Origin of the sequence: Saccharopolyspora shandongensis, from assembly GCF_900106995.1 — a bacterium.
Classification (GTDB): domain Bacteria; phylum Actinomycetota; class Actinomycetes; order Mycobacteriales; family Pseudonocardiaceae; genus Saccharopolyspora; species Saccharopolyspora shandongensis.
In genome coordinates this window covers 1-56,263 of record NZ_FNOK01000032.1, presented here as the reverse complement: position 1 = coordinate 56,263, position 56,263 = coordinate 1, and the positions used below count along the sequence as shown (strand labels likewise).

General features: G+C 71.2%; 53 protein-coding genes and 1 riboswitch (1 of these 54 cut by a window edge). Of the genes, 33 read left to right on the top strand and 20 right to left on the bottom strand.

Annotated features, from left to right (window positions below):
* Nucleotides 1-15, top strand: the 3' end of a protein-coding gene (locus BLW84_RS28285; RefSeq protein ID WP_093271237.1) for an SDR family oxidoreductase. 909 nt of this gene lie to the left of the window's left edge; the window shows 15 of its 924 coding nt (coding positions 910-924); its start codon lies beyond the left edge, outside the window; its stop codon occupies nt 13-15.
* Nucleotides 16-113: 98 nt separating this feature from the next.
* On the opposite strand, the gene BLW84_RS28280 is transcribed toward BLW84_RS28285, so the two are convergent.
* Both BLW84_RS28280 and BLW84_RS28275 read right to left on the bottom strand, forming a co-directional pair.
* The gene (locus BLW84_RS28280) at nt 114-302 is read right to left on the bottom strand and encodes a DUF397 domain-containing protein (RefSeq protein WP_093271235.1); all 189 of its coding nucleotides are present in this window, start codon (nt 300-302) and stop codon (nt 114-116) included.
* A 2-nt stretch (nt 303-304) separates the two neighbouring features.
* Nucleotides 305-1,174, bottom strand: a complete 870-nt coding sequence (locus BLW84_RS28275) for a helix-turn-helix domain-containing protein (RefSeq protein WP_093271234.1) — start codon at nt 1,172-1,174, stop codon at nt 305-307.
* Nucleotides 1,175-1,319: 145 nt separating this feature from the next.
* Between BLW84_RS28275 and BLW84_RS28270 the strand changes: the two genes are divergently transcribed.
* Complete coding sequence (locus tag BLW84_RS28270; RefSeq protein WP_093271232.1) at nt 1,320-1,532, top strand: hypothetical protein; 213 nt, start codon at nt 1,320-1,322, stop codon at nt 1,530-1,532.
* Nucleotides 1,533-1,592: 60 nt separating this feature from the next.
* On the opposite strand, the gene BLW84_RS28265 is transcribed toward BLW84_RS28270, so the two are convergent.
* The 4 genes from BLW84_RS28265 to BLW84_RS28250 form a co-directional block, all read right to left on the bottom strand.
* Nucleotides 1,593-3,023, bottom strand: coding sequence for an amino acid permease (locus BLW84_RS28265; RefSeq protein WP_177226729.1), 1,431 nt, complete (start codon nt 3,021-3,023; stop codon nt 1,593-1,595).
* 226 nt (nt 3,024-3,249) lie between these two features.
* Complete coding sequence (locus BLW84_RS28260; RefSeq protein WP_093271229.1) at nt 3,250-5,361, bottom strand: catalase; 2,112 nt, start codon at nt 5,359-5,361, stop codon at nt 3,250-3,252.
* A gap of 71 nt (nt 5,362-5,432) precedes the next feature.
* On the bottom strand, nt 5,433-5,927 hold the full coding sequence (locus tag BLW84_RS28255) for a VTT domain-containing protein (RefSeq protein WP_093271228.1): 495 nt from the start codon (nt 5,925-5,927) through the stop codon (nt 5,433-5,435).
* 311 nt (nt 5,928-6,238) lie between these two features.
* Nucleotides 6,239-6,964, bottom strand: coding sequence for a FadR/GntR family transcriptional regulator (locus BLW84_RS28250; protein ID WP_093271226.1), 726 nt, complete (start codon nt 6,962-6,964; stop codon nt 6,239-6,241).
* A 193-nt stretch (nt 6,965-7,157) separates the two neighbouring features.
* Here BLW84_RS28250 and BLW84_RS28245 point away from each other — a divergent pair, with 193 nt between their 5' ends.
* Both BLW84_RS28245 and BLW84_RS28240 read left to right on the top strand, forming a co-directional pair.
* Entirely contained in the window at nt 7,158-8,606 is a 1,449-nt protein-coding gene (locus BLW84_RS28245) for an acyl-CoA synthetase (RefSeq protein ID WP_093271310.1), read from the top strand.
* On the top strand, nt 8,599-9,936 hold the full coding sequence (locus tag BLW84_RS28240; RefSeq protein ID WP_093271225.1) for a carboxyl transferase domain-containing protein: 1,338 nt from the start codon (nt 8,599-8,601) through the stop codon (nt 9,934-9,936). Before BLW84_RS28245 ends, BLW84_RS28240 begins: the two co-directional genes overlap by 8 nt.
* Before the next feature lie 17 nt (nt 9,937-9,953).
* Here the strand turns inward: BLW84_RS28240 and BLW84_RS28235 are convergent, their stop codons facing one another.
* Nucleotides 9,954-10,724 carry an SDR family NAD(P)-dependent oxidoreductase gene (locus BLW84_RS28235; RefSeq protein WP_093271223.1) on the bottom strand — a complete coding sequence of 257 codons (771 nt, stop codon included), beginning with the start codon at nt 10,722-10,724 and terminating at the stop codon, nt 9,954-9,956.
* An 89-nt stretch (nt 10,725-10,813) separates the two neighbouring features.
* Between BLW84_RS28235 and BLW84_RS28230 the strand changes: the two genes are divergently transcribed.
* The 6 genes from BLW84_RS28230 (at nt 10,814) to BLW84_RS48475 (ending at nt 16,267) form a co-directional block, all read left to right on the top strand.
* Nucleotides 10,814-11,419, top strand: a complete 606-nt coding sequence (locus tag BLW84_RS28230) for a TetR family transcriptional regulator (protein ID WP_093271222.1) — start codon at nt 10,814-10,816, stop codon at nt 11,417-11,419.
* A gap of 156 nt (nt 11,420-11,575) precedes the next feature.
* The gene (locus BLW84_RS28225; RefSeq protein ID WP_093271220.1) at nt 11,576-12,361 is read left to right on the top strand and encodes a 2,3-dihydro-2,3-dihydroxybenzoate dehydrogenase; all 786 of its coding nucleotides are present in this window, start codon (nt 11,576-11,578) and stop codon (nt 12,359-12,361) included.
* Nucleotides 12,362-12,392: 31 nt separating this feature from the next.
* A complete protein-coding gene (gene dhbC, locus BLW84_RS28220) occupies nt 12,393-13,637 on the top strand; it encodes an isochorismate synthase DhbC (protein WP_093271219.1) in 1,245 nt (414 codons plus the stop codon).
* 10 nt (nt 13,638-13,647) lie between these two features.
* A complete protein-coding gene (locus BLW84_RS28215; RefSeq protein WP_093271217.1) occupies nt 13,648-15,306 on the top strand; it encodes a (2,3-dihydroxybenzoyl)adenylate synthase in 1,659 nt (552 codons plus the stop codon).
* A gap of 38 nt (nt 15,307-15,344) precedes the next feature.
* Nucleotides 15,345-15,998, top strand: coding sequence for an isochorismatase family protein (locus BLW84_RS28210; RefSeq protein ID WP_093271216.1), 654 nt, complete (start codon nt 15,345-15,347; stop codon nt 15,996-15,998).
* 23 nt (nt 15,999-16,021) lie between these two features.
* Nucleotides 16,022-16,267 carry a phosphopantetheine-binding protein gene (locus BLW84_RS48475; protein WP_093271214.1) on the top strand — a complete coding sequence of 82 codons (246 nt, stop codon included), beginning with the start codon at nt 16,022-16,024 and terminating at the stop codon, nt 16,265-16,267.
* Nucleotides 16,268-16,569: 302 nt separating this feature from the next.
* Here the strand turns inward: BLW84_RS48475 and BLW84_RS28200 are convergent, their stop codons facing one another.
* Entirely contained in the window at nt 16,570-18,147 is a 1,578-nt protein-coding gene (locus tag BLW84_RS28200; protein WP_093271213.1) for a beta-N-acetylhexosaminidase, read from the bottom strand.
* A gap of 12 nt (nt 18,148-18,159) precedes the next feature.
* On the opposite strand from BLW84_RS28200, the gene BLW84_RS28195 reads away from it, so the two are divergent.
* On the top strand, nt 18,160-18,588 hold the full coding sequence (locus tag BLW84_RS28195; protein ID WP_093271211.1) for a LysR substrate-binding domain-containing protein: 429 nt from the start codon (nt 18,160-18,162) through the stop codon (nt 18,586-18,588).
* 10 nt (nt 18,589-18,598) lie between these two features.
* On the opposite strand, the gene BLW84_RS28190 is transcribed toward BLW84_RS28195, so the two are convergent.
* Nucleotides 18,599-20,479: a propionyl-CoA synthetase gene (locus BLW84_RS28190; protein ID WP_093271210.1), complete on the bottom strand. Its 1,881-nt coding sequence runs from the start codon at nt 20,477-20,479 to the stop codon at nt 18,599-18,601.
* A gap of 330 nt (nt 20,480-20,809) precedes the next feature.
* Between BLW84_RS28190 and BLW84_RS28185 the strand changes: the two genes are divergently transcribed.
* The 13 genes from BLW84_RS28185 to BLW84_RS28125 all read left to right on the top strand — a co-directional run bounded on the left by BLW84_RS28185 (nt 20,810) and on the right by BLW84_RS28125 (nt 32,920).
* Complete coding sequence (locus tag BLW84_RS28185) at nt 20,810-21,067, top strand: hypothetical protein (protein WP_093271208.1); 258 nt, start codon at nt 20,810-20,812, stop codon at nt 21,065-21,067.
* Nucleotides 21,068-21,290: 223 nt separating this feature from the next.
* The gene (gene clsA, locus BLW84_RS28180; RefSeq protein WP_245761438.1) at nt 21,291-21,950 is read left to right on the top strand and encodes a cardiolipin synthase ClsA; all 660 of its coding nucleotides are present in this window, start codon (nt 21,291-21,293) and stop codon (nt 21,948-21,950) included.
* Nucleotides 21,951-22,144: 194 nt separating this feature from the next.
* Entirely contained in the window at nt 22,145-22,528 is a 384-nt protein-coding gene (gene gcvH / locus BLW84_RS28175) for a glycine cleavage system protein GcvH (protein WP_093271205.1), read from the top strand.
* Between the two features lie 133 nt (nt 22,529-22,661).
* Nucleotides 22,662-23,129, top strand: coding sequence for a glycogen accumulation regulator GarA (gene garA, locus BLW84_RS28170; protein WP_093271203.1), 468 nt, complete (start codon nt 22,662-22,664; stop codon nt 23,127-23,129).
* A gap of 393 nt (nt 23,130-23,522) precedes the next feature.
* Nucleotides 23,523-23,999: a bifunctional nuclease family protein gene (locus BLW84_RS28165; protein WP_029534961.1), complete on the top strand. Its 477-nt coding sequence runs from the start codon at nt 23,523-23,525 to the stop codon at nt 23,997-23,999.
* A gap of 236 nt (nt 24,000-24,235) precedes the next feature.
* Nucleotides 24,236-24,805 carry a MerR family transcriptional regulator gene (locus tag BLW84_RS28160; protein ID WP_093271202.1) on the top strand — a complete coding sequence of 190 codons (570 nt, stop codon included), beginning with the start codon at nt 24,236-24,238 and terminating at the stop codon, nt 24,803-24,805.
* 87 nt (nt 24,806-24,892) lie between these two features.
* A riboswitch (glycine riboswitch) is annotated at nt 24,893-24,994 on the top strand.
* Nucleotides 24,995-25,167: 173 nt separating this feature from the next.
* Complete coding sequence (gene gcvP, locus BLW84_RS28155; protein ID WP_093271308.1) at nt 25,168-28,062, top strand: aminomethyl-transferring glycine dehydrogenase; 2,895 nt, start codon at nt 25,168-25,170, stop codon at nt 28,060-28,062.
* 156 nt (nt 28,063-28,218) lie between these two features.
* Nucleotides 28,219-28,488, top strand: a complete 270-nt coding sequence (locus BLW84_RS28150) for a HesB/YadR/YfhF-family protein (protein WP_093271305.1) — start codon at nt 28,219-28,221, stop codon at nt 28,486-28,488.
* 177 nt (nt 28,489-28,665) lie between these two features.
* Nucleotides 28,666-29,337 carry an energy-coupling factor ABC transporter permease gene (locus BLW84_RS28145; RefSeq protein WP_093271303.1) on the top strand — a complete coding sequence of 224 codons (672 nt, stop codon included), beginning with the start codon at nt 28,666-28,668 and terminating at the stop codon, nt 29,335-29,337.
* Nucleotides 29,334-29,675: a PDGLE domain-containing protein gene (locus BLW84_RS28140; protein ID WP_093271200.1), complete on the top strand. Its 342-nt coding sequence runs from the start codon at nt 29,334-29,336 to the stop codon at nt 29,673-29,675. Before BLW84_RS28145 ends, BLW84_RS28140 begins: the two co-directional genes overlap by 4 nt.
* 2 nt (nt 29,676-29,677) lie before the next feature.
* Complete coding sequence (cbiQ, locus tag BLW84_RS28135) at nt 29,678-30,445, top strand: cobalt ECF transporter T component CbiQ (protein WP_093271199.1); 768 nt, start codon at nt 29,678-29,680, stop codon at nt 30,443-30,445.
* The gene (locus BLW84_RS28130) at nt 30,433-31,212 is read left to right on the top strand and encodes an energy-coupling factor ABC transporter ATP-binding protein (RefSeq protein WP_093271197.1); all 780 of its coding nucleotides are present in this window, start codon (nt 30,433-30,435) and stop codon (nt 31,210-31,212) included. The genes cbiQ and BLW84_RS28130 overlap by 13 nt, the downstream gene beginning before the upstream one ends.
* Before the next feature lie 169 nt (nt 31,213-31,381).
* A complete protein-coding gene (locus tag BLW84_RS28125; protein WP_093271196.1) occupies nt 31,382-32,920 on the top strand; it encodes a class I adenylate-forming enzyme family protein in 1,539 nt (512 codons plus the stop codon).
* Nucleotides 32,921-32,979: 59 nt separating this feature from the next.
* Here BLW84_RS28125 and BLW84_RS28120 read toward each other — a convergent pair whose 3' ends face one another.
* Nucleotides 32,980-33,561, bottom strand: coding sequence for a TIGR03086 family metal-binding protein (locus BLW84_RS28120; RefSeq protein WP_093271194.1), 582 nt, complete (start codon nt 33,559-33,561; stop codon nt 32,980-32,982).
* Between the two features lie 138 nt (nt 33,562-33,699).
* Between BLW84_RS28120 and BLW84_RS28115 the strand changes: the two genes are divergently transcribed.
* The gene (locus BLW84_RS28115; protein WP_093271192.1) at nt 33,700-34,932 is read left to right on the top strand and encodes a Bcr/CflA family multidrug efflux MFS transporter; all 1,233 of its coding nucleotides are present in this window, start codon (nt 33,700-33,702) and stop codon (nt 34,930-34,932) included.
* Here BLW84_RS28115 and BLW84_RS28110 read toward each other — a convergent pair.
* On the bottom strand, nt 34,919-35,905 hold the full coding sequence (locus tag BLW84_RS28110) for a DUF5937 family protein (RefSeq protein ID WP_245761437.1): 987 nt from the start codon (nt 35,903-35,905) through the stop codon (nt 34,919-34,921). The genes BLW84_RS28115 and BLW84_RS28110 overlap by 14 nt on opposite strands.
* A gap of 77 nt (nt 35,906-35,982) precedes the next feature.
* Here BLW84_RS28110 and BLW84_RS28105 point away from each other — a divergent pair, with 77 nt between their 5' ends.
* Both BLW84_RS28105 and BLW84_RS28100 read left to right on the top strand, forming a co-directional pair.
* Nucleotides 35,983-37,239: an MFS transporter gene (locus BLW84_RS28105; protein ID WP_093271191.1), complete on the top strand. Its 1,257-nt coding sequence runs from the start codon at nt 35,983-35,985 to the stop codon at nt 37,237-37,239.
* A 30-nt stretch (nt 37,240-37,269) separates the two neighbouring features.
* On the top strand, nt 37,270-37,647 hold the full coding sequence (locus tag BLW84_RS28100; protein WP_093271189.1) for a winged helix-turn-helix transcriptional regulator: 378 nt from the start codon (nt 37,270-37,272) through the stop codon (nt 37,645-37,647).
* Here BLW84_RS28100 and BLW84_RS28095 read toward each other — a convergent pair whose 3' ends face one another.
* The 5 genes from BLW84_RS28095 to BLW84_RS28075 all read right to left on the bottom strand — a co-directional run bounded on the left by BLW84_RS28095 (nt 37,648) and on the right by BLW84_RS28075 (nt 43,310).
* Entirely contained in the window at nt 37,648-38,523 is an 876-nt protein-coding gene (locus BLW84_RS28095; protein WP_093271187.1) for a 3-methyladenine DNA glycosylase, read from the bottom strand.
* 36 nt (nt 38,524-38,559) lie between these two features.
* Complete coding sequence (locus BLW84_RS28090) at nt 38,560-40,080, bottom strand: protein kinase domain-containing protein (RefSeq protein WP_245761436.1); 1,521 nt, start codon at nt 40,078-40,080, stop codon at nt 38,560-38,562.
* A gap of 112 nt (nt 40,081-40,192) precedes the next feature.
* A complete protein-coding gene (locus BLW84_RS28085; protein ID WP_093271186.1) occupies nt 40,193-41,233 on the bottom strand; it encodes a hemolysin family protein in 1,041 nt (346 codons plus the stop codon).
* On the bottom strand, nt 41,230-42,567 hold the full coding sequence (locus BLW84_RS28080) for a hemolysin family protein (protein ID WP_093271184.1): 1,338 nt from the start codon (nt 42,565-42,567) through the stop codon (nt 41,230-41,232). Before BLW84_RS28080 ends, BLW84_RS28085 begins: the two co-directional genes overlap by 4 nt.
* 182 nt (nt 42,568-42,749) lie before the next feature.
* Entirely contained in the window at nt 42,750-43,310 is a 561-nt protein-coding gene (locus tag BLW84_RS28075) for a TIGR03086 family metal-binding protein (protein WP_093271183.1), read from the bottom strand.
* Nucleotides 43,311-43,530: 220 nt separating this feature from the next.
* Here BLW84_RS28075 and BLW84_RS28070 point away from each other — a divergent pair, with 220 nt between their 5' ends.
* On the top strand, nt 43,531-45,006 hold the full coding sequence (locus BLW84_RS28070; RefSeq protein WP_342743181.1) for a peptide MFS transporter: 1,476 nt from the start codon (nt 43,531-43,533) through the stop codon (nt 45,004-45,006).
* A 48-nt stretch (nt 45,007-45,054) separates the two neighbouring features.
* Here BLW84_RS28070 and BLW84_RS28065 read toward each other — a convergent pair whose 3' ends face one another.
* The 4 genes from BLW84_RS28065 to BLW84_RS28050 form a co-directional block, all read right to left on the bottom strand.
* Nucleotides 45,055-46,566 carry an alpha/beta hydrolase gene (locus BLW84_RS28065; RefSeq protein ID WP_093271182.1) on the bottom strand — a complete coding sequence of 504 codons (1,512 nt, stop codon included), beginning with the start codon at nt 46,564-46,566 and terminating at the stop codon, nt 45,055-45,057.
* Nucleotides 46,567-46,669: 103 nt separating this feature from the next.
* Entirely contained in the window at nt 46,670-48,049 is a 1,380-nt protein-coding gene (locus BLW84_RS28060) for a pyridoxal phosphate-dependent decarboxylase family protein (RefSeq protein WP_093271180.1), read from the bottom strand.
* Nucleotides 48,050-48,166: 117 nt separating this feature from the next.
* On the bottom strand, nt 48,167-50,254 hold the full coding sequence (locus BLW84_RS28055) for an FUSC family protein (protein WP_093271179.1): 2,088 nt from the start codon (nt 50,252-50,254) through the stop codon (nt 48,167-48,169).
* 97 nt (nt 50,255-50,351) lie between these two features.
* A complete protein-coding gene (locus BLW84_RS28050) occupies nt 50,352-50,945 on the bottom strand; it encodes a TetR/AcrR family transcriptional regulator (protein WP_093271177.1) in 594 nt (197 codons plus the stop codon).
* A gap of 268 nt (nt 50,946-51,213) precedes the next feature.
* Between BLW84_RS28050 and egtA the strand changes: the two genes are divergently transcribed.
* The 5 genes from egtA (at nt 51,214) to BLW84_RS28025 (ending at nt 55,997) form a co-directional block, all read left to right on the top strand.
* Entirely contained in the window at nt 51,214-52,446 is a 1,233-nt protein-coding gene (gene egtA, locus BLW84_RS28045) for an ergothioneine biosynthesis glutamate--cysteine ligase EgtA (RefSeq protein ID WP_093271295.1), read from the top strand.
* A gap of 18 nt (nt 52,447-52,464) precedes the next feature.
* Nucleotides 52,465-53,802: an ergothioneine biosynthesis protein EgtB gene (egtB, locus tag BLW84_RS28040; RefSeq protein ID WP_093271176.1), complete on the top strand. Its 1,338-nt coding sequence runs from the start codon at nt 52,465-52,467 to the stop codon at nt 53,800-53,802.
* Between the two features lie 3 nt (nt 53,803-53,805).
* The gene (egtC, locus tag BLW84_RS28035) at nt 53,806-54,567 is read left to right on the top strand and encodes an ergothioneine biosynthesis protein EgtC (protein WP_093271174.1); all 762 of its coding nucleotides are present in this window, start codon (nt 53,806-53,808) and stop codon (nt 54,565-54,567) included.
* Nucleotides 54,564-55,535 (top strand): L-histidine N(alpha)-methyltransferase, encoded by a 972-nt coding sequence (egtD, locus tag BLW84_RS28030; RefSeq protein ID WP_093271173.1) that lies wholly within the window; start codon nt 54,564-54,566, stop codon nt 55,533-55,535. Before egtC ends, egtD begins: the two co-directional genes overlap by 4 nt.
* Before the next feature lie 120 nt (nt 55,536-55,655).
* Entirely contained in the window at nt 55,656-55,997 is a 342-nt protein-coding gene (locus tag BLW84_RS28025) for a hypothetical protein (RefSeq protein ID WP_093271171.1), read from the top strand.
* Nucleotides 55,998-56,263: the final 266 nt, after the last annotated feature.

Genomic DNA, 56,263 nt, shown 5'->3' with positions numbered 1-56,263 from the left:
AGCTGGGCCCAGTAGTACAGGGCATGATCGCCATTTCGGCTGTTGGAGACCCGTGTGTACTTTGTGCTGCTATGACGACCAAAAGTACACACGGCCCGTGACCAGCTGAAACGCTACGCCTTTAAGGACGCGAGGAAATTGCGCCAAGCGGCGGAGCCGAAGCTCAGCACGCCGTCCTCGGGAGCCTTCGAGTCCCGAACCCGCACGGAGCGGCTGAGCAGCCGGACCTCGACGCAGTTGTCGCTGCTGCCAGTGCTTCGAGAGCTCTTGAACCAGCCGGTGTCGACAGGAGTTCGCGACATGATCAGCCACCTTTCGAGATCTGCTCTACCAATCGTCGTGACCTGTCGCGATCGAGCGCAAGGCTTTGAATCCCACGGAAAGCGCGGAGCATGATCGTCGTGTCGGCCTCGTTGCTGTGGTAGGTCGAGGGGCTGAACACCGTGCTGGAGAAGCCGACGGGGGATCCCTTGTCGCCGAATCCGAAGACAGTGAAACCGCCGCCTCGGGCGGGATTCCGGCTCGCGTCCTGCTCCAAGACCTGCACAACGAGGTCGTCCCGGGTGTCGATGGCAGCTGCCAGGTGTTGAAGCTGTTCGCGCATCACTTCCGGGCTGCCGACAACTGCTCGTAGTGAATCCTCGGTGAGCACGAATCGAAAGGATCGCGACTCGGCTGGGCTCAAACTCCGCTCCTGCCGTTCGAGTCGGAACGCGATGCGTTGCTCCAACTCGGCGTCGGTGGTGGCGTCCCACCACACCCCGTCGCATTCTTCGATGACTGCACGCACGTAGCCCGGCGACTGCAACAAACCTGGGAGGACGCCGGATTCGTAGCTGCTGATCTCCGTGGCGCTGGCTTCGAGGTCGGCGAAGCGTTGGAAGGCTCCGGGGAGCAGGTCCGTGTAGGTGCGGCCTCGTTGGCGCTTCCGTGCCTGCGCACCGAGGGCGAGCACCGTTTCGCGCTCGTCTCCGGATATGCCGTAGAAGTCCAGGAGACCGACAAGATCTTCTCGGCTCAGCGTGCCCTTGCCGTCTTCCAGCTCGACGATGCGGGAGCGGACTCGACCGATCGCTTCGGCCGCCGCTTGCTGGGTCTTGCCGGATTCTTCGCGGATTCGGCGCAGTGCCAGGCCGAGTTGCCGTCGCTCCAGGGTTTGGCGGGCTCGCGCCATCGACGACCTCCACGATCTCGAAATACCCGATCAGGGACATAACCTAAACGCGACTGTCGCCCTAACCTTAAACGCGACGGTCGCGCTTGGCGACGGTCTGGTTGCAAGCAGTCACCCTAGTCGTCCACTGAGGAAGGTCGGGAGCATGGCCCTGTTGCACTACTCCGGTATGTCCATCGACTCGTTCGTGGAGATGGAGGACGAGGTGCCGATGCGGTACGAGATCGATCGGCACAACGATCTCGTGGTTCTCTACTGTGGACGGAACAGCGAGTACGTCCTCAGCATCGGCCGGGAGAGCCTCGCCGCGCTGATCTCGCTCGGCACGAAGGCCATCGCCGAGCTCACCGCGGCCTGAAGCGCGCCGTTCGAAGTGGTGAAGGGCGTCTTGGCCTGTGGTGCCGGGCGAAGGCGCCCTTCACTTCGTACGGGTCGGGTTCGCGAGGCGGGCGTGGCGGTGGCCGTAGAGGAAGTAGATCGCCAGCCCCAGGACCAGCCAGGCCCCGAAGCGCAGCCAGGTGATCAGGTCCAGGTTGGACATCAGGTACAGGCACGCCAGCGCCGAGATGATCGGCAGCGCCGGCGACAGCGGCATCTTGAACGGGCGGGGCAGGTCCGGCTTGCGGCGGCGCAGCACCGGCACCGCGATCGAGACGATGACGAAGCCGGACAGCGCGCCGATGCTGACCATGTCGGCCAGCTCCGAGATCGGGATGAACCCCGCCATCAGCATGATCGCCACCGCGCCGCCGATGGTCATCCGGTGCGGCGTGCCCCACTTCGGGTGCACCTGCGAGAGCTTCGGCGGCAGCAGGCCGTCGCGGCTCATCGCGAAGCCGATGCGTCCGATCGTGACCAGCTCGACCATCATCACCGACGTCAGCCCGGTCACCGCGCCCAGCGCGATCAGCGCCGCCACCCACGGCTGGCCGACGGACTGGAACGCCGCCGCCAGCGGGGCAGCCTCGTCGATCTGCCGGTAGTCGATCATCGCGGTGAGCACGATCGCGACCGCCACGTACAGCACGGTGCACACGATCAGGCTGCCCAGCAGCCCGACGGGCAGGTCGCGCTTGGGGCGCTTGGTCTCCTCGCCGAGGTTGGCCAGCGCCTCGAAGCCGGTGTAGGCGAAGAACACGATCGCCGCCGCGGTGAACATGCCGCCGATGCCGTACATCGACTGCTCCATGCCCAGCGCCGCCTGCAGCAGCGGCTGTTCCAGCCCGCTCGCGGTTTCCGGCGCAGGCTGGGCCGGCGGGATGAACGGGGTGAGGTTGGCGCCGTTGAAGAAGAACAGCCCCGCGACGATCACCAGCACGCACACCGCGACCTTGACCACGACCAGCGCGTTGGTCACCCACGACGATTCGCGGATGCCGATCACCGCGATGACGGTGAGGATCGCGATGATCAGTATCGCGCCGACGTTCACCGTGGCGTCCTCGCCGAACCACTGCGGCGGCAGGCCGAGGAGGTTCGAGACGTAGCCCGACCAGCTGCGCGAGACCACCGCCGCGCCGAGCGCGAACTCCAGCAGCAGGTCCCAGCCGATGATCCAGGCGAACAGCTCGCCCAGCGTGGCGTAGCCGTAGGTGTAGGCGCTGCCGGCGGTCGGCACCGCCGACGCGAGCTCGGCGTACGCGAGCGCGGCGAGCGCCGCGACGATGCCGCCGACCACGAACGACAGCACCACCGAGGGTCCGGCGTGCTCCTTGGCCTCGATCCCGGCCAGGGTGAAGACGCCGGTGCCGATGATGATGCCGATGCCGAATCCGACCAGGTCGCGGCCGGTGAGCCGGCGGATGAGACCGCTGCGCTCGCCGCGGGTCAGGACGTCCTCGACTGGCATTGTTCGAAAGACGCTCACAGGCAGGCACGGTAGATGACTCCCGCGCCAACGCCCAGCGAACAATCGCTATGAGTACCGACGAGAGCACGAAAAGTTATCAACACCGATCTGAAACCGGCACGAACCGGGAGGAACCAGACGGCGATTTCGCGCGAAATCGCCGTTCCTCACGCGTGCCGGGCGCCGTTTTTCGCGCGAAAACGGCGCCCGACACGCCCGGTGCCGATCAGGCGGGCACCGAGGAGGTGTCCCGTTCCCACACACGGTGCTTGCCGAGAGCCGCGGCGAACTCGGCGATGAACCCCTCGGGCAGCGCGCCCCCGGTGTGCGCGGCGGTGACCACGCCGAGCTCGGTGACCACGCCGTCGGTGCCGGTGGGCTTGCGGGCCTCCGCGACCCCGGCCCGTTGCAGCAGTTCCATGCCCTCGTCGCTGGCCGCCACCGGCTTGTTGTGCTTGTACGCCTCGGCCACGAAGTGCACGGCGAACCCGTCGCCGGAAAGCTCCCGGACGCTTTCCGCGCCGCCCGGCACGATCACGCCGTCGTAGAGCACCGAGCCCATCGTGTTCATCGCGCGGTCGACCGAGACCTCGTCGCCGTCGGCGCTGCGGATGTCGCCGTCGCGCAGGCCGAGGACCTCCGCCATAGCCCCGCGCTCGGACAGCTCGCGCCGGATCTGCGCGACCTCGGTGGCGTCCACGCCGTCGGCGACCAGCACCGCGACGCGGCGGGTCGCGATCGTGTCGGCGCCCTGGTTCACCAGGCTCAGCGCGGGGGAGCTGCGGCCGTGGTTGGGCGTGCCGCCGCTCGGGGCCGCCACCCCGACGCCTTCGGCCACCGCCACGGCCAGCTCGTGGTCGATCTGCTCGATCTGCTGCACCACGGCCTCTCGGACGTGCTGGTGGTCGACCTTGCCGAGCTCGAAGCGGAACGCCGCGACGATGTGCTCCTTCTCCCAGGGCGCCATGCTGTTCCAGAACAGCGTGGCCTGGCCGTAGAAGTCCTTGAAGCTCTCGCTGCGCTTGCGGATCTTGTGCCCCTCGACCTTCTCCTGGTAGTGCGTGAAGGCGCCCTCGTCGGCCAGCGCCGGGCAGCCGCCGCCGAGGCTGTTCTTGAAGTAGCTGGTCCGTCCTCTGTGGATGCGCTGCTGGCCGTAGCCGTCCCGCTGGTTGTTGGCGACCTCGGCCACCGGGCGGTTCACCGGCAGCTGCGCGAAGTTCGGGCCGCCCAGCCGGATCAGCTGGGTGTCCAGGTACGAGAAGTTGCGGGCCTGCAGCAGCGGGTCGTTGGTGAAGTCGATGCCCGGCACCACGTTGGCGGTGTGGAAGGCGACCTGCTCGGTCTCGGCGAAGAAGTTGTCCGGGTTGCGGTCCAGCGCCATCTTGCCCACCGGCCGCACCGGCACGACCTCCTCCGGGATGATCTTGGTGGCGTCCAGCAGGTCGAAGTCGAAGTCGAACTCCCGGGACTCCTCGACCAGCTGCACGCCCAGCTCGTACTCCGGGAACTGCCCGGCCTCGATCGACTCCCACAGGTCGCGGCGGTTGTAGTCGGGGTCCTTGCCGGCGATCTTCTGGCACTCGTCCCACACCAGCGAATGGCTGCCCAGCAGCGGTTTCCAGTGGAACTTCACGAACGTCCCGCGGCCCTGCGCGTCGACCAGCCGGAAGGTGTGCACCCCGAAGCCCTGCATCATCCGGTAGCTGCGCGGTAGCGCGCGATCGGACATCAGCCACATGATCATGTGCAGGGTTTCCGGCTGCAGCCCGACGAAGTCCCAGAACGTGTCGTGCGCCGAGGCGGCCTGCGGCATCTCGTTGTCCGGCTCGGGTTTCACCGCGTGCACGAAGTCGGGGAACTTGATGCCGTCCTGGATGAAGAACACCGGCATGTTGTTGCCGACGAGGTCGTAGTTGCCCTCGTCGGTGTAGAACTTCGTGGCGAAACCGCGCACGTCCCGCACCGTGTCGGCGGAGCCGCGCGAGCCCGCGACGGTGGAGAACCGCACGAAGACCGGGGTGCGCCGGTCCGGATCGGTCAGAAACCGCGCGGTGGTGACGTCGGCGAGGCCGTTGTCGGCGTAGGGCTGGAAGTGCCCGTAGGCGCCGGCACCGCGTGCGTGCACCACGCGCTCCGGGATCCGCTCGTGGTCGAAGTGGGTGATCTTCTCGCGGGCCTGGAAGTCCTCCAGCAGCGTCGGGCCGCGTTCACCGGCGCTCAGCGCATCGTCGGTGTGGTCGACGCGCACGCCCTGCTGGGTGGTCAGTTCGGTGTCGACCAGGTCCTGGCGGACCTGGTCGAGCTGTCGTTGCTTGGCATCGTGCCCATCCGTGCCCATTGCGGCTGGCTCCCCTCGATGTCGGCTAACCGCCCAGGGGGTTCCCGGCCGCCCGGACCGGTATTCGCCGGCTACGAGCCCAGCGCGGTGGGCAGCCAGTGCAGCAGCTCCGGCGCGCCGGCGACGATCAGGAAGTGCGCCGACCGGCCGACGAGGCTCGCGAGCAGGAAACCCACCAGCGGGATCCCGGCCGCGCCGGAGAGGAAGCACATCAGGCTGTAGGGCGGGATGCCGGGAACAGCGCTGAGGCACAGCACGCCCAGGCCCCACCACGGGCGCTCCTCGGTCCGCTGGTGGAACTTCTCGAACCAGCCGGCCCACCGGCCCTTCCGCTTGGCCTCGACGCGCTTGCGCAACCGCTCGCCGAGCGCGAAGCCGCCCTTGCCCGCCAGGTAGAACAGCGTCTTCCCGGCAACCTGGCCGACGGCCGCGGCCAGCCCGAACGCCCACCAGGGGACGCCGTCCACGGTGGAGACCACGCCGAGCAGGTAGAGCTCGATGTTGACCAGCGGGAACACGCTGCCGAGCGCGGCGGTGCCCGCGGTGGCCAGCAGCCACCCGATCATCCGATCACCCGGCCGACGGCAGGCCCGTGCTGCGAAACCGGGTGGTGGATCAAGTCGAATGCTCCGTAGCTGCGGAAACAGGCCCGCCCGAGCCTACCGACCCGAACGGACCACAGCCCAACCGGGCGGTTCGGCTGAATGAGGGGCACCGCTGCCGACCTCGGGGCTCGCGGTTCGGCGCCGCTGCTCGGGTGTCGGCGCGGCGTTTTCGCGCGAAAACGGCGCTTCCCACGCCTGGCGGACACCGTTTTCGCGCGAAAACGGCGTGATCACCCGATCGGCGCGGGAGCCGAGTTCGGCCGGGTGTGTCGTCAGGCCTCGTCGGCGCGGGTGGGGTCGGCGTCGGGGTCCCAGGCGAGGAGGCGGACCCGGCTCACCGTCTGGAGGTGGCGGCGCATGGCCGTGACCGCCGCGCGCGGGTTGCCCTCCCGGATCGCTTCGGCGATGCGTTCGTGCTGGGCCAGCGACTTGCCCGGCCGGTTGGGCTGGCGCAGCGACTCCTGGCGGCTCTCCGCGATCTCGGTCGCGATGGTGCGCATGAAGTCGGCCAGCAACGAGCTGTGCGCGGCGGCGGTGATCGCGGCGTGGAACCGGCGGTCGCCTTCGCCGCCGAGCCCGCCTTCGGCGATCTCGCGGCGCATGGCCGCCAGCGCCGCATCGATCTCCGCGAGGTCGGCGTCCGTGCGCCGCTGCGCGGCCAGCTCCGCGAGCTTGGTCTCCAGCGCTTCGCGCGCGTCCAGGACGTCCGGCAGGCGGCGCTTGCGCGCCACGAGCTCGGCGACGGGCTCCACGTCCAGCGACTCGCGGCGCAGGTAGGTGCCGCCGCCGTGGCGGACCTCGACGAGGCCCTGCACCTCCAGCACCACGATCGCCTGCTTGACCGACGCGCGGCTGACGCCGAGGCGCTCCGCGAGCTCCCGCTCCGGCGGAAGCCGGTCGCCGACGCGCAGGCCGGAATCCGCCACGTGCTCCCGCAGCCGCTGCACTACCTGCTCGTACAGGCGCGGGCGGGCGAGCGGTCGCAGGGCTTCGGACACCGGGTTCCTCCAGGCCGGACGGATGGTGATCAGGCTAACACCGACCATGTGGTCTAGTGGATGAGCCAATTTTGCCACACTCACTTGACGAGGTGTCCGGAACGGCGCAAAAGTGGTCGAGCCAGTGGACCACTGCCGGCTCGCCGGGCATCGCGGGTTCGCGGGCGGGACATTCAGGATCGTGGAGGTGGTCATGGCCGGCGCGGCGCAGGTGCTGTTCCCCAAGTTGCGGAAGCCCGATGAGAAGGAAGCGTTGCGCTTCGGCGAGAAGGCGCTGACCTACCGGGAGCTGGCGGCGGTGGCCGCCGGGATCGCAGAGCGCGTCGGGACGGCGAAGCGGATCGCGGTCTGGGCGACGGCGTCGCCGGAGACCTGCGCGGCGGTCATCGGCGGCCTGAGCGCGGGCGTCGCGGTGGTGCCGATCAACCCGAAGGTGGGGGAGCGCGAGCTCGCGCACATCCTCGGCGACAGCAGGCCGGATCTGCTGTTCGCGCCGCCCGGTTTCCAGCGGCCGGAAGGCCTCGGCGACGTGCCGGTGCACGAGGTCGACCTGGACGTGCGCGGCGGAGAACTGCCGCCGGAGGCGGACGAGGACGACCCCGCGCTGATCGTTTACACGTCGGGCACCACCGGGCCGCCGAAGGGCGTCGTGCTGCCGCGCCGCGCGATCCGCGCCAACCTCGACGCGCTGGCGGAGGCCTGGGAGTGGACCGAGCGCGACGTGCTGGTGCACGCGCTGCCCCTGTTCCACGTGCACGGGCTGATCCTCGGCACGCTCGGCCCGGTGCGGCTGGGCGGCACGGTCCACCACCTGGGCAAGTTCTCGTCCGCCGCCGTGGCCGAGGAGCTCGCCGGGCCCGCGACGATGATGTTCGGCGTGCCGACCATGTACCACCGGCTGGCCGAGGACGCCGAGCGCGACCCGCAGATCGGGCGCTCGGTCGGCAAGGCCCGGCTGCTGGTCTCCGGTTCCGCGGCGCTGCCCGCGGTGGAGCACGAGCGCATCGAGCGGCTGACCGGCCAGCGGGTCGTGGAGCGCTACGGCATGAGCGAGACGATCATGAACTGCGGCGTGCGGGCCGACGGCGACCGGCGGCCCGGCTACGTGGGGCGCCCGTTCGCCGGTGTCGAGCTGAAGCTCGTCGACGAGCAGGGCGGCGAGATCACGGCCAGCGACGACGAGACCGTCGGCGAGATCCTGGTGCGCGGCTCGAACCTGTTCAGCGGCTACCTGAACCGGCCGGACGCCACCGAGGCCGCGTTCGCCGACGGCTGGTTCCGCACCGGCGACGTGGCCACCCGCGCGCCGGACGGCTACATCCGGATCGTCGGCCGCAAGGCCACCGACATCATCAAGAGCGGCGGCTACAAGATCGGCGCGGGCGAGATCGAGAACTGCCTGCTGGAGCACCCGGCGGTCGCCGAGGCCGCGGTCACCGGCGAGCCCGACGCCGACCTGGGCGAGCGGATCATCGCCTGGATCGTGCGCGCGCCCGGTCAGGAGCCCGCCGAGCAGGAGCTGGTCGACCACGTCGCCCGCCTGCTCACCCCGCACAAGCGGCCGCGCGAGGTGCGGTTCCTGGACGCGTTGCCGCGCAACGAGATGGGCAAGGTGCAGAAGAAGGCACTGCAGCATGGCTGAGCACACCGCGGCTCGCACGGTCGTCGAGTCGGTCAGCCGGGGGTTCGAGGAGTTCGAGCCCCCGGCCGGGCCGCCGGCCGCGGACGGCCCGCTGGGCTGGCCCGGCTACGACGAGCAGCGCGCCCGCGCGACCGCGCGGACCGGCTCGGACGAGTCGGTCCTGTGCGGTCGCGGCTGGGTCGGGCAGCGGCAGGCGGTGCTCGTCGCGTTCGACTTCGCCTACCTCGGCGGCTCGGTCGGGGAGGCGGCCGGGGCGCGCATCGTCGCGGCGTTCGAGCAGGCCAGGGAGCTGCGGCTGCCGGTGATCTCGCTGGTGGCCTCCGGCGGCAGCCGGATGCAGGAGGGGATCTGCGCCCTGCGCCAGCTGCAGGAGATCGCGCGGGCCTGCCTGCTGACCCGCCAGGCGCGGATCCCGCACATCGCGGTGCTGCGCGATCCGACCACCGGCGGCATGTGGGTGGCGCTGGCGGCCGCGGCCGACGTCGTGCTGGCCTCGCCCGGCGCGGCGGTCGCCTTCGGCGGAAGCCGGGTGCGCGACGCGTCCGAAACCGGCGAGGCGTTCCACGCCGAGGGCAAGCTGGCCGACGGCCAGGTGGACCAGGTCGTCGACGACGCGGAACTGCCCGGTGCGCTGGCGGATCTGGTGTCGCTGCTGCATCCGGAGCGCTTGGTGCGGCCGCCGGAACCGGCCCCTGTCCCGGCGTCGCTGGCCGGTGGCGAGCCGCCCGCCACGGGCTGGGCGGCAGTGCAGCGGGCGCGCTCGGCGGACCGGCCGCGCGCCGGGGCGTACCTGGACGCCTACTTCACCCGGCGCTTCGAGATCAGCGGTGACCGCGCCGGCGGCCGGGACGGCGGGATGATCTGCGGCTTCGGCGACCACGACGGGCGAACGGTCGCGTTCGCCGCCCAGGCGGGCACCGCGAACACCCCGGCCGGGTTCCGCACCGCGGCCCGGCTGATCCGGCTCGCCGACCAGCTCGGCGTCCCGGTGCTGACGCTGGTGGACACCCCGGGCGCGGCCAACGACGCGGCGGCCGAGCACGGCGGCATCGGGCCGGCCATCGCGGAGGTGTTCGCCGCGGTCGCCGACGCTCAGGTGCCGGTGACCACGCTGGTCATCGGGGAGGGCGGATCGGGCGGTGCGCTGGCGCTGGCCGCGCCGGAGCGGACCTGGATCACCGCGGACGCCTACTTCGCGGTCATCGCGCCCGAATCCAGCGCGGCCATCCTCAAGCGCGATCCGGCGGAGGCGCCGGACCTGGCGGGTCACCTGCGGTTGCGCCCCCAGGACCTGCTGGACCTGGGCTTCGTCCAGGGCATCGCCCGCTGATCATCCCGACGGGGGGATCACATGTGGGTGCCGCCGTCGATGCGCAGTTCGGTGCCGGTGACGAACGCGCCGTCGTCGGAGGCCAGCATCGCCACCACGCCCGCGACCGTCTCCGGCCCCGCCATGCCCTGCCCGATGGCGGGGATGAGCTTCGCGAACAGGCTCATGTCGGCGTCCTCCGGCAGGCCCGGGCCGCGCCCGGTGGTCATGCCGCTGCTGATCGAGCCGGGCGCCACGGCGACCGCGCGCAGGCCCTGCTTGGCGTACTCGCCGGCCAGCGCGTGGGTGAAGGACTGGATGCCGCCCTTGGAGGCCGCGTAGGCCGCCATGTAGGGGTGCGTGAAGCTCGCCGAGGTCGAGCTGAAGTTGACCACGACGCCGCGCCCGGACTCCAGCAGCGCGGGCAACGCCTCGCGGGTCATCAGGAACGTGCCGGTCAGGTTGACCGCCAGGATCGTGTTCCAGAACTCCAGCGTGGTCTCGTGCGTGTGCGCCGACCGCAGGATGCCCGCCGCGTTCACCAGCACATCGAGCCCGCCGAGCGTCGCCACGGCGTCGGCCACGCCGGCGCGTACGGAGCCCTCGTCGGCGATGTCCACCACAGCGGTGGTCAGCCGGTCGGCGGTGCCGTTCTCGGCGGCGGTGGCGGCGGTGGCCGCCAGGCCCTGCTCGTCGCGGTCGAGCCCGACGACCCGGCCGCCCTCGGCGAGGATCCGGTGCACCGTGGCCTGTCCGATGCCCGAACCGGCCCCGGTGATCAGGACGCGACGTCCTTCGAAGCGCTCCATGGGAGTTCACTCTCTCTTGCATGGGATCGACACATCGTGTCTATGTGGCACAACATGCCACATGGACACCTTATTCCTAAACTGGGGGAGTGAACCTCACTGAACGCCGTAAAGCCGCCACCCAGCTGGAAATCGCTCGCGCCGCCGCCGCACTGTTCGCCGAGCGAGGCTCCGACGGCACGACAGCTGAGGCCATCGCCGAGCGCGCCGGGGTGAGCCTTCGCACCTTCTACCGCTACTTCCGCACCAAGCAGGACTCCGTCGCGCCGTTGCTGGCGTTCGGCGCCCGGCGCTGGCAGGACCTGCTGGCGGCCACGCCGCGCGACATTCCCCTGCCGGATGCGCTGGAGCAGGCCGCCAAAAGCGCCATGGTCGTTCGCGACGAGGACGACGTCGAGTCCTTCGGGTGGACGCGGGGCCTGCTGCGCGCGGCCGTCGGCGATCCCGCGCTGCTGGCGGTGTGGGCGAACGTCAACCAGGTGTCGGAGCAGCAGCTCGTGCCGCTGCTCGCCGAACGCGCCGCCGGTGGCGCCGATGATCTGCAGATCCGCCTGACGGCCGCGGCGGCCACGACCGCCATCCGGGTGGCCGTCGAGGTGTGGGCGATCGGCGATGCGCCGGCGGACGGCGCGGGGTCGGCCGCGGAGCTGGCCGTCCGCTGCATGCGCGAGCTCACTGCGGGTCTCGGCCGCTAGTTCGGCCGGGTTACGAGGTCGCGGCATTCGTGGCGCGGTGGATTGCGCTCGGTGATCAATGCCACCTCGATGGAGGGAAGATCCGGACACGTCCGTGTTCTAAACTCAGGCTCGCCTGACAAAGGTTAGGCTTGCCTGAGTTGACTGAAGGGTGCGATGAACCGGACGGGGATCGGCGGCAAGGTCGCCATCGTGACAGGCGCGGGCCAGGGCATCGGGGCGGCGGTGGCCACCGCGCTCGCCGGGCTCGGCGCCACGGTCGCGGCCGTGGACCGGAACGGCGAGCAGGCCGAAGCCGTGGCCGCCGAGCTGACCGGGCGCGGCCACGCGGTCCACGCCTACCGCGCCGACGTCGCGGACGCCGCCGCCGTCGGCGACGTCGTGGACCGCGTCGAGCGTGCGCACGGCCCCATCGACGTCCTCGCGAACGTCGCGGGCGTCCTGCAGTTCGGCACCGTGCAGGAACTCACCGACGAGGACTGGCACCGCACCTTCGCGGTCAACACCACCGGGGTGTTCAACCTGTCCCGCGCGGTGTCCAAGCGCATGATCGGCCGGCGGCGCGGCGCCATCGTCACGGTCAGCTCGAACGCCGCCGGCGTGCCCCGGCACGGGATGTCCGCCTACGCCGCCTCCAAGGCCGCGGCGACGATGTTCACCAAGTCGCTCGGGCTGGAGCTCGCCGAGCACGGCATCCGGTGCAACGTCGTCGCGCCCGGCTCCACCGACACCGAGATGCAGCGTGGGATGTGGGCCGACGAGCGCGGCGCCGAGCGCGTCATCGCCGGTTCCCCGGAGACGTTCAAGGCGGGCATCCCGCTGCGCAAGCTCGCCACCCCGCAAGACATCGCCGACGCGGTCGTCTTCCTGGCCTCCGACCAGGCCGGGCACATCACGATGCACGACCTGTACGTCGACGGCGGCGCGACCCTGCGCGCCTGATCACGCCTGCCGCACACCCGGAAAGGTTGCCATGACCACGATGGACAGCGAAACCGACGGCATCGGCCTCGTCGCGGACGACGAAGCGACCCGACTGCTGGCGGCTTACGAGGCAGGCTCGTCGTTCCTCTTCTCCGCGCCGCACGGCGTGCTCTTAGCCCGCGGCGTCTCCGCGATCGTTCCCAAGACCCAGTGCGCGCGCGAGGAACTGCCCCGGCGGGTGGCCGATTTCCTCAACAGCGCAACGGAATTCGGCCGCCGCAACCCGATGGTGGTGGGCGCGGTGCCGTTCGGCGAGAGCCTGCCCGCGCACCTGGTGCTGCCCGACGAGGTGGTCCGGGCCGCGCCGTTGAACGTCGTGGTGCCGCAGCCGCCGCGCAGCGACGCGCCGGACTGCTCCGTCCGCCCGGTGCCCGCTCCCGCCGAGTACGAGCGCGGCGTCAGCCGGGTGCTGCGGCGACTGGCCGACGGCGAGTTGAGCAAGGTGGTCCTCGCGCGCTCGCTGGAACTGACCGCCGCCGAGCCGATCGACGTCCGCAGCGTGCTGCGCAACCTCGCGCTCGCGGACCCGGCCAGCTACACCTTCGCGGTGGATCTGCCGCGGCACGGCGAGGACGGCACCCGCGACAGCTTCGGCGCGCCGCCGCCGCTGCGGCGCACCTTCCTCGGCGCCAGCCCGGAACTGCTGGTCTCCCGCCGCGGCATGCGGGTCCGGTCGAACCCGATGGCCGGTTCGCGGCCGCGCAGCGCCGACCCGGTCGAGGACCGCCGCCGCGCCGCCGAACTGTCCACTTCGGACAAGGATCGCCGCGAGCACGCCGCCGTCGTCGACGCGGTCGTGCAGGCGCTGCGCCCGTTCTGCCGCGACCTGCAGGTCCCCGCGCCGTCGGTGATCAGCACCGCCGCCATGTGGCACCTGGCCACCGAGATCACCGGCGAGCTCCGCGACCCGGCGACCTCCTCGCTGGAACTGGCCGACGCGCTGCACCCCACGCCCGCGGTGTGCGGCACCCCGCTGCAGCGCGCCCGCGACGTCATCGCCGAAACCGAGCCGTTCGAGCGCGGCTACTACGCGGGCATGGTCGGCTGGTGCGACGCCGCCGGAGACGGCGAGTGGGTGGTCGCCATCCGCTGCGCCGACATCGAGGACGATGCGATGCGGTTGTACGCGGGCGCGGGCATCGTCGCGGGTTCCGACCCGGCCGACGAACTCGCCGAGACGTCCGCGAAGTTCCGCACCGCGCTGTCCGCGATGGGCCTGGACCAGGCCGTCTGAGGGGGAGAACATGACCGCATCGCTACCCGGCTGCCCCACCTGGCCGGAGGAGTTCGCGCAGCGCTACCGGGACGCGGGCCACTGGCGCGGCTACACCTTCGGGCAGCTGCTGAGCGAACGCGCCGCCGAACACCCCGACCGCACCGCCGTCGTCGACGGCGACCGTCGTATCTCCTACCGGGACCTCGACGTCCGCGCCGACCGGCTCGCGGCCGGCCTCCGCGAGCTCGGCGTCGGCGCGGGCGACCGGGTCGTGGTGCAGCTGCCGAACATCGCCGAGTTCTTCGACGTGTGCTTCGCGCTGTTCCGGCTCGGCGCGATCCCGGTGTTCGCGCTGCCCTCGCACCGGCTGACCGAGATCTCCTACTTCTGCGAGTTCAGCGAGGCCACCGCCTACATCACCGTCGACGTCGAGGCCGGGTTCGACCACCGGAAGCTGGCGGCCGAGGTCGTCGCGAAGGTCCCCGGCCTGCAGGTGCTGATCGCGGGTGAGCCCGGAGCTCGGGGTTCGGGGTGTCCCCACAATGGCTTTCGGGCGCTGTCCGATGTGGACGCCGAACCCGCGGAGCTCGCCGGCCCGGCGCCCGGCGACATCGCCTTCCTGCAGCTCTCCGGCGGCAGCACCGGCGTGCCGAAGCTGATCCCGCGCACCCACGACGACTACATCTACTCCTTCCGCGTCAGCAACGAGATCTGCGGCGTCACCGCGGACACGGTCTACCTCGGTGCGCTGCCGATCGCGCACAACTTCCCGATGAGCTCGCCCGGCACGTTCGGCGTGCTGCACGCCGGCGGCACCGTCGTGCTGGCCCGCCGGCCCAGCCCGGACGAGGTGTTCCCGCTGATCGAGCGCGAACGCGTCACGCTCCTCGCGGCCGTGCCGCCGCTGGCGCTGGTGTGGCTGGACGCCGCCGCGAACACCGAGCACGACCTGTCCAGCCTGGAAGTGCTGCAGGTGGGCGGGGCCAAGTGCAGCGAAGAGGTCGCGCGACGGGTGCGGCCGGTGCTCGGCGCCACCCTGCAGCAGGTGTTCGGCATGGCCGAGGGCCTGGTCAACTACACCCGCCTCGACGACCCGGAGGACGTCATCCTCGGCACGCAGGGCCGCCCGATCTCGCCGGACGACGAGGTGCTCGTCGTCGACGACGACGACAACCCGGTGGCACCCGGCGAAACCGGGCACCTGCTCACCCGGGGGCCCTACACCATCCGCGGCTACTACCGGGCCGAGGAGCACAACGCCCGGGCGTTCACCGCGGACGGCTTCTACCGCACCGGCGACGTCGTCCGGCTCACGCCGGCGGGCAACGTCGTCGTCGAGGGCCGCGCGAAGGACCAGATCAACCGCGGCGGCGAGAAGATCGCCGCCGAGGAGGTGGAGAACCACCTGCTGGCGCACCCGGCGGTGCACGACGCCGCGGTGGTGTCGATGCCCGACGACTACCTCGGCGAGCGCAGCTGCGCGTTCGTCGTGCCGCGCGGCACCCCGCCGAAGGCGCGGGAGCTGATCAAGTTCGTGCGCGAGCGCGGCCTGGCCGCGTACAAGGTGCCGGACCGGGTCGAGTTCGTCGAGCAGTTCCCGCAGACCGGGGTCGGCAAGGTCAGCAAGCGCGACCTGCGGGAGGCGATCTCCCGCGAGCTGGTCCCGGAGCTGCGGAACCGGACGTGAGCCGAGTGCCCGCAAACCACGACAGACAGGGAGGACCGGTGGCACTTCCGGCCATCGCACCGTACCGCGTGCCGCAGGAGGACGAGCTGCCCGAGAACCGGGTGGCCTGGCGGCCCGAGCCGGATCGCGCGGTGCTGCTGATCCACGACATGGAGCGGCACTTCGTCAATGCCTATCCGCGCAACGGAGAACCGCTCAGCCAGGTGGTGCCGAACATCCGCATGCTGCGGGAGCGCGCCCGCGCGGCCGGCGTTCCGGTGGTGTATTGCGCGCAGCCCGGCGGTCAGACGCCGGAACAGCGCGGGCTGCAGCTGGAGTGGTGGGGCCCGGGTGTCGCCGACCCGACGCAGGAGGCGATCATCGACGAGCTGGCGCCCGGCGCCGGCGACGTGCAGCTGACCAAGTGGCGCTACAGCGCGTTCCAGCGCACCGAGCTTCGCGAGCTGCTGCGGGACTGGAACCGCGACCAGCTGATCATCACCGGCATCTACGCGCACATCGGCTGCCTGATGACGGCGGCCGAGGCGTTCCAGCAGGACGTCCAGGCGTTCCTGGCCGCCGACGCGGTCGCGGACTTCTCGCTGGCGGAGCACCGGATGGCGCTGGATTACGCCGCCAAGCGCTGCGCGGTGGTGGACACTTCGCGGGGGCTGGCGCGATCGCTGGTGTTGCACGAGTCCGAAGTGGCCTGACGAGTTTCGGGGAGAACGTGGGAATGTCGCAGAAGTTGACGCTGGACGACGTGCGGGCGCAGGTCGCCGAGCTGCTGTACGAGGACCCGGCGGAGCTCACCGACGAGGAGAACCTCATCGACTGGGGCCTGGACTCGGTGCGGATCATGACGCTGGTGGAGAACTGGCGCCGCCGCGGCGTCCAGATCACCTTCGCCGACCTCGCCGAACGCCCGACCCTGGCGGAGTGGTGGGCGGTCCTGGAACCCAAGCTCCCAGCAGGGGAGTGACGAACGAGGGACGCCCTCCGGTGGTAAGGCGTCCCTCGTTCGTTCGAACGATCAGAGATCGTTCTGGAAGCGTCGTAGTCGGGTGTGGAAGAGCGGGCTTTGTTCTTGAAGCGGCGCAGCCGCTTAGCCCACTTACGCAACTTGCACCGCCGCGGGTTCTCAGACGTCGTCTGGCGAGGACGGCCCCGATGCCGCGTATTGGTTCATACGAAAGTCGGGGATCCCACAGCCAGGCGGCGTCTGTAACTCCCGCGGGGGGCCGCCACCTGCACCGCCACGCAGAATGAGTTTGGAAACAGTCTTCAGTCCTGCCAGGGGACTTGGGGTGAGCGGTAGTAGTCGATCCCGGATGCCGTCATGCGCGGGCCGTGGGTGGCCAGGCGCTGGCGGAAGGACTCCCAGTCCTGGGCGGACTTGGGGGACCAGCCGAGCTCGGCGATGGCCGGCAGCCGCGGGAAGGCCATGAACTCGATGTGATCGGAGTTCTCCAGGGTCTCCGACCACAGCGGGGCCTCCACACCGAGGATCGACTCCTCCGGCACGCCCTTGAGGTAGCTGCCCGGATCCCAGCCGTAGGCGTCGGCGACCTCGATGTAGCCGGCCCAGTGCAGGCCCAGCTCGGTGTTCTCGTCGTACTTGTGGTCCAGGTAGGACAGGTTCGCCGGCGACGCCAGGATCTTGTTGCCGCGGGCGACCGCCTCGTCGAGCAGGGGATCGGTGTCGGTGGTGCCCCAGTACTGCAGCACCGCGTCGCCCTCGGGCGCGCCCTTGCCGTACTCGTGCCAGCCCAGCGCGGTCTTGCCGTACTTGGCGGGCAGCGGGATCACCTTCTCGAAGAACCGCTTGTAGTCCTCGTCGGTGGTCGAGTGCGCCTCGTCGCCGCCGATGTGCAGGTACGGCCCGGGGGTGATCGCCGCGAGCTCGCGGATGACGTCCTCGACGAACCGGTAGGTGATGTCCTTGTCCACGCAGAACGAGCTGAAGCCGACCTCGATGCCGGTGTACAGCGGCGGCGCGACGCCGTCGCAGTTGAGCTCGGCGTAGGAGGCCAGCGCGGCGTTGGTGTGCCCGGGCATGTCGATCTCGGGCACGACGGTGATGTACCGGGACGCCGCGTACTCGACGATCTCCGCGTAGTCCTCCTGCGTGTAGTAGCCGCCAGGGCCACCGCCGACCTCGGTGCTGCCGCCGTACTCGGTCAGCCGCGGCCAGCTGTTGATCTGGATCCGCCAGCCCTGGTCGTCGGTCAGGTGCAGGTGCAGCCGGTTGATCTTGTAGCGGGCGACCTGGTCGATGTAGCGCTTGACCTGGTCCACGCTGAAGAAGTGCCGGGCGACGTCGAGCATCGTGACCCGGTGCTCGAACCTCGGCTTGTCGACGACCTCGCCGCCGGGCACGGTCCACGGCCCGGGCTGCTCGGTCGGGCTCTCGATCGCGGCGGGCAGTAGCTGCCGGAGCGTCTGCACGCCGTTGAACAGGCCTTCGGGGCTGCTCGCGTGGAGGCCGATGCCGTCGTCGGCCACCTGCAGGCGGTATCCGGCCGGGCCGAGCTCGGGGGATCCGTCCAACGTCAGCGAGATCCCGCCGGAACCCTCGTTGACCGGGATCGGGAAACCGGTGGCCGCGCGCAGGACCCCGGCCAGGTACTCGCCGACCTCGGCGGCGTCGCCGGCGGCCTCGATCGAGGTCTGCTCGGCGAGTTCGTAGGTGGTGCCGGGGGCGGGCTGCACCGACTCGGGTGCGGGGATGATGTTCTCCATCGCGATGTTCTCCTCGGCCGGTGCGCCGCCGGCGGGCGCGACGAGCCCGCCGGTGAGCAGCGCACCCGCCACGACGGCGAGCGCTGCTTTGCGCACCGTCGGTAGGGGCGGTCTGGTCATGTGCCTCGCTCCATGATCGGGGAACGGCCCCATAAAGGTATAGACCAAATTTGGAAGCGGCAGCCTCCAACTGGGCGTATCGGGCATGCCGAACGGTCACCCGCGACCGCGCACGAGGCCTGGATCGCACCGCACCACGACCAGTTCCAGCTGATCGAGGTCGCGTGCGCGGCGGCCGGTTTCGCCCCGCGGGTGGCGCACGAGGCGGCGGAGTGGAACTCGGTGCTGACCCTGGTGTCGCACGGGCTCGGCATCTGCCTGCTGCCCAGGCTCGCCACCGTCTCGCCGGACCACCGCGTGGCGCGAATCCCGTTGCGGGACAAGCCGGCGCCGTCGCGCAGCGTCCTCACCTGCGTGCCCCGGGGCAGCCGGGCGCAACCCGCGATCGCCGCCGTCCTCCAAGCGCTGGAGGAGGTCGCACGGGACCGTCAGGGCGGGTGAGGCGTCGCGCCTAGCCCTCGCCGCGCAGCGCGGGCCGCAGCTTGTCCAGCACCGCCGGGTCCTCGATCGTGGAGGGCACCTTGGTGTCGCCGGTGTCGGCGATCTCGCGCATCGACTTCCGCAGGATCTTCCCCGAACGTGTCTTGGGCAGCCCGTCCACCACCGACACGTCGCGGAACGCCGCCACCGGCCCGATCTGCCCCCGCACCGCCGCGACCAGCTCGTCCCGCAGCACCTCCTCGGAGATGTCCACACCGGACTTCAGCACCACGAACCCACGCGGCACCTGGCCCTTCAGCGAATCGCGCACGCCGATCACCGCGCACTCGGCGACCGCCGGGTGCGCCGCGAGCACCGCCTCCATCGAGCCGGTCGACAACCGGTGCCCGGCGACGTTGATCACGTCGTCGGTGCGGCCCATCACGAAGACGTAGCCGTCGGCGTCGACGTAGCCGTTGTCGCCGGTGAGGTAGTAGCCGGGGTACCGCGACAGGTACGACTCGCGGAACCGCTCGTCGTCGCCCCACAGCGTCGGCAGCGTGCCCGGCGGCAGCGGCAGCTTCAGGCAGATCGCGCCGTCGGTCTCCGGCGGCAGCGGGTTCCCGGCCTGGTCCAGCACCGCCACGTCGTAGCCGGGCACCGGCACGGTCGGCGAACCCGGCTTGACCGGCATCGGCTCCAGCCCGCGCAGGTTCGCGCAGATCGGCCAGCCCGTCTCGGTCTGCCACCAGTGGTCGATCACCGGCACGCCGAGCTGCTCCGACGCCCAGTGGTAGGTCTCCGGGTCCAGTCGCTCGCCGGCCAGGAACAGCGCCTGCAGGCTCGAGATGTCGTGGGCGGCCAGCAGTTCGGCGTTCGGGTCCACCCGCTTGATCGCCCGGAACGCGGTCGGCGCGGTGAACAGCGCCTTGACCCGGTGCTCGGCGATGACCCGCCAGAACGCGCCCGCATCCGGCGTGCCCACCGGCTTGCCCTCGTAGACCACGGTGGTCGCCCCGGTCAGCAGCGGCGCGTAGACGATGTAGGAGTGGCCGACGACCCAGCCGACGTCCGAGGCGGTCCAGAAGACGTCGCCCGGCCCGATGTCGTAGATGTTGGTCATCGACCAGCGCAGCGCGACCGCGTGCCCGCCGTTGTCGCGCACTACGCCCTTCGGGCGCCCGGTGGTGCCCGAGGTGTAGAGGACGTACAGCGGATCGGTGGCCTTCACCGGCACGCAGTCGGCCGGTTCGGCCTGCGCCAGCGCATCCTGCCAGTCCACGTCGCGCGGCCCGAGCTCCGCGCGGGCCTGCTCGCGCTGGAACACGATCACCCGCTTCGGCTGGTGCTCGGTCACCCGCAGCGCCTCGTCGACGATCGGCTTGTACTCGACGATCCGGTTCGGCTCCAGGCCGCACGACGCGGCGACGATCACCGCCGGCCGGGCGTCGTCGATGCGCGCCGCCAGCTCCTTCGGCGCGAAGCCGCCGAAGACCACCGAGTGCACCGCGCCGATGCGCGCGCAGGCCAGCATCGCGACGACGGCCTCGGCGATCATCGGCATGTAGATCACGACCCGGTCGCCCGGCTCGGCGCCCTGCGCCCGCAACGCCCCGGCGAACAGCGCCACCCGGTCCAGCAGCTCCCGGTACGTCCAGCGGCGCACCTCGCCGGTCATCGCCGAATCCCAGATCAGCGCGGGCTGGTCGCCGCGCCCGTCGCGGACGTGCCGGTCCAGCGCGTTGAAGCAGGTGTTGAGCTCGCCATCTGGGAACCACCGGAAGAACGGGTCCGCGGTGGCGTCCAGGGCTCGCGACGGTGCCCGCTCCCACTCGATCGCGGCCGCCGCGTCGAGCCAGAAGCCCTCCGGATCGGCCGAACTCCGCCGGTAGGCCTCGGCATAGGCACCCATGAACCCGTTCCTCCTGCATCCGCCCCGATGTCGCCTGTCGTCCTACCGCACAACGCGGCGTAGCGCCAGGGTCACCCGTAGCTCTGCGCGAAACGCTTTTGTCACAACCGAAACACGGTCGATCGGACGAACGGCCGCGCGGACTTCGGCCGCGCTGAGCGCCGCCCGCACGCCCGGATGCAACTCGGCGACACAACGTGTCCGTTTGGCGCTGCGCGGGTAGATCGACGCGACAGAGCGTGCTCGTCCGAACACAATCAAGCCGATGTCGATGATCGGGCTAACACCACGGCGCATCGCGCCGACAACCGAATCGGAGGTGCTACAACGATGAGCACGGAACCGGCCTTGGCCACACAGGCATCCGCCGCCCAGACCGCCGCTGCCGCTCGGGTCGAACCCGGCTGTGGCTCCGCGGCCACCGAACTTCCCACCGCGCCGTGCAGCGTGGTGTGGAGCGGGGGCCATTCCTACGTCCTCGAGGGCTCCACCGGAGCTCGCTGGGCGGGCGTCGACGACCGCGGCAGGGCCCGGTTCCTCACCGATGCGGACCTCCGCCGCCGCGGCTGGAGCCGCACGCGGGCGTAGCCGCTCCCGGCGGCCGATGGCTCCCGCTGCGGAGCAGCCCGATCGACCGGCTTCGCGGGAGCCCGGCCGCCAAGTGTGTTCTGCGAGGAATGTGAGACCCTGATCTGGTCGGGATGCACAAGTTGTGTCCGAAGCGGGGGCAGGACGCACAACCATTTACGGGAGGCTCGTGGTGCAGGATGCTGAGCGCACCACGGAAGACACCACGAGCGGGGATCGCGGGATGAATCCCGGTCCGGCGGGGCAGGACCCCGCGGCAGGGCGCCCCGATCCGGGCATGGCCCGGATACGGGAGGCCGCCGCCGGCGTGTGGGCCGATCCATGGTGGACACTTCCGAACCTGCTCAGCGTGATCCGGCTGGCCGGCGTGCCGGTGTTCCTCTGGCTGCTGCTGGGCCCGAAGGCCGACCTGCTCGCCCTGCTGGTGCTGGTGATCAGCGGCATCACGGACTGGCTCGACGGCAAGCTCGCCCGCTGGCTCAACCAGTACAGCCGTATCGGCGAGCTCCTCGACCCGGCCGCCGACCGCCTCTACATCGTCGCGACCCTGGTGGCCTTCGTGCTGCGCGACGTGGTGCCCTGGTGGGTCGCCGCCGCGCTGGTCATCCGCGACGTGGTGCTGACGCTCTGCCTGCCGGTGCTGCGCTGGCACGGCTACGAACCGCCGGACGTGCACTACCTCGGCAAGGCCGCGACGTTCTGCCTGATGTACGCGTTCCCGCTGTTGCTGCTGGTGCAGGAGGACTTCCCGCTGTCCGAAGTGGTGCGTCCGATCGCCTACGCCTTCACCTGCTGGGGCGGCGCGCTCTACCTGTGGGCCGGCATCCTCTACCTCGGCCAGGTGGTCGCGGCGGTCCACCAGGCCCGCGCCAGACCGGCCTGAGTGCCGTCCGGACTTCTCGCGTGCGCAAAGGGCGCCGCCCGCCGATCCGATCGGCGGGCGGCGCCCTTTCGCGTCGTGCGCTGGAGGGTCGCCTTGCGGCCTGCGCCGCGTGGTGAATACGCTCGCCGAGCCGATCACGCGAACCTCCGTGACCGGTGATCCACAGCACCAGCGGAGCAGGGAGGCGGGACCACGTGGCGGCCCCGGACGAGATCAAGTACACCGAAGAGCACGAGTGGATTCAGCGCACAGCTGAAGACAAGGTGCGCATCGGTATCACCGACTACGCCCAGCAGCAGCTCGGCGACGTGGTGTTCGTGCAGCTGCCGGACCTCGGCCAGCAGGTCACCGCCGGCGATTCGATGGGCGAGGTGGAGTCCACCAAGAGCGTCTCGGAGATCTACGCGCCGATCACCGGCGAGGTGGTGGCCCGCAACGAGCAGCTGGAGGACGAGCCGGAGTTGGTCAATTCGGCCCCGCTGGACGACGGCTGGATGGTCGAGCTCAAGATCGCCGACCCGGCCCAGCTGGACGGTCTGCTCGACGCCGCGGCGTACCAGAAGCTGACCGAATCCTGATCCGACCAGGCAAGATCGTCGGACTGTCAGGGCCCGAGGGAAAGATGTCGGGAGTCCCGCGTTCCGCGTCTGTACCTGCACGGTACGTTGGGCACATACTTGGCACGATCTATCCGCGTAGAGGAGAGCTCAGGTGAGCCAATTCCCCGGCCACGGCGACGTTCCGCCGGAGCAGTCACCGGAGACCACCTCGGTCTTCAGGCCCTTCCTCTCGGAGCCGGAAAGCACCGAGAGTGCGTCGCCGGAGCCAGCCCCCGCATCCGGGGTCGATGCGCTGCCCGCGGGGTCCGCCCTGCTGGTGGTCAAGCGCGGCCCCAACGCGGGATCGCGATTCCTGCTGGACCGGGAGACCACCAGCGCGGGACGGCACCCGGACAGCGACATCTTCCTCGACGACGTCACGGTTTCCCGCCGGCACGCCGAGTTCCGGCGCGAGGGCAATGACTTCGTGGTCGTCGACGTCGGCAGCCTCAACGGCACCTACGTCAACCGGGAGCCGGTCGACACCTCGGTGCTGGCCAACGGCGACGAGGTGCAGATCGGGAAGTTCCGGCTGGTGTTCCTGACCGGCCCGATCGATGGGGGCCCGGGCGCCCGCTGAGGGGGCCCTTGGACCGACCAAGTCCACCAGCCAGCGGGGCGGCGCCGAAGCGGCGTCGCCCCGCTGGCGCGTGAAGGTAGTGCGCAGCCGAGATCGACTGACTTCCCGCGCGGGGAATTTCCCGCCGTCGCAACCGGTTTCCACGTTGTAGCGGCCACCTTTAGACCGGTCCGGCGGACGGGTTGGCGGTGTATCGTGCTGGTAATGCTCGATGACGAGCTCAGCCAGCGGTTCGGGCCAGATGCACCGGCAGGAAGGCCGCGGATTCGGTGGTCGACCAGACCGCTAAAGGGATGGGCGTGTCCGCCGCAACGCGGGTAGCGTCGGAGGCGTCGGTGCGCGATCCTCGACGGGGATGTCACGCTTCGGCGCGCTGGAGGAGGCGATGTGACGATGAGCAGCGAGATGCGCGTCGTCGGCGTGCGAGTTGAACTACCAGCAAACCAGCCGATTCTGCTGTTGCGCGAAGCGCACGGCGAGCGTTACCTGCCGATCTGGATCGGCTCGGTCGAGGCGACCGCCATCGCGCTGGAACAGCAAGGTGTGCGGCCGCAGAGACCCCTTACCCACGACCTGTTGAAGGACGTCATCGGCGCCCTCGGGCGCGACCTGGAACAGGTGCGGATCACCGACCTGCAGGACGGCACCTTCTTCGCCGAGCTGGTGTTCGACGGGGATGTGCGGGTTTCCGCGCGGCCGAGCGACTCGGTGGCGCTGGCGCTGCGCATCGGGGTGCCCATCCACGCCGACGAGTCGGTGCTGGACGAGGCGGGGCTGATCATCCCGGACGAGCAGGAGGACGAGGTGGAGAAGTTCCGCGAGTTCCTGGACTCCGTCTCCCCGGAGGACTTCCGCGGCGCCGACACCTGAGTCAGCCGATCGACCGACGACACGGCCCGGCCCCCGTCTGAGCGTGCAGGCGGGGGCCGGGTCGTCCAGGTGCCCCGCGCGTCGCGTTGACCTCCCCGCGGGGCAGGCATACCGTCGAACTTACGCGAATTGCCCCGGTGTGATTCGGCCGCTGGGCGGTGTTCGCGGCCTCGGACCGCGATGGTCCGGGAGCTGGTGATCGTCGTCGGCTTCGTGCCGGACGAGGGGAGGCAGGCGTGGTCGAGGAAGCGTCCAACCGGGATGCTGCCGTGGAGCAGGGCGAGCTGTTCCCCGACGCCTCACTGCCGGACGAACTGGTCGGCTACCGGGGTCCGGCCGCCTGCCAGATCGCCGGCATCACCTACCGCCAGTTGGACTACTGGGCGCGCACCAAGCTGGTCGGCCCGTCCATCCGCGGCGCCGCCGGCTCCGGCTCGCAGCGGCTGTACTCGTTCAAGGACATCCTGGTGCTCAAGGTGGTCAAGCGACTGCTGGACACCGGGGTGTCGCTGCACAACATCCGGGTCGCGGTGGAGCACCTGCGCAACCGGGGCGTGCAGGACCTGGCCAGGCTGACGCTGTTCAGCGACGGCACGACGGTCTACGAGTGCACCTCTGCCGAGGAGGTGGTCGACCTGCTGCAGGGTGGTCAAGGGGTGTTCGGCATCGCCGTCAGCGGCGCGATGCGCGAGATCAGCGGCACGATCCACGACTTCCCGGCCGAACGGGCCGACGGCGCGGAGCTGGTCCCGCTGGACGACGAGCTGTCCCGCCGGCGGCGGGACCGGCAGGCCGAGACCGGCTGAGCCGACCGAACCCGACCGGGCGATGTGCGGCAGGTGACATCGCTGGTCCATTGGGACGCCCCGATCGGGTAAGCTGCGGCACATCGCCGACCCCGTGCGGGAGAGTCCGGCCCGGCCTCGGCCGCGGTCGGCGCCGAAGGAGCAACCCTCCCCGACAACCTCTCAGGCCACCTGGACCGCACGGGCGAGATACCTCTGGAAAGAGGGTGCACCACCGCCGTGGTGCATCCCGCCGACGGTGCAAGCCCGGTTCCCGGGTGAAGCTCTCAGGCGTTCGCTTCGCGGACAGTGACAGAGGGGGAGAGCAGGGCAGTTCTGGCTGCCTGCCGCCCTTTTGCCGCCGCGACGATTGAGGTTTGGCGATGACCGACGTGACCCACGACCGCATTCCCCTGGCCGCCCTGGAGCACGGCACGCCGTTCGCCGACCGGCACGTCGGCCCCATGCCGGCAGAGCTCGCCCGCATGCTCGACGTGATCGGCGTCGGCTCGCTGGAGGAGCTGGGGGAGAACGCCGTGCCGGACACGATCCGGGAAGGCGACCTGCAGCTGGCGCTGCCGGAGCCGGCCACCGAGTCCGAGGCGCTGGCCGAGCTGCGCGAGCTGGCGCGCCGCTGTCACCCGCACACCGAGATGATCGGGCTCGGCTACTACGGCACGGTCACGCCGCCGGTGATCCTGCGCAACGTGCTGGAGAGCCCCGCCTGGTACACGGCTTACACGCCGTACCAGCCGGAGATCTCGCAGGGCCGGCTCGAGGCGCTGCTGAACTTCCAGACGATGGTCGCCGACCTGGCCGGGGTGCCGGTGGCCAACTCGTCGATGCTCGACGAGTCCACCGCCGCAGCCGAGGGCATGACGCTGGTGCGCCGCGCCGGCCGATCCAAGTCGCCGCGGTTCGTGGTGGACGCCGACACGCTGCCGCAGACCATCGCGGTGATCGAGACCCGCGCGGAGCCGCTGGGCATCGAGGTCGTCGTCGCCGACCTCTCCGCTGGCGCGCAGGCGCTGCCGGACGGCGAGTTCTTCGGCGTGCTGCTGTCCTACCCGGGCGCTTCCGGCGTGGTGCGGGACCACGAGGAGATCATCGCGGAGATCCACCGGCGCGGTGGGAAGGCCGTCGTCGCGGCCGACCTGCTGGCGCTGACGCTGCTGCGCTCGCCCGGCGAGATCGGCGCGGACGTGGTCGTCGGCAACACCCAGCGGTTCGGCGTGCCGATGGGCTTCGGGGGCCCGCACGCCGGGTTCATGGCCGTGGCCAAGGGCCTCGAACGGCAGCTGCCGGGGCGGTTGGTCGGCGTGAGCGTCGACGCCGACGGCAACCAGGCCTACCGGCTGGCGCTGCAGACCCGCGAACAGCACATCCGCCGCGAGAAGGCCACCAGCAACATCTGCACCGCGCAGGTGCTGCTGGCCGTCGTGGCGTCGATGTACGCCGTGTACCACGGACCGGCCGGACTGCGGTCGATCGCGACCCGCGCGCACCGGATGGCTGCGGTGCTCGCCGAGCAGCTGCGCCGCGGCGGTGTCGAGGTGCTGCACCAGGAGTTCTTCGACACGATCGTCGCGAAGGTGCCGGGCAAGGCCGACGACGTCGTCGCCGCGGCCCGCCGGGGTGGCATCAACCTCCGCCGGGTGGACGCCGACCGCGTCGGCATCAGCTGCGACGAGACCACCACGCGGGCGCACCTGGCGGCGGTGTGGCAGGCCTTCGGCGTCACCGGCGGTGACGTCGACGAGCTCGACATCGAGACGCCGGACGCGCTGCCCGCGGCGCTGGAGCGCACCTCGGAGTACCTGACCCACCCGGTGTTCCACACCCACCGCTCTGAGACGTCGCTGCTGCGCTACCTGCGGCGGCTGTCGGACAAGGACATCGCGCTGGACCGCAGCATGATCCCGCTGGGCTCGTGCACGATGAAGCTCAACGCGACGGCCGAGATGGAGCCGATCACCTGGCCCGAGTTCGGTTCGCTGCACCCGTTCGCGCCCGCGCAGGACGCCGAGGGGCTGCTGTCGATCGTCAAGGACCTGGAGACCTGGCTGGCCGAGGTCACCGGCTACGACGCGGTGAGCCTGCAGCCCAACGCCGGCAGCCAGGGCGAGTTCGCGGGTCTGCTGGCGATCCGCGCCTACCACCGCAGCCGTGGTAACGAGGCCCGTGACCTGTGCCTGATCCCGGCGAGCGCGCACGGCACCAACGCCGCCAGCGCCGTGATGGCCGGCATGCGGGTGATCGTGGTCCGCTGCGACGACGCCGGCAACATCGAACTCGACCACCTGCGCGAGCTGGTCGCCGAGCACGCCGACGACCTCGCCGCGATCATGATCACCTATCCGTCCACGCACGGCGTGTACGAGGACACCGTGCGCGAGGTGTGCGGGCTGGTGCACGACGCGGGCGGCCAGGTCTACGTCGACGGCGCGAACCTCAACGCCCTGATCGGCCTCGCGCGGATGGGCAAGTTCGGCTCCGACGTCTCGCACCTGAACCTGCACAAGACGTTCTGCATCCCGCACGGCGGTGGAGGCCCGGGCGTCGGCCCGATCGGCGTGCGCGAGCACCTGGCGCCGTTCCTGCCCAACCACCCGCTGCAGCCCGCCGCCGGACCGGCGACCGGCGTCGGCCCGATCAGCGCCGCCCCGTGGGGCAGCGCCTCGATCCTGCCGATCTCCTGGGCGTACGTGCGGATGATGGGCGCCGACGGCCTGCGCCGCGCCACGCTGACCGCGGTCGCGGCCGCCAACTACGTCGCCCGCCGCCTCAACAACTACTTCCCGGTGCTCTACACCGGCAAGGGCGGCTTCGTGGCGCACGAGTGCATCCTCGACCTGCGGCAGATCAGCAAGACCAGCGGCATCACCGTCGACGACGTGGCCAAGCGGCTGGCCGACTACGGCATCCACGCGCCGACGATGTCGTTCCCGGTGGCCGGCACGCTGATGGTCGAGCCGACGGAGAGCGAGAACCTGGCGGAGCTGGACCGCTTCTGCGAGGCGATGATCGCGATCCGCGCGGAGATCGACAAGGTCGTCGCCGGGCAGTGGCCGGCCGACGACAACCCGCTGGTCGGTGCCCCGCACACGGCGGCGTCGCTGGCCAAGGACTGGGACCACGCCTACTCCCGTGAAGAGGCGGCGTACCCGCTGGGCACCGACGTGGCGAAGGTCTGGCCCCCGGTCCGCCGCATCGACGGCGCGCGCGGCGACCGCAACCTCGTCTGCTCCTGCCCGCCCTTGGACGCCTACCAGGCGTGATCTGTCCACGACGCCCCCGGACCGCTGTTGCGGCCGGGGGCGTCGTGATGGCTGGGGCCGGAGACACGCCGTGGACGGCTCGGTTTGCGTCGGGGCGGCGGCTGATGACACGGTGGCCCCTTCAAACCGACCGGCTCGGAGAAGGGGTTGAGCACCATGCTCACCATCAGTGAGAGCGCCGCAGAGGTCATCAAGCTAGTCCTCGTCGGTGGCGACTCTCCGGAAGGTTCTGGCCTGCGCATCGCGCCGGCGGGCGAAGGACTGCAGGCGTCGATCGCCGCCGAACCGCAGTCGGGTGATGAGGTGATCGAGGAATCCGGCGTGCGGGTGTTCCTCGAACCTCAGGTCGCCGCGCTGCTCGGCGACAAGGTGCTGGACGCCGAGCGGGACTCCAACGGCGAACTGGCGCTGGCCGTCCGAGACTGACCGAACGGACTTCGACCGTCGTTCCGGGTGTTATGCCCGGGACGACGGTTTTTTCTCGGCCAACTGCGATCTAGGACTCCTGCCAGCTACTGGCGATTGCGGTATTCCTGCAACTACTCTCGATGCGCAGCTGTTCCGGTCAGGAGGGAGCGCGTCGTGCCGACCACCACGCTCGCCATGCACATGAGCGACGGGCTGCTCAACGCGCAGACGGCGGTGCTGTTCGCGGCCGTGGCGATCGCCGGGCTGGCGGTCGCGCTGACCAAGGCGCGGGCCGACCTGGACGACCGGACGGCGCCGATGGCCGGGTTGGTCGCAGCGTTCGTCTTCGCCGCGCAGATGATCAACTTCCCGGTGCTGCCCGGCGTCAGCGGGCACCTGCTCGGCGGGGCGCTGGCGGCGATCCTGGCCGGGCCGTGGGTCGGCGCGCTGTGCGTGGCGATCGTGCTGGTGGTGCAGGCGCTGCTGTTCGCCGACGGCGGGCTGACGATGCTGGGCGCGAACATCACCAACATGGCGCTGATCGGCACCGCCGCCGGCTACCTCGTCGCCCTCGCGCTGCGCCGCTTCGCGCGGCGGAGCCGGGCCGGGCTGCTGGCGACCGCCTTCGTCGCGGCCTGGGTGAACACCGTCGCCGCCTCCGGCGGCTTCGTCCTCGAGTACGCGGTCGGCGGCGCGGCCGGTTTCGGCCTCGGCACGGCCGCGGTCGCGGTGGTCGGGGTGCACTGCCTGATCGGCATCGGTGAGGGCGTGATCACGGCGGCCACGGTGGGTGCGGTCGCGGCCGCCAGACCGGACCTGGTCCACCTGCTGAGGACCGGGAAGCAGACGGAGGAGAACGTGCGATGAGCGCCCCACGCCGGCGTTTCCTGCTGATCTTCGGCCTGTTCATCCTCGTCATAGCGGGCGGCGTGGCCTACTTCGCGGATTCCGACCCCGACGGGCTGGACGCGGTCACGCAGCGCGGCTGCACCGTGGTGGAGACCGAGCAGGGCGAGCAGCTGGAAGGCCGGTGCATCGCGCAGCACGCCCAGGACCACACGTTCTCCGGCGGCCCGCTGGCCGACTACACCGTCGGCGGCGACGACCGCTGGACCGGGGTGGCCGGGGTGATCGGCGCGGTGGTCACGCTCGGCGCCGCCGGCGGCTTGTTCTGGGGCCTGCGCCGCCGGACCGGAGGCGAGTAGCGGTGGGAGCCGGCCACGCCGAGGCGCTGCACCTGCCCGGCGACTCGGTCCTGCACCGGTCGGCGCCCGAGGTCAAGATCGTGGCGGCCTTCCTGGTGGTGCTGTGCGTGGTGGCGACGCCGCGCGAGGTCTTCTGGGCGTTCGGCGGGTACGCCCTGCTGCTGTTCGGGCTGGTGCTGGTGGCCCGCGTGCCGCCGCGCTGGCTGGCCGGCCGTCTGCTGATCGAGGTGCCGTTCGTGGTGCTCGCGCTGGTGCTGCCGTTCACCGCGGGCGGCGCGACCACTGAGGTGGCGGGCCTGGCGTTGTCCACCGGTGGCCTGCTGGCGGGCTGGAACATCCTGGTCAAGGGCACGCTCGGGTTGGCCACGTCGGTGCTGCTGGCCGCCACGACCGCGCCGCGGGAGCTGGTGGTCGGGCTGCAGCGGCTGCGGACGCCCCGGCTGCTGATCACCATCATCACGCTGATGCTGCGCTACGCCGAGGTGATCGTCGCGGAGGCCAAGCGGATGCGGGTCGCGCGCATCTGCCGCGGGCACGATCCGCGGTTCCTGTGGCAGCTCGGCGCGACCGCGCGTGGCGTCGGGAGCCTGTTCATCCGCTCCTACGAGCGGGGCGAACGCGTGCACCTGGCGATGGTGTCGCGGGGCTGGAGCGGCGCGATGCCCGAGCTGGGGGAGTCACGCCGGACATCGCCGGCGACGTGGTGGCTGGGCATGGCGCCACCGGCCGTCGCCGCCATCGTGCTGGGAGTCGCCCTGTGGACCGCCTGATCGAACCCCTGCCGGAGCGCACCGCCGAGCCGACGTCCGTCCCGGCGCTGGAGGTGTCCGGGCTGGCGTTCCGCTACCCGGACGGGCACCGCGCGCTCAGCGGCGTCGACCTACGCGTCGAGCGCGGGGAGCGGGTCGCGGTGCTCGGTCCCAACGGAGCGGGCAAGACCACCATGACGCTGCACCTCAACGGGGTGCTCACGGCCGAATCGGGGAGCATCCGCGTCGGCGGGCTGCCCGTGGGGTCGCGGGACCTCAAGGAGATCCGCCGTCGCGTCGGCCTGGTGTTCCAGGATCCCGACGACCAGCTGTTCATGCCGACGGTGCGCGAGGACGTCGCGTTCGGCCCGGCGAACTTCGGGGTGCGCGGCGAGGAGCTGGCCGAGCGCGTGCGGTCGGCGCTCGACGCGGTGGGCATGGCCGAGCACGCGGATCGTTCGCCCCTGCACCTCTCCGGCGGACAGCGCAAGCGGGTCGCGCTGGCCACGGTGCTCGCCTGCCGTCCCGAGCTGCTGGTGCTGGACGAGCCGTCGTCGAACCTCGAACCGGTGGCCCGGCGCGAGCTCGCCGAGGTGCTGCTGGACTGGGGCGGCACGATGCTCATGGTCACCCACGACCTGCCGTACGCGCTGCAGCTGTGCCCGCGCAGCGTGCTGATCGACGGCGGCGCGGTGGTCGCCGACGGCCCCACCGCGGAACTGCTGTCCGACGCGGAGCTGCTGGCCGCGCACCGCCTCGAACTGCCCTACGGCTTCCGGATTCCCTGAGCCGATCCCCGCTTCGGACGTCTTGACCCCGCCTGTTCGCGAGGTGAAGGTGAGCGGGTCTGTCGCAGCGTGGCGAGGAGGCACCGATGGGTTCGGTGGAAACCGTTCGCGGACCGGTAGATCCCGGCGACCTGGTCAGGAGCCCGATGCGCGGGGAGAGGTGAGCGGGATGCCGATCGAACCGCATCCGCGCGGTGCCGCCCCGTTCGCCGCCTCCGGAATCCGGCGCGACAGCCGCGGAATCGCGCACTACACCGGCCTTCCGGCTTCGTTGGTGACCATGTTCCGGTCCACCGCGGAACGCTTCCCGGACAACGAGGCGCTCGTTGAGGTCGACGGCGAGCGGCTCACCTACCGGCGGCTGTGGGACCGGGCGGCACGCGTCGCCGGCGGGTTGCGCGCGGCCGGGATCGGCCGGGGCGACCGGGTGGCGAGCCTGCTGCCCGCCGGGGTGGGATGGGTGCTCGGATTCCTGGGCACGCAGCTGGCGGGGGCGGTCGCGGTGCCGGTGAACACCCGGTTCGCCGCGCCCGAGATCGACTACGTGCTGACCGACTCCGGCGCGAAGCACGTGCTGCGCCCCGGCGATCCGCTGCCCGACGGTCCGGCCCACGCGGTCGGCGACCTGGCGCCGGAGGACCTCGCGGCGATCTTCTACACCAGCGGCACCACGGGTTTCCCGAAGGGGGCGATGACGACCCACGAGAACTTCCTGTCCAATGTGGAGACAGCACTGCGGGTGATGGGGACGGACCGCGCCGACGGCCCGGCGCAGCGCAATCTGGTGTCGGTGCCGCTGTTCCACGTGACCGGCTGCAACACCCAGCTGCTCGTGCAGCTCGCCCTCGGCGGCACCACCGTCGTGCTGCCGGACTTCCAGGCGCAGCGGTTCCTGCGCACCCTCGTCGAGGAGCGGATCAACACCCTCATCACGGTGCCCGCGATCTACGCGCTCGCGTTGGCGCAGCCGGACTTCGCGGCCCTCGACGTCAGCGCGGTCACCCAGGTCAACTACGGCGGCGCGCCGATCGCCCCGGCGCTGGTCGAGCGGATCAAGGCAGGCTTCCCGCGGGCCCGGGTCGGCAACGGGTTCGGCCTGACCGAGACGTCGTCGATCGCGACGTTCCTGCCGCACGAGTGGGCTACCGAGCACGCCGACTCCGTCGGGTTCGCCGCGCCCGTGGTGGATCTGGCGTTGGACGCGCCGGATCCGGAAAGCGGCGTCGGCGAGCTGCTCATCCGCGGCCCGAACGTCGTGGCCGGGTACTGGAACAAGCCGGAGGCGACCGCGAAGGCCTTCGCCGACGGCTGGCTGCGCACCGGCGACCTGGCGAGCATCGACGAGCACGGCCTGGTCCGCGTCGTCGACCGCGCCAAGGACATGATCAACCGGGGCGGCGAGAACGTGTACTCGGTGGAGGTGGAGAACGCGCTGGCCGGGGCGCCCGGCGTCGCCGACGTGGCGGTCATCGGCGTGCCGGACGACGTGATGGGGGAGAAGGTCGGCGCGGTGGTGGTGCCGCCCCCGGACGGCGAGTTCGATCCGCGGGCCGCGCTGGCCTACCTGGCCGATCGCCTCGCCGACTTCAAGGTGCCGCAGTACTTCGTGGTGCGCGCGGAACCGCTGCCCCGCAATCCAGGAGGGAAGCTCCTCAAACGCCGGCTCCGCGAGCAGACCGAGTGGGGAAACCCCGTCTGGGGCCGCTGAGCCTTCAGGACCCGTGTGCACTTTTGGCTGCTATGGCAACCGAAAGTGCACACGGTTTCTCATGGCTGCCAGGCCGGGTTGCGACCGGTGAGGCCGATGAGCTTGTCCAGCGGCGTCGCGTCGGCCGGGACCGCGACGGTCGGGCCGAACGGGCTGTCCGGGCTGGGCTCCTCGGTTGCCGCCATGGACACGAACTCCAGGGCGGTCGCCAGCGACGCGGCGTCGCACCGGAACTGCTGCCCGGTGGCCTTCGCGATGTCCCAGCCGTGCACCACCAGCTCGTTCAGCGCGACGACGCCCGCGACCTGACCGGGCAACTGGATGCCACCGGCCTGCGTCATGCCATCCCAGGCCGCCGGCTCGCGCCATGCTTCGGCCACCGCGGTCAGCTGGGTCGGGATGCGGGCGCGCCAGTCTGCGGGCAGCCGGGTGGCGTCCCCGGACGGTCCTCCGCCGGTCAGCGAGGAGTCCTTCGCGGCTGCCGCGGCGAACGCCAGCGACAGGCCGCTGACGTGGTCGATCAGGTCGCCGAGGGTGTACTCGGTGCACGGCGTGGGCGCGCCGAGCTGCTCGTCGGCAACGTTGCCCAGCAGGGTCGCCAGGTGCTCGGCGGCCGGTCCGAGGTCGGGCAGGTCGGTCATTTCGCGGCTCCTTCGCAGTCCGTTCTGGTGGGGTAGACCGCTCCGGCTGCCGATTCTCATCGGTGGGCCCGCCCGCTGCCCGGGGTGCGCCGCGGAGTTACGGTACCGGTCGGTATCGAGCACCACGGGAGCGAACGCATGGGGGACCAACCGCGCAGGGTGAAATACGTGCTGATCCTGGGCGCGCTGTCCGCGTTCGGCCCGCTGTCGATCGACATGTACCTCCCCGCCTTCCCGACGATCGCCGGCGACCTGCAAGCCGGGCCGTCGCAGGTGCAGCTGTCGCTGACGGCCTGCACGGTCGGCCTGGCCCTGGGACAGCTCGTCGCCGGGCCGCTGTCGGACACCTTCGGCCGCCGCCGGCCGCTGCTGATCGGGCTCGTGGTGTTCACCTTGGCGTCGCTGCTGTGCGCGGTCGCGCCGTCCGCGTACGCGCTGGCCGGGCTGCGACTGGTGCAGGGACTCGGCGGTGCCGCCGGAATCGTCATCGCTCGCGCCGTGGTGCGGGACCTGTACTCGGGCGTCGCGATGGCGCGGTTCTTCTCGCTGCTCATGCTGGTCAACGGGCTGGCTCCGATCCTCGCGCCGCTGATCGGCGGGCAGATGCTGCGGGTGACGTCGTGGCGCGGTGTGTTCCTGGTGCTCGGCGCGATCGGCGTGGTGCTGCTGGTGGCGACCGCGTTCGGGGTGCGGGAGACGCTGCCCGGCGAGTCGCGGCGGCCCGGCAGTCTGGGCAGCACGCTGCGGACCTTCGGAAGCCTGCTCGGCGACCGGGCGTTCGTCGGGTACTCGCTGTCCGCGGCGCTGGCGTTCGCGGCGATGTTCGCCTACATCTCCGGTTCGTCGTTCGTGCTGCAGGACGTCTACGGCATGTCGCCCCAGCTGTTCAGCCTGGTGTTCGGCGTGAACTCGCTGGGCATCGTGCTGTTCGGGCAGCTCAACGGCAGGCTGGTGGCCCGGGTCGACCCGAGCCGGCTGCTGGCCATCGGGCTCGGTGTCAACGCGGTCGGCGGCGTCGCGGTGGCGCTGTCCGCCGCGTTCGGACTGGGCCTGCCGGGGCTGCTGCCTGCGCTCTTCCTGGTGGCGTCGAGCATCGGCGTGGTGTTCCCCAACGCCACGACCCTGGCGCTGTCCGGGCACCCCGAGACGGCCGGGAGCGCATCGGCGCTGCTGGGCGTCATGCAGTTCCTGGCCGGTGGCCTCGCGGCGCCGCTGGTGGGTTCGGCGGGCACCGGCACCGCACTGCCGATGGGCGTGGTGATGGGAGCGCTGTCGCTGTCCGCGGTCGTGGTCTACCTCGTGCTGACCCGCGGCGCCCGCATCGAGGCGCGATCGGGCGACCGCGCGGAGGAGCGGACTACCGAGCGCTGATCAGCCGGACCGGGCGAGCAGGGCCTCGGCCAGGTCCGTCCGGCTGTAGAGCACGTAGCGCCCTTCCCGTCGCACCGAGACGAGCCCGGCGTCGCGTGGTCAGGTGTTGCGACGCATTCCCGGCGGACATCCGGGTCCGGCGGGCGAGTTCCGTGGTCGACCTCGGGGCGGACAGCTCGGCCAGCAGCACGGCCCTGGATCTGCCGATGACCGCGGTCAGCGCGTCGGGCGCGGTGCGCTGCTGCGGGGCCCAGAGCGCGGCGATGCCGCGCGACGGGTAGCGCAGCGCGGCCGGCCACAGCGGCTCCAGCTTGGAGAAGACCGTGGGCCAGACGAACGTCGACGGCACCAGGACGAGGCCCCGGCCGTCCAGGGCGTACTTGCCGGTGAAGTACCGGTGGGTCACCCGCAGGCCGTCGTCGTGCCAGCGGACCCGAGGGCTGAGCTCGTTGAGCAGCCGCGTGGTACCGCCTTCCACCAGCACGGACCCGCGGTGCCGGACGTCCTGGTCCAGGAGGTCGAGCATCTCCGGCCACCACGGCCGGATCGCGCGTTCCCAGTAGCTCTCGATCACCTCGGCCAGCCGGTGCAGCTCGCGGCGCGGGTCGGCGTGCAGTCGGCGGACCGACGCCGACGCGGGGCGCCCGGCGTTCTCGATCATCGCCCGGACCGACTGCGACGGCACCGCCCGCAGCCCTTCGAGCTCCTCGGCCAGGGTCGGCCGCGACGTGGTCGGGGTCGGCGCGAGGAACCCGGGCAGGTACCTGGTCGGGGTCGGCACCAGGTCGAACAGCAGCGAGAGGTCGGCGGTGCCGCGCTGCAGCCGGTGCTTGGCCTCGGTGCGCCACGAGCCGTGCAACGGGTGCCGGCCGGGCTCCTTCAGCACCCGCACGCTGGCCGCGACCTCCCACAAGGGGGAGAACGCGAACCGGAGGCGGGCCAGGTCACCGGCGGACATCGTCATCTCGAGCATCCGGTTCCTCCCGCCGGTGGATTCGGCCCAGTCTAAATTCGTGGTCACCGGCCGGGTCCGGAAACCATGGTTGCCGGGTGATCGACGACCGAACTACCGAATCTGCCCGGTTGCCCGGGGAATTCCGCCTGCTCGTCGCCGCCGTCGGCGGCAGCGACCTCGGCACCCAGATCAGCTTCGTCGCGCTGCCGCTGACCGCCGTCCTCACCCTCGGCGCGGGCCCGGCGCAGGTCGGCGCGTTGGGTGCCCTGAGCACCGTCGCGTTCCTGCTGGTCGGGCTGCCCGCCGGTGCCTGGGTGGACCGGCTGCCCCGCCGCGCCGTGATGATCACCACGGATGTGGTGCGCGCCGTGCTGTACGCCTCGATCCCCGCCGCGTGGCTGCTGGGCGTGCTGACGATGCCGCAGCTGTGCGCGGTGGCGTTGCTCGGTGGGATCGCGACCGTGTTCTCCGAGGTGGCCGCCCAGAGCTTCCTGCCGGACGTCGTGGGGCGGGCGCACCTGGTGCGGGCAAACGCCAGGCTGATGGAGATGCGCGGCGTGAACCAGATCGTCGGCCGGAGCGTCGGCGGCTTGCTGGTGTCGGTGCTCACCGCGCCCGTGACGATCGCGTTCGACGCGATCAGCTACGCGTGCGCGGCCGTCGCCATCGGCCGGATCCGGGGTGCGCGGGCGACCACAGCGGTGCGCAGCGCGTCGGGGGTGTGGTCGGCCGCCGCGGCGGGGGTGCGCCACGTGCTCGGGAACCGGTTGTTGCGGCCCATGGCGATCGAAGGCGCGCTGACGAACTTCGCCACGACGCTCACCCTCACGATCCTGCCGGTCCTGTTCGTCCGGGAGCTCGGGATGACCGAGTGGGCCCTGGGCCTGTTCCTCGCCATCGGCGGCTGCGGTGCGCTGGTCGGGGCGATCGGCGCGCGTTGGCTCGGCGAGCGGTTCGGGCTCGGCCGGATGCTGTGGATCACCGGGGCGGTCGCGAGCTTCGCCGGGTGCTTCGTGCCGATGCTCGGCAGCGGATCGTTGCTGTGGCCGGCGGCCGTCGCGTGGGCGCTGATCACCGCGAAGACCGGCATCGGGAACGTGCTCGCCGTGAGCCTTCGGCAGGCCGCCACACCGGATCACCTCATGGGCCGGATGAACGCCACGTTCCGGTTCCTGCTGACCGGTGCGCTCGCCGTCGCATCCGTGCTGGCCGGGGTGCTCGGCGAGCTCGTGGGCGTCCGCGCGGTGCTGTGGGTCTCGGCGGGCGCCTTCGCGGTGAGCTGGCTCGTCGTCTTCCTGTCCCCGCTGCGCTTCCTGCGCGAGTTGCCCGCGGAGCACGGTAACCAGTTGTAACCTACTGCTCGATCGTGCTATAGGTACCTGGTGGTTACCAGCGAGGACAGCATCCTCAAGCGCGGGGATCTGACGGACCCGAACTGCCCGACCCGGCTGGTGCTGGACCGCATCGGGGACAAGTGGACGGTGCTGGTGGTGACGCTGCTGTCCGACGGCCCGATGCGCTTCACGCAGCTGCGCACCGGCATCGGCGGTGTGGCTCCGAAGGTGCTGACGCAGACGTTGCGCGCGATGGAGCGCGACGGCCTGGTGATCCGGACCGCGTACCCGGAGGTGCCGCCGAGGGTGACGTACGAGCTGACCGACCTCGGGCATTCGCTGCGCGGGCCGGTGGAGGCGATCGCCGACTGGTCCGAGCGCAACGTCAACCGCATCCTCGCCGCCCGGGCCGCCGCCCAGGGGTGATCACACCGGCTGCGCCGCCCAGTCGAGGACCTCGCGGCAGGTGTCGATCAGCCGTTGCCGCAGGATCGCGGCCTCGTCGGCGAAGTCGCGCTGCCGCCGGACGTAGTTGGCGCGGCCGTCGGCGGTTTCGATCGCAACGGGTTCGTAGCCGAGTTCGCGGAGGTCGTACGGGCTGGCCCGCATGTCCAGCTCGCGCACCCGCACGGCCAGTTCGAAGCTGTCGGCGACCAGTTCGGCGGGCACGAACGGTTCGAGCTTGTAGCTCCACTTGAACAGATCCATGTTCGCGTGCAGGCAACCAGGCTGTTCCAGGCGGACCTGGTCGGCGCGCTCGGGCTGCAGCGCGTTGAGCGGGCGGGCCTGCGGGGTGAAGAACCGGAACGCGTCGTGGTGCGTGCAGCTGATCGGTATGGACTCGACGACCTCGTCGGTGCCGTCGTGCCCGAGCCGCAGCGGCCACCCGGTGTGCCGGATCTCCGCCGGTCGCGTCCGGTAGACCATGGCCCACTCGTGCAGGCCGAAGCAGCCGAGCCGGGCCTTCCGGGAGGCCGTGGCGGTCAGCAGCCCGAGCACGAATTCGGTGCTGGCGCGGCGTTTCTCGGTCAGCGCGGCGGGATCGAGCGCGACGCCCTCCGGCGTCTCGGCGAAACCCCGACGGGCCAGGAACTCCTCGCCGCCCGCCAGCGCAACGCCGACGCCGGGCTGCCAGCGCTCCAGCCGGGCGGGACGGAACGAGTAGTAGGTGAAGAGGAAGTCCAGCACCGGGTGCTTTCGGTGCTCGTGCTGGCGCCGGCGGTGCGGCTGCGTCCAGCGCGCGACACGCTCCCGGTGGGCGGCCTGCCGGGCGCGCCAGTCCTGCTCAGACAGCACAATCATCGCCGGTCAGGGTAGTCGAGGCGGGTGCGGTGGCGGTCAGCGGTGGAACTGGAACCAGTCGAGCTCCAGGAAGTCCCCGGGCTGGTCCGCGGCGAAGGCCAGGTACACGTCCCGCTTGCCGGTGACGGGTTCCTGCAGGTCGATGGGCACCGGCTTCCACTTCTGTCCGCCCACCGCGGACGAAACGTTGATCTTGCCGACGACCTTGCCCTTCGGGCCGCCGAGCCGGACCTCGATCTTCGCCTTCACCCCGTCGCCGACCCACGTCCGCAACTGGGCGGTGACCTGGGTCGCCGGCTTGTTGCCGAAGTCGATTCCCCGGAACAGCACACCGTCGCCGTTGTTGACCGGGCCGATGAACTCGACCGGCCCCTCGCTGCCGGTGGCGACGTTGCCGGCCTGCGGGGCGAAGGACTCCGCCTGGATCACGCTGTAGGCGGAGGGGCCGGGATTCTGCCCCGGTGGCGGTTCCGTCGGCGCCATGCCCGTGTCGTTGTTCGAGCGTTCGGCGACCCCGGCGTAGAAACCGGCGGCCCCGGCGCCGCCCGCGAGCAGCACCGCGAGCCCGCCCACGACTATCGCCACCCGGCGCCCGCTCCGGCGGTTCGGGACGCCGGCCGGCCCGGTGGGCAGGGTCTGCGACGAGGTGCCGGGGTGGGTGGGTGCGCGCGGTGCGGGCTCGGTGGCGTCGAGCACGGCGTCGAACGGGGCCTCTCCGGCGCTGCGCGCCAGGTCCTGGAGGTGGCGGCGCACTTCGAGCAGTGACATCCGCTGCTCGGGGGCCTTGAGCATCAGGCCGCTGATGACCTCGCCGATCGGGCCGCTCTGGCGGTGTTGCGGCACCGGCCCGTGCACGATGGAGCTGACGGTGATCAGCGGGTCGCCGGAGGCGTCGTACGGCAGCCGGCCTTCGGCCGCCGCGAACAGCGTTGCGCCGAGGCTCCACAGGTCGGCGGACGGCCCCAGCGAGCGGCCCATCGCGATCTCCGGCGCCAGGTAGGCGGGCGTGCCGACTAGGACGCCGGTGCGCGTGAGCGTCGATTCCGAGGCGTTGCGGGAGATGCCGAAGTCGGCGAGCTTGACCTGGCCGTGCCGCCCCAGCAGCACGTTGCCGGGCTTGACGTCGCGGTGCACGATACCCACCTGGTGCGCCGCTTGCAGGGCTGCGGCAATGCCGTCGACCAGCACGGCGAGTTGGTGCGGGTTCAGCGCCCCGTGCTTGTTGAGCACGCTCGACAGGCTCTGTGCCCGCACCAGCTCCATCACGACGAACGGCTGGCCGTCCTCGCGCGCGACGTCGTAGAGCATGACGGCGTTGGGGTGGCTTAGCACCGCCATCGAGCGCGCCTCGCGCAGGGCGCGTTCGCGCAGCTCGGCGGCCTCTTCTTCGGGGATGCCGGGGGAAAGCCGGAGCTCCTTGACCGCCACCGGCCGCTGCAGTAGCTCGTCGGTGCCGGACCAGACGTAACCCATCGCGCCGCGGCCGATGGTGCCCTCCAGCCGGTACCGGCCACCGATGACGCGGGGGGCGGTGCTGACCTGTTGGTGGTGAGCCACGACCCGATCATCTCGCACACCGTGACCCTAATGGGTGATAAACGGCCAATCGCCACGAGTGCCGAACCGCGTCTTCCGGGCCGCGGCGGCGGCCCGGAAGACGCGCGGCCGGTCAGTGCACGTGGGTGGCGTCGCGGACGGTGCCCACGTACTCCTCGACGAGGTCCTCCATGGCGACGACGCCGACGGGCTCGCCCGTGGTGTCGACGGCCACTGCGAGGTGGCTCCCGGCCCGGCGCAGCGACGTCAGCGCCTCATCGAGCAGGGCGCCCACCGGCACCGTCGGCAGCCGCCGGATGCGGCCGGGCGCGATGGAGGTGGAGGGATCATGCCCGGCCTGGTCGAGCACGTCCTTGACGTGCAGGTAGCCGCGCAGCGCGCCGTCGTCACCCCGCACCGGGAACCGGGAGAACCCGGTCTCGGTCACCACCCGCTCCACATCGCCCAGCGTCGGGCGCTGCGGCAGCGTCGTCAGCTCCGGCAGCGGCACGAGGACGTCGGCGACGGTGTGCTCCACCGACGACAGCGTCTGCGCCAGCCTGCGGTGCTCGGACTGCTCCAGCAGGCCTTCGCGGCGGGATTCCACCAGGAGCTCGGCGAGTTCTGCCGAGGTGTAGGCGGTGTCGAGCTCCTCCTTGGGTTCCACCCGCAGCAGCCGCAGCACGGCGTTGGCCATCATGTTGAACACGGCGATCAGCGGCCGGGCCAGGGTGACGAACCCGACCAGCGGCGGCACCAGCCACAGCGCGAGCCGCTCGGGCTCGGCGATCGCCAGGTTCTTCGGCACCATCTCGCCGACGAGCACGTGCAGGACGACCACGATCGCCAGCGCGATCGCGAACGCCACGGCGTGCATGATCGGCTCGGGGATGCCGAGGGCGGCGAAGGGCACCTCCAGCTGGTGGGCGACGGCGGGTTCGCCCAGCCGCCCCAGGCCCAGCGAGCACAGCGTGATGCCCAGCTGGGCGCTGGTGAGCATCAGCGAGCCCTCCTGGCTCGCCTTGATCACGATCTTGGCCCGGGTCTTGCCCTGGGCCAGCAGCGCCTCCAGCCGGTCCCGACGGGACGACAGCAGCGAGAACTCCGCGCCCACGAAGAACGCGTTGAGCAGCAGCAGCAGGACACCGAGGACGATCGCGAAACCGTCGCTCATCGGACTTCCTCCACGGCCTCGGCGGGCACCGGTCGGCGGGTGAGCCGCAGCTCGGCGATGCGGTGGCGGTCCATCCGCGTGACGGTCAGCCCCCATCCGTCGGGGTCGAGGTGGTCGCCGACCTCGGGGATGCGGCCCAGCCGGGCCAGCACGAAACCGGCGACGGTCTCGTAGTCCCCGTCGGGCACGGCGAACTCGGTGGCCTCGGCGAGTTCGTCCGGGCGCAGCCGCCCGGAGATGATCCAGGCGTCATCGCCGACGCGGCGCACCGCGGCGATCTCACGGCGATCGTGCTCGTCGCGGACGTCGCCGATGATCTCCTCGACGACGTCTTCGAGCGTCACGATGCCCGCGGTGCCGCCGTACTCGTCGACCACCACGGCCAACTGGAGCCCGGACCCGCGCAGCCGGTTCAGCAGGGCGTCGCCGTCCAGCGTCTCCGGCACCGTCGGCACCGGCCGAGCCAGCGAACCCACTGGAGTCGTCGCGCGGCGGGAGGCCGGCACGCCGAACGCCTGCTTGACGTGGACGACACCGTGCACCTCGTCCAGGTCGGCACCGTTCACCGGGAAGCGGGAGAACCCGGTGCGGCGGGCGATGTCGAGCAGGTCCAGCACGCTTTCGTCGGCCGTCAGCGACTCGACGCGCACGCGCGGGGTCATCAGCTCCTCGGCCGTCCGGTCGCCGAAGCGCAGCGACCGGTCCATCAGCTTGGCGGTCGCGGAGTCCAGCGTTCCGTGCTCGGCGCTGGAGCGCACGATCGAGCCGAGCTCGTCGGGCGACCGCGCCGACCGGAGTTCTTCCTGGGGCTCGATGCCGAAGCGGCGCACGACCCAGTTGGCGCTGTTGTTCATGGCGTCGATCAGCCAGCGGAAGACCTGCGAGAATCCGGCGTGGTAGCCGGAAACCGCGCGCGCGGTCGGCAGCGGCCGGGCGATCGCGAGGTTCTTGGGCACCATCTCGCCGAAGACCATCGACAGCGTGGTGGCCAGCAGGATCGCCAGCGTCAGCGACACCGCACCAGCTGCCTCGCCGGGCAGCCCCAGCGCGGTCAGCGCCGGCCGGATCAGCTCACCGATCAGCGGCTCGGCGACGTAACCCGTGATCAGGGTCGTCAGCGTGATCGCGACCTGAGCGCCGGAGAGCTGGAACGACAGCGTCCGGTGCGCCTTCTGCACGGCCCGGGCACGCCGGTCGCCGACCTGGCGGACGTGCGCGTCCACCGTGCTGCGTTCCAGGGATGTCAGCGAGAACTCCGCGGCGACCGCCAATCCGGTGCCTAGCGTGAGGATGCCGACGAATACGAGGCCGAGAACGGCCAGCAGGATCTCCATCACCGATCACCCCGGGTGGGGAAACCGGCCATCAGATTCGGAAAGCCGGGACTATGTCCCGGCTCGGTACTGCCCTCGGGGGATTGTGCCGCAGGCACTGAAGACGTCACTCCTAGACAGGAAATCGGAAAAATACGACGCCAGTATACGGGGTCCGGACCGGTCCGGCCGTGCCAACATCATCACGATCGTCCGAGTAGCGCCAGCAGCTTCGCCTGCTCATCGGCGTCGGCGGCCACCGGGCGCGGCGGGGCGAAGATCCCCATGTCCGCCCAGGCCGGGATCTGCGGCGCGAACACGATGTGCACCGCGGTCACCAGCGCCGGGTCCAGCCGGTCGTCGGCGCCGATGCCGCGGGCCAGGTCCCAGGCGTGCACCGCCAGGTCCAGCGTCATCTGCCAGCCGTAGTCCTGCGCCGGGATCACCCCGCCGGTGACGTTGACCTCGCCGCTGGTCGCGCCGGGTTGGTCCCACGCCCGCCGGGCCGCCGCGGCGGCCTCCCGCCACGCGCCGACCGGGTCGGTGCCGAGGACGTCGCCGTCGAAGCGGTCGCCGACCTCGTCCAGGGTGGCGCCGTCGAGCAGCCAGGGCGCCCACAGCTGCTCGGACACGAGGTGGCCGAGCAGATCCCGGACGCTCCACCGCGTGCACGGCGTCGGCGCGTCCCACTGGTCGTCGCCGATTCGTCCCACTCTCGCGTCGAACTCGGCCATGGCCCTGCGGTGGGCGTCCAGCAGCTGCATGATTTCTCCCGATGAGCGTTGTGAAATCAGTCACGGGGCGTCCGGCGGTGGCGGCGGAATCCCTGGCCACGCGTTCAGTGTGGCCGGTCAGGGACGCCCGTGGCATCCGCAGCGAGGCGGGTTTACGCCCCGGTGGTCTGGGCCACTGGGACGAGACGTAACCTGCCGCAGGTTCGTCGAGCGGCTACCGCCGCCAGGTCACACACGAGAGGACGTGATCGTGACAACACCCACGGTTGCGGACGCACCGCAGAGGGGCTTCTTCGGCCACCCCCGCGGCTTGTCGACGCTGTTCTTCACCGAGATGTGGGAGCGGTTCTCCTACTACGGCATGCGGGCGATCCTCGGGTACTACCTGTACTTCGCGGTCGCCGAGGGCGGCCTGGGGATCCCAGAGTCGACGGCGCTGTCGGTGGTCGGCGTCTACGGCGCCTCCGTCTACATGACCGGCATCCTCGGCGGCTGGCTGGCCGACCGAGTAGTCGGCGCGCAACGTGCGGTGTTCTACGGCGGCTGCGTGATCATGCTCGGCCACATCAGCCTGGCCCTGCCCGGCGGCATCGCCACGGTGGTGCTCGGGCTCGTGCTGCTGGTGATCGGCACCGGGCTGCTGAAGCCGAACATCTCCGGCCTCGTCGGCGGGCTCTACAGCGAGCACGACACGCGCCGCGACGCCGGGTTCTCGATCTACTACATGGGGATCAACCTCGGCGGGTTCCTGGCACCGTTCGTCGTCGGCACCCTCGGCGAGAAGGTCAGCTGGCACGTCGGGTTCGGTGCGGCGGCCGTCGGCATGGCGATCGGCCTGATCCAGTACCAGTTCGGGCGCAAGAACCTGGGCTCGGCCGGGCTGGTTCCGGTCAACCCGCTGCCCGCCGGGCACAAGGGCCGCGTGCTGGGGCGCGCGATCGGCATCGGCCTGGTGTTCATCGTGGTCCTGGTCGGCCTGTCGGTGAGCGGCGTGATGGGCCTCGACGGGCTGGTCAACGTGATCAGCCTGATCTCCGCGGTGCTGCCGGTCATCTACTTCGCGGTGATGCTCTCCAGCAAGCAGATCACCAAGATCGAGCGGGACCGGCTGATCGCCTACATCCCGCTGTTCCTGGCGACCGCGCTGTTCTTCCTGCTCTTCGAGCAGCAGCCGAACTCGCTGGCCAACATCGCCGAGGCGGACACCGACCTGAACATCCTCGGCTTCGTGATCCCGGCCTCGTGGTTCCAGTCCATCAACTCGCTGGCGATCATCGTGCTGGCGCCGCTGATGGCGTTGCTGTGGACGAAGCTGGGGGAGCGGCAGCCGTCGACCCCGCAGAAGTTCGTCGGCGGCCTGTTCTTCGTCGGCGTCTCGTTCCTGTGGGTCGTGGTGTCGAAGTTCGTCGCCGGCGACGGCAAGCACCTGCCGATCATGCTCGCGCTGGTGTTCGTGATCATGACCTTCGGTGAGCTGATGCTCTCGCCGGTCGGCCTGTCGGCCACCACCAAGCTGGCGCCGAAGATCTTCGCCTCCCAGACCATGGGCCTGTACTTCCTGGCCCCGGCGATGGGGCAGGGCCTCGGCGCCCAGGTGGTGAAGCTGTACTCGGTGGACAACCAGCCGGTCTACTTCGGCATCGTCGGCGCGGCCACGATCGGCTGCGCGGTGCTGCTCCTGCTCGGTTCGAAGAGCATCAAGCGCTACATGCACGGCGTGAACTGATGTGAACGAAAAGAGGCCGGCCCCGGTGATCCCGGGGCCGGCCTCTTTTCAGCGCAGGTCGAACGTTCGGGGTTTCGCCGGGGCAGCCGGGTCCGGGTTCGCGTGGCCCGCGACCGCGACGTTCCCGCTCGGCAGCTCTCCTCGGACGAGGTAGTCGGTGCCGATCCGGTCCACCTCGGCGTTGCCGGCCACCGCCCACACGCCGTGCTTGCCCGCGTCCTTCTCGGTGACCAGCACCGACGACGGCAGCGACCGGTGCATCTCCACCGCGCCCGCGTACGGGGTGGCGACGTCGTGCTCCGAGTTGATCACCAGCATCGGCGGCAGCCCCGCGCCGGTGATCTTGAGCGGCTGCTGCCGCGGAGCGTGCCACACCCGGCAGGGCGCGACGGTCCAGCTGTTGTACCAGGCGCCCAGCGGGTGGTCGGCGGCCAGCTCTTCGGAATCCCGCTCCCACTCGCTGCGGCGGCCCGGCCACGGGGCGTCCGCGCACTCCACGGCGTTGTAGATGGCGTTGCTGTTCTCCGCCGCTGCGTCCTTCGCCGACACCCGCGCGACGAGCTTGTGGTCGTCGCCGCGGAGCCGGAAGTCGGCGACCGCCTCGGCGAGGCCTTCCCAGTTGCTCTCGCTGTAGAGGGCGCTGAAGGTGATGTCGGTGAGCTCCGACGGGCCGAGCGCGCCGCGCGCCCCCTTGCGGAGCTCGGCCCGGATGCCGTCCCAGGCGGCCTGGACCTGGCCGCTGTCGGTGCCGAGGTGGAACACCTGGTCGTGCTGGGCAATCCAGTCGAAGTAGCTGCCCAGCCGCCGCTGCGCGGCGATGTCCTGGTTCAGGTTGTTGCGGTACCAGACCTCGGAGGTGTCCGGGTTGACCGCGCTGTCCAGGAGCATCCGGTCCACGCGCTCCGGGAACAGCTGTCCGTACACCGCGCCGAGGTAGGTGCCGTAGGAGTAGCCGAGGTAGCTGATCTTCTGCTCGCCGAGCGCGTCCCGGATCCGGTCCATGTCGCGGGCGTTGGTCGGCGTGTTCAGGTGCGGCAGGTACTTGCCGGCCCGCTGCGCGCACCCGTCGGCGTACTCCTGGGCGCGCTGCCAGTTCTGCTCCCGGGTCTGCGGCGAGTCCGGGTCGGGCAGCGGCTGCCGCCAGTAGGTGGCCGGGTCGACGCAGCTGATCGGGGTGCTGTGCGCCGAGTTGCGGGTGTCGAACCCGATCAGGTCGTAGGCGTCGAGCACCTCGGCGGGCAGCCGGCCGGCCAGCGAGCCCGCGAAGGTCACTCCCGGCCCGCCCGGGCCGCCGGGGTTGATCAGCAGCGCGCCGCGCCGGGCCTCGGGCTTGCGCGCCGGCGACTTCGCGATCAGCAGCTGCAGCTTCTCGCCGTTCGGCGCGGCGTAATCCAGTGGGACGTCGAGGTTGGCGCACTGCAGCTGCGGGTGGGGCTGGCTGACGTCCTGCGGGCACGCGCCGAACCGCAGGCCGGGCGCGGCCTGGGCGGTCGCTCCCGGCGCCGCGGTGCCGGCCAGCACCGCGGCCCCGGCGAGAGCGAGCGCGATCGAACGCTTCACGGGTGTCTCCTCGTGGAGTGGGACCTGGTTCAGGGCGGAGCGTAATCCGTGGCCCGGTTCCACACCCGGCAGCGAAAGTCCGTGTCCCCCGGCCGATTCCGGATCAGCCGGCCCGCAGTGCAGCGGCGATGCGACCGACATCCGCCCCGGTGGTGCGCCAATTGCTGAAGGCCGCGCGCAGACCGGGCGTTCCCTTGTAGACGGTCGGGGTGAGGAACGCTTCGCCGGATCCGGCGACGGAGCGGGCCAGCGCGCCGATCCGCTCCGCGGTGGGATCGTCGGCGAGGGTGAAGCAGACGACGTTGAGGCGCACCGGTGCGAGCAGCCGCAGATGCGGCATCCCGGCGATCCGGTCGCCGAGCTCGCGGGCGAGCGCGATGTCCCGCTCGACTATCTCGCGGTGCCCCTGCCGCCCGTATGCCGCGAGCGTGAACCAGGCCGGCAGGGCGCGCAGGCGGCGCGAGTTCTCCGGCGTGAGGTGGACGAAGTCCGGGTCCTCGGTGATCCGGCCCAGGTACGCGGCCGCGTTCTGGAACACCCGGACCTGCAGGTCTCGGCGCCGGGTGAACTGGATCGCGCTGTCGTAGGGCACGTTGAGCCACTTGTGCAGGTCCGCGCACACCGAGTCGGCCTCGTCGATGCCTGCGACCAGTTCGGTGTGCAGCGGGGACAGCGCGGCGAAGCCCCCGAAGGCGGCGTCGACGTGCAGCCAGAATGGGAAGCGCCGGCGCAGCTCGGCGATCGCCCGCAGGTCGTCGAAGTCGACGGTGTTGACCGTTCCCGCATTGGCCACCACGATCGCGGGCCGCCCGTCGAGCGCGGCGAGTTCCGCGGAAAGCCGATCGACGTCGACCGCTTCCCGCTCCGGCAATGTGGCCACCTCGCGAACGCAACCGCGGCCCAGGCCGAGCATCGAGAGTGCCTTGTAGACACTGGAATGCGGGCTGCCGGAAAGCACTGGGACGTTCCCGAGCGCTGCAACGCCGTCTTGCGCCACGGACACGCCGAGCTGCTCACCGACCCATTCGCGGCCGATCGCCAGCCCGACGAAGTTCGACATCGTCGCGCCGCTGACGAACGCGCCTTCGTGCGCCGTGCCGAGGCCGAACAGCTCGCGCAGCCAGCCGGTCGCTTCGCGTTCCAGGTCCAGCGCCGACGAGTCGCCGCCGGCAGCCGCGTTCTGGTCGAACGTGCTGGTCAGCCAGTCGCCTGCCACGGCAGCCGGGGTTGCGCCACCGGTCACGAACCCGAGGTAGCGGGGCCCCGCGCTGCCGGAGAAGCCCGGCGCCCAGCGGCTCTGGAACCGTTCTAGGGCGGCTTCGGCGCCGACGCCGGAATCGGGCAGCGACTCAGGATTCGGTGGTGCGGGCGGCACGGCGGCCGGCCGGTCCGCGATCCCGGACAGCGCCTCGACGGCGCATCGCCGAGCGATGTCGAGCAGCTCGGGCAGCCGGGCGAGGTCTTCGGAGAGCTTGGGGTGCAATGCGACATCCTTCGTGAGCGTTTGATCCGGTAAGAACCGGAAAACTCACTCACGACCGTAACGAAGCAGGCGCGCCGCGGCGCGGTCCAATCCGGATCGACTGGACTGCCCGGCAGCTCAGGCGGCGGGTTGCTTCTCGGGTGCGGCTGCGGGGAGTTCGCGGGCCAGGTCTTCGACGACCTGGGTCGTGCGGTCCAGCCAGCGGATGGTGCGGTGCAGGGAGGTGGGGCCGTCGGTCAGCGATTCGGCGATGTCGTGCAGCGCGTCGGCCGTGCGGTGCGCCGAGGTGATCGCCGCCTCGAAGCTGACCTGGGCCTCGTCGGTCAGCGACTCCACCGCGTCGGCCAGCGCCCACAGCAGCTCGGCCAGCCGGTTGCGGGTGTCCTCGTCGACCATGTCCACAGTGGAGGACAGCGCGACCGCCAGGTTGCGCACGTAGTAGGCGCAGCCGCTGAGCATCGCCACCGACCGCTGGGCATGGCTGCGCCGGGAGCGCAGCCGGTAGCTGGTCAGCGGCTTCGCGCTGGTGATCACCCGCTGCAGCCCGTCGTCGAGGTCGCGCACCGACTCCTGCAGGCCGGCGACCGTGCCGTGCTCGCTGATCTCGGTGCCGGTGCCGCGCAGGAAGTCCCGCAGCGTCAGCAGGAAGCCCTGGATGTTGGTGCGCACCAGGAAGCGCGTGCGGGTGGGCAGCACGAACACCGCTGCCAGCACGCCCGCCGCCGCGCCGACCGCGGTCTCCCACAGCCGCGTCTCCAGGACGGCCTCGTCGAAGGTGCCGAGCATCCCGTAGAGCGCGCCGAGCAAGGTGGTGATGAAGAACGTCATCACCGCGTAGGAGTAGCCGGCGAAGTAGAAGCCCAGGAACACGCAGGTCAGGATCATGGCGATCTCGGCGGGGGTGTTGCCGGCGATCTGCGCGGCGACCAGGATGCCCGCGACCACGCCGAGCATGGTGCCCGCGGTGCGCTGCCACGCCCGCACCAGCAGCTCGCCGCGGCTGTTGGTGCTGATGAACACGACGAACGCGGTGATCACCGCCCAGTACCACCGGTTCGGCGAGACCAGCTGGCCCAGCATGATCGCCAGCCCGGTCGCGCAGGTCACCTGGATCGCCGTCCGCAGCTCGGGCCGCCGCAACCCGGTCTCGTCGTCCTCGGCCGGTTCCGGTTCGCCGACCGGCTCCGGCGCCGCCTCCTCCCGGCGTTCGCCGCCGAGTTCGCCGGTCGCGTCGGCCAGCTCCGCGAGCCCGGCGCCGAGCCGTCGCACCGCCATCGCGATCTCCACCGAACCCTGCTGCTCGATCCCCTCGGCGACCAGCCGCGTGGCCTCCCGGATCTCCCGAGGCTCGGTGTTGAGCACCGCGAGCAGCGCGGTGATCGCGTGCGGCACGGTGGCGCCGCCGCTGGGGTGGTCGACGAGCCGCATCAGCGGGGTGAGCAGGTTCTCGGCCGCGAGTTCGACGTCGAGGATGCGCTGCCGGAGCAGCTCGCGGCCGGCCTCGTCGAGGTCGTCGAGCTGACCGACGGTGTTCTCCAGCATCAGCGAGGTCTCGTTGAGCCGCACCGAGCGGTTGTGCAGTTCGCGTCGCCGCTGCGTCGAATCAGGGTGCTCGGCGACGTCGCGTACCGCGTGCAGGAGCCCGTGCACCTGGGCCCGCAGCGTGTGGCGGCCGCGTTCGAGCACGCCTTCCGGATCGTCTCGCAGCACGAGGAACCGCATCGCGAACGCGGTCAGCGCTCCGACCACCGCCGCCGCGATCAGCGCGGGCAGCTGCGGCAGCTGGGGGCGCAGGAACATCGCGAAGAAGTAGCCCATGAACGCGACCATCCCCAGCGGGAAGAACCGCGGCCCGAACCGGCGGACGTAGGTGGCGGTGAAGATCACCACCAGGAACAGCAGGCTGTGCGGCAGCGGCCACGGCGAGGTCAGGATCGACAGCAGCAGCGCGAGCACCGCGGGCAGCGGCATCAGCAGGTTGGTGATCTTCTGCTGCCGCCGGTCCGGGTCGTTGATGCCGAGCGAGGAGTTGATCGCCACCACCGCGGCCAGCATGGCCAGCGGCAGCGGCTGCCCCCACCACGCCAGCAGCGGCAGCACCACCACGAGCGAGAGCGCGACCGACAGCGTCACCCGGGCCGCGGTGCGCAGGCGGCGCAGCGCCGGGTCTGAGGCGAGGAAGCGGTTCCACCACTCGCTCCACATGCGCCGCGCGCTCCTTCTGGGTGTGCGCCGAGCCCTGATGGTCCTGCCGAGACTCGGCCGTTCGCGGTAGCGAGATTACCCGGACGGGTCGTGCAGGTCAGCTGCCGCGGTGGCGGCGGACGCTCTCCTCGACGACGTCCAGCACCGCGGGGAGGTGTGCCGCGGGCAGGCCCATCGCCAGGTGGGACACGAGTCCCTCCAGCACCAGTTCCAGGTAGGCGGTCAGCACGTCGACGTCGACGTCGTCGCGGAGGTTCCCGGCGTCGCGCTGCCACTTCAGCCGGGCGCGGGTGGCGGCGGTCAGCTGCTCGGAGCGCTGCGCCCAGCGCGCCCGGAACTCCTCGTCCGTGCGCAGCCGGCGCGACACCTCCAGGCGAGTGCCCAGCCACTCCGCGCCGGGCGCGCTGCTGGTGCCGCCGGCGGGCTCGGCGAGCAGGTCGCGCATCACCTGCACCAGGCCCTGCTCGGCCACCACGTCGGCCATCCGCGTCGCGTCGTCCTCGGCCAGGGCGAGGAACAGCGACTCCTTGTCCTTGAAGTGGTGGAAGATGGCACCCCGGGACAAGCCGGTCGCTTCTTCCAGCCGCCGCACGGTAGCGCCTTCGTAGCCGAAGCGCGCGAAGCACGACCGGGAGCCGTCGAGGATCTGACGGCGCCGGGCGTCGAGGTGGTCTTGGCTGACCCGAGGCATGCTCTGATCGTCCCAGGTGCGGCCGCCACATTGCAATCCGTACGTACGTTTTGCTGCGCATGTCCCACCCGATGGGCGACCTCCGCTCATATGGTCGCCTGGGCCGCCGGAAGCGTTACCGCGCGCGGCGGTACAGATCCGGGAAAAGCGGGCGAGGAAACGGGTTTCCCGTCCGCTAGTACCAGTTCTCCGGATCAAGAACAAGGGTCGCGGGCGTCAGGGGGGAGCGGTAGCGTCGGTAACCGGCCAATTACAGGGGGTGATCAAATTGCCCACTACGACCGACCCCGCAGCCGCCGACTTCCCGGCCTCCCGGGTCCGCACCAGGGCCGAGGCCGAGGCCTACGTCGCGTCGGTGTGCTTCAAGCACGGTCCGCCGCGATTGCTGGGCATCGAGCTCGAATGGACCGTGCACCACTCCGACGATCCGGGCCGAACGCTCGACGCCGCGACGCTGATCGCCGCGCTCGGCCCGCACGCTCCACGCTCCCTAGTCCCGGACAGCCCGAACCGCGAACTGCCCAACGGCTCGGTGCTCACCGTCGAACCCGGCGGCCAGGTCGAGATCTCCAGTCTTCCCACCACGTCCATGCGGTCGCTGTTCAGCGTCGTCGCCGCCGACGCCGAGTACGTCGAGCGGCGGCTGCGCGCCGCCGGCCTGGTGCTCGGCGACCAGGGCACCGATCCGTGGCGATATCCGAACCGGATCCTGCGGGTGCCGCGCTACGCCGCGATGGAAACCGCCTTCGATCGCATCGGCCTGGACGGCCGGTTGATGATGTGCAGCACCGCCGGCGTGCAGGTCTGCCTCGACGCCGGCGAACCGGACCGGGTGGCCGCCCGCTGGGCGGCGCTGCACGCGCTGGGGCCGGTGATGATGGCGACGTTCGCGAACTCGCCGATGCTGTTCGGCGAGCGCACCGGCTGGGTGTCCACCCGCACCCGCGCGCTGCTGCGCACCGATCCGCCGCGCACCCGGCCCGGCTCGATCACCGTCGACCCGGCGGCCAGCTGGGCCAAGCGGGTGCTCGACACCGCGATCGTGTGCCTGCGCCGCGACGGCGGGGACTGGACGGCGCCCAGCGGCATCAGCTTCGCGGAGTGGATCCACGGCGCGCTGCCGCATCCGCCCACCCGCGACGACCTCGACTACCACCTGTCCACGGTGTTCCCGCCGGTCCGGCCGCGCGGCTACTTCGAGGTCCGCTACCTCGACACGCAGCCCGGCCAGGACTGGATGCTGCCCGCGGGCGCGCTGATCGCGCTGTTCCGCGAGGAATCCACTGTGGATGAGGTGCTGGCGATGACGTCCCCGGCGGTCGGCCGGTGGGTGCAGGCCGCGCGGCACGGGCTGCTGGATCCGGCGTTGGCGCGCAGTGCCCGCGACGTGTTCGAGCTGGCGTGCCGGCGCCTGGAGGAGGAGCCGGACGGCCCGGCGGGACTGGCCGGACGGCTGGCCGACTTCGTGGCGCGGCGGCTCGCCGCGCCCGCCGACCGCTGACGAAACCGGAGGTGACCGGTGGAAAGCACGCAAGATCTGGTGGATCTGGGGATCGACGACCTGCGCGCGCACGTGGCCGCGGAACTCGCGCGCAGCCGGCAGCGCAGCGCCGAGCTGACCGGCTCGGTCGACGACGAGGACCTCGTGAAGCAGCATTCGCCGCTGATGTCGCCGCTGGTCTGGGACCTGGCGCACATCGGCAGCCAGGAGGAGTTGTGGCTGGTGCGCGACGTCGGCGGCGCGCCGGCGATCCGCCCCGAGATCGACGACCTCTACGACGCGTTCCAGCACGCCAGGGCCGACCGCCCGCAGCTGCCGCTGCTGGGGCCGGCCGAGGCGCGCGAGTACGTCGCGGCGGTGCGTTCGAAGGTCTTCGACCTGGTCGACCGCGTCCCGCTGGAGGGACGGCGGCTGGTCCAGCAGGCGTTCGCCTTCGGCATGATCGTGCAGCACGAGCAGCAGCACGACGAGACGATGCTGGCCACCCACCAGTTGCGGGACGGGCCGCCGGCCCTCGCCGCCGGGCCGCCACCGTCCGATGTGGACGTGCTGCCGCCCGAGGTGTTCGTGCCCGGCGGGCCGTTCACCATGGGCACCTCCGCGGAACCCTGGGCGCTGGACAACGAACGACCGGCGCACCAGGTCCACGTCGACGACTTCTACCTCGACAGCACCCCGGTCACCAACGGCGCGTACCTGGCGTTCATCGACGCCGGCGGCTACGACGACCCGCGCTGGTGGAGCGACGCGGGTTGGGCACGCCGGCAGCAGGCCGGCCTGCGGGCGCCGCGGTTCTGGTGGCTGGAGGGCGACCGCTGGCTGCGCCGCCGGTTCGGCCACGTCGAGCCGGTGCCGGCGGAGGAGCCGGTGGTGCACGTCAGCTTCCACGAGGCCGAGGCGTACGCGGCGTGGGCGGGGAAGCGGCTGCCCACCGAGGCCGAGTGGGAGAAGGCCGCGCGGTTCGACCCCGCGAGCGGCCGGTCCCGGCGGTACCCGTGGGGCGACGCCGACCCACGTCCCGGGCACGCCAACCTGGGACAGCGGCACCTGCAACCGGCGCCCGCCGGGGCGTATCCGGACGGGGCGGCGCCGTGCGGCGCGCGGCAGCTCATCGGCGACGTCTGGGAGTGGACGTCGACGGACTTCCTGCCGTACCCGGGGTTCTCGGCGTTCCCGTACCGGGAGTACTCCGAGGTGTTCTTCGGGGCCGACTACAAGGTGCTGCGCGGCGGCTCGTTCGGCACCGACGCCGCCGCGTGCCGCGGCACGTTCCGGAACTGGGACTACCCCATCCGGCGGCAGATCTTCGCCGGCTTCAGGTGCGCCCGGACGCCCCGACGCGGGGAGCGCGACTGACCGATGTGCCGGCACGTGGGATACCTGGGGCCAGCCGTGTCGCTGGCGGAACTGCTGCTCGAACCGGCCCATTCGCTGCTGGAGCAGACGTGGGCGCCCAACGACATGCGCGGCGGCGGCACGATCAACGCCGACGGCTTCGGCGTCGGCTGGTACCGGCCGGACGGCGCGGTGGCCCGCTACCGGGCCGCCGTTCCGATGTGGACGGACGAATCGTTCCGGCAGACGGCCGCGGACGTGCGCAGCGGCGCGGTGGTCGCGGCGGTCCGCTCGGCGACCGTCGGCATGCCGGTGACGCCGGGCGCGTGCGCGCCGTTCACCGATGACACCTGGCTGTTCAGCCACAACGGCCGGATCACCGGCTGGCCGGATTCGCTGGCGAAGCTCGCGACCCGGCTGGAGGTCGTCGACCTGCTGACGCTGGAGGCGGCCACCGACTCGGCGCTGCTGTGGGCGCTGCTGCGGCAGCGGCTGGCAGGCGGCGAGGAGCCGGACCAGGCGGTGCGGGATCTGGTGTGCGAGGTCGTCGCCGCCGCCCCGGATTCGCGACTGAACCTGCTGCTTTCCGACGGCGCCAGGCTGATCGCCACCACCTGGACGCACGCGCTGTGGGTGCGCCGGACGGAGACGTCGGTGGCGGTGGCGTCGGAGCCGTTCGGCCCGGCGGCCGGGTGGGTGGAGGTCCCGGACCGGTGCCTGCTCGTCGCGGACACCGCGGATGCGCGGGTGACGTCGTTGTCGGAGTTGTCGATGGGGGAGCGATGAGCGAGCCGGAACTTCTCGTCCGATTCACCGAGGAAGACGCGGCCCGGGCGCTGCGCAACGATGCCCGGGATGGACTGACCGACAGCCCGAAGTGGTTGTCGCCCAAGTGGTTCTACGACGCGACCGGCAGCGACCTCTTCGAGCGGATCACGACCCTGCCGGAGTACTACCAGACCCGCGCCGAGCAGCAGATCCTGCAGCGGCGCGCGCTGGAGATCGCCGAGGTCACCGGCGCGGCCACCCTGGTCGAGCTCGGGTCCGGGTCATCGGAGAAGACGAGGCTGCTGCTGGACGCGCTGCGCAAGACCGACACGCTGGAGCGGTTCGTGCCGCTGGACGTGTCCGGCTCGGCGCTGCGCGCCGCCGTGGAGTCCATCGCGCTGGACTACCCGGAGCTCCGGGTGCACGGTGTCGTCGACGACTTCACCAGCGGCCTGTCCGCACTGGACGCGGGGGCGGGCCGGCTGGTCGCCTTCCTGGGCGGCACGATCGGGAACCTGCTGCCGGCCGAGCGCGCGGGCTTCTTCGCCGCGGTGCGCGCGGCGCTGCGGCCGGGCGAGTGGCTGCTGCTGGGCACCGACCTGGTGAAGGATCCCGGGCGGCTGGTGCGCGCCTACGACGACGCGCGGGGCGTGACCGCGGAGTTCAACCGCAACGTGCTGCGGGTGCTCAACCGGGAACTCGGTGCCGACTTCGCACCCGAGCGGTTCCGGCACGTGGCGCGGTGGAACGCCGAGCAGGAGTGGATCGAGATGCGGCTGCGGGCCGACCGGCCGATGCATGTCCGGCTGCCGGAGCTGGGGCTGGGCGTGGACTTCGCCGAGGGCGAGGAGATCCGCACCGAGATCTCGGCGAAGTTCCGGCACGACCGGGTCCGCGACGAGCTGGCGGTGGCCGGCTTCGAACTGCGCCACTGGTGGCTGGACGACGCCGAGGACTTCGCGCTGTCGCTGGCCGTGGCGAGGTAGAGCCGATCAGTGAATTGGGCGGTGATCACCCCACCGGCGGGTGATCACGGTGGCGCGTGCGGGCGGGACCAAGAGGATTGCGGTGTCAGCGTCCGATTTTCCCAGAAAGGGACGGTTTCGATGCGTCTACGCGCAACTTTCGCCGCCGCACTCGGTGCGGCCGGTCTGCTGCTGTCGCTGCCCGGTTCTGCGCTCGCGGCGGACGGCGAATTCAGCTACTGGGTCGAGGGGACCAACGCGTACCACCAGCGCGCGCTCCTGGACCCGGCCGGGCGGTTCTGCCACCGGCTCGACCTGCCGAACCCGGCGGCCCCGGCCTACGGGGTGCGCAACAACACCGACGCAACGGCGATCGTCTTCCTGGACGAGAACTGCTCCAGCAACGTGTACTACTACGTCCTGCGGCCGGGGCAGCAGGCCCCGCGCGACGTCGCGGTGCGTTCCGTGACCTTCTCGCGCTGATCGTCGCAGCCGACCGCACCCGCCCGGCCTCCGGGCGGGTGCGGTTCTGCTATCCGGAGCCGAGGCGTGGTGTCGCCGGGCTGCCGGGAGTGCTGAGGCAGCCCATGCAAGGCATGCCCGCCGGTTGCGCGGACACCTCAGCGACGTTCGCCGGCCTCCGCAATTTCAATGAGGTTTTTCCAACCTCAGTTTGCGTGGCGGTGCGGGTAGCGGAACCTCAGAGGCTCCCTGGTCTGTGGGTGCCCCTCCTGATGTATGTCCAATAC

Coding starts and splice junctions, on each gene's coding strand:
- BLW84_RS28280 (WP_093271235.1), bottom strand. CDS start 302: ATGTCGCGAACTCCTGTCGACACCGGCTGGTTCAAGAGCTCTCGAAGC.
- BLW84_RS28275 (WP_093271234.1), bottom strand. CDS start 1,174: ATGGCGCGAGCCCGCCAAACCCTGGAGCGACGGCAACTCGGCCTGGCA.
- BLW84_RS28270 (WP_093271232.1), top strand. CDS start 1,320: ATGGCCCTGTTGCACTACTCCGGTATGTCCATCGACTCGTTCGTGGAG.
- BLW84_RS28265 (WP_177226729.1), bottom strand. CDS start 3,023: ATGCCAGTCGAGGACGTCCTGACCCGCGGCGAGCGCAGCGGTCTCATC.
- BLW84_RS28260 (WP_093271229.1), bottom strand. CDS start 5,361: ATGGGCACGGATGGGCACGATGCCAAGCAACGACAGCTCGACCAGGTC.
- BLW84_RS28255 (WP_093271228.1), bottom strand. CDS start 5,927: ATGATCGGGTGGCTGCTGGCCACCGCGGGCACCGCCGCGCTCGGCAGC.
- BLW84_RS28245 (WP_093271310.1), top strand. CDS start 7,158: ATGGCCGGCGCGGCGCAGGTGCTGTTCCCCAAGTTGCGGAAGCCCGAT.
- BLW84_RS28240 (WP_093271225.1), top strand. CDS start 8,599: ATGGCTGAGCACACCGCGGCTCGCACGGTCGTCGAGTCGGTCAGCCGG.
- BLW84_RS28235 (WP_093271223.1), bottom strand. CDS start 10,724: ATGGAGCGCTTCGAAGGACGTCGCGTCCTGATCACCGGGGCCGGTTCG.
- BLW84_RS28225 (WP_093271220.1), top strand. CDS start 11,576: ATGAACCGGACGGGGATCGGCGGCAAGGTCGCCATCGTGACAGGCGCG.
- dhbC (WP_093271219.1), top strand. CDS start 12,393: ATGACCACGATGGACAGCGAAACCGACGGCATCGGCCTCGTCGCGGAC.
- BLW84_RS28215 (WP_093271217.1), top strand. CDS start 13,648: ATGACCGCATCGCTACCCGGCTGCCCCACCTGGCCGGAGGAGTTCGCG.
- BLW84_RS48475 (WP_093271214.1), top strand. CDS start 16,022: ATGTCGCAGAAGTTGACGCTGGACGACGTGCGGGCGCAGGTCGCCGAG.
- BLW84_RS28200 (WP_093271213.1), bottom strand. CDS start 18,147: ATGACCAGACCGCCCCTACCGACGGTGCGCAAAGCAGCGCTCGCCGTC.
- BLW84_RS28195 (WP_093271211.1), top strand. CDS start 18,160: ATGATCGGGGAACGGCCCCATAAAGGTATAGACCAAATTTGGAAGCGG.
- BLW84_RS28190 (WP_093271210.1), bottom strand. CDS start 20,479: ATGGGTGCCTATGCCGAGGCCTACCGGCGGAGTTCGGCCGATCCGGAG.
- BLW84_RS28185 (WP_093271208.1), top strand. CDS start 20,810: ATGAGCACGGAACCGGCCTTGGCCACACAGGCATCCGCCGCCCAGACC.
- clsA (WP_245761438.1), top strand. CDS start 21,291: ATGAATCCCGGTCCGGCGGGGCAGGACCCCGCGGCAGGGCGCCCCGAT.
- BLW84_RS28165 (WP_029534961.1), top strand. CDS start 23,523: ATGAGCAGCGAGATGCGCGTCGTCGGCGTGCGAGTTGAACTACCAGCA.
- gcvP (WP_093271308.1), top strand. CDS start 25,168: ATGACCGACGTGACCCACGACCGCATTCCCCTGGCCGCCCTGGAGCAC.
- BLW84_RS28150 (WP_093271305.1), top strand. CDS start 28,219: ATGCTCACCATCAGTGAGAGCGCCGCAGAGGTCATCAAGCTAGTCCTC.
- BLW84_RS28145 (WP_093271303.1), top strand. CDS start 28,666: ATGCACATGAGCGACGGGCTGCTCAACGCGCAGACGGCGGTGCTGTTC.
- BLW84_RS28140 (WP_093271200.1), top strand. CDS start 29,334: ATGAGCGCCCCACGCCGGCGTTTCCTGCTGATCTTCGGCCTGTTCATC.
- BLW84_RS28125 (WP_093271196.1), top strand. CDS start 31,382: ATGCCGATCGAACCGCATCCGCGCGGTGCCGCCCCGTTCGCCGCCTCC.
- BLW84_RS28120 (WP_093271194.1), bottom strand. CDS start 33,561: ATGACCGACCTGCCCGACCTCGGACCGGCCGCCGAGCACCTGGCGACC.
- BLW84_RS28115 (WP_093271192.1), top strand. CDS start 33,700: ATGGGGGACCAACCGCGCAGGGTGAAATACGTGCTGATCCTGGGCGCG.
- BLW84_RS28110 (WP_245761437.1), bottom strand. CDS start 35,905: ATGCTCGAGATGACGATGTCCGCCGGTGACCTGGCCCGCCTCCGGTTC.
- BLW84_RS28095 (WP_093271187.1), bottom strand. CDS start 38,523: ATGATTGTGCTGTCTGAGCAGGACTGGCGCGCCCGGCAGGCCGCCCAC.
- BLW84_RS28085 (WP_093271186.1), bottom strand. CDS start 41,233: ATGAGCGACGGTTTCGCGATCGTCCTCGGTGTCCTGCTGCTGCTGCTC.
- BLW84_RS28080 (WP_093271184.1), bottom strand. CDS start 42,567: ATGGAGATCCTGCTGGCCGTTCTCGGCCTCGTATTCGTCGGCATCCTC.
- BLW84_RS28075 (WP_093271183.1), bottom strand. CDS start 43,310: ATGCAGCTGCTGGACGCCCACCGCAGGGCCATGGCCGAGTTCGACGCG.
- BLW84_RS28055 (WP_093271179.1), bottom strand. CDS start 50,254: ATGTGGAGCGAGTGGTGGAACCGCTTCCTCGCCTCAGACCCGGCGCTG.
- BLW84_RS28050 (WP_093271177.1), bottom strand. CDS start 50,945: ATGCCTCGGGTCAGCCAAGACCACCTCGACGCCCGGCGCCGTCAGATC.
- egtC (WP_093271174.1), top strand. CDS start 53,806: ATGTGCCGGCACGTGGGATACCTGGGGCCAGCCGTGTCGCTGGCGGAA.
- egtD (WP_093271173.1), top strand. CDS start 54,564: ATGAGCGAGCCGGAACTTCTCGTCCGATTCACCGAGGAAGACGCGGCC.
- BLW84_RS28025 (WP_093271171.1), top strand. CDS start 55,656: ATGCGTCTACGCGCAACTTTCGCCGCCGCACTCGGTGCGGCCGGTCTG.